A 52,936-nucleotide genomic window follows, 5' to 3' on the forward strand; every position below is an offset into this window, starting at 1 on the left:
GCAAAGGTCTCAGCCTGTTTGCGTTTCGGACATCAGCCGGCTCAAGCCTTGCGGGCAGCCCTGACGGATGTTTCGGCGTCAAAGTAGTCATCCGACATCGGTGCCGCCGCAGTTTTCGGGTACAATGCGCCCCTGTTTGCAATCGGGCGGCGAAACCGCCCATAGGAAAGGCTACCTGAAATCAGATGATGGCTTCTTTGGAAACTTGGATCGGCCTGCGTTATCTGCGGGCCAAAAAACGCAGCGGTTTTGTGTCGCTGATCAGCATTATTTCGATACTCGGCATCGCCGTGGGCGTGATGGCGCTGATTGTGGTGCTGTCGGTGATGAACGGCTTTCAGAAAGAAGTACGCGGCCAATTGCTGCAAGTGACGCCGCATATGCAGATGATGTATCTGCTGCCGGAGGAAAGCGACAACTGGCACGGCCTGGCCGAAGTGGCGCAGCAAAGCCGCCATGTGGCCGGCGTGGCGCCTTATGTGAGCGGGCAGGCACTGTTGGCCAATGCCGGCGAAGTGCAGGGTGTGCAGGTGAAGGGCATCGACCCGGCCGAAGAAAACAAGGTGTCGGAATACGGCAGCAAATTTCCCAGCGAATACTACGCACGCCTGCGTGCGGGCGAGTTTGACATGATTCTGGGCCGCGGCCTGGCCGAGCATTTGGGCGTGAACGAAGGCGAGAAAGTCACCCTGATTTCGCCCGACGGCAATGTGACGCCGGTGGGCATGGTGCCGCGCATGAAGCAGTTTACCGTGGTGGCGGTGGTGGACACCGGCATTTTCGCGGTGGACAACAGCCTGTCGGTGATCCACATCGACGACGCCAAAGTGCTCTACCGCGCGGGCGACGCCGATGTCGGCCTGCAGGTGCGGCTGAAACAGCCGGAAAACGCGCCCGAAATCAGCGGCACCGTGGTGCCGGCGGCGCAGCAGGACAAAATCATGGTGCGCGACTGGACTTTCCAAAACCGCGATTATTTCCAGGCGGTGGCGGTGGAGAAACGCATGATGTTCATCATTATGTTTTTCATCAGCTTGGTGGCTTCCATCAACCTGATTTCTACCCTCATCATGACGGTAACCGAAAAGCAGTCGGCCATCGCCATTTTGCGCACCCTGGGCGTGCCGCCGCGCGGCATCATGAAAATCTTTTTCGTGCAGGGCTCGCTGCTGGGCGTAATCGGCACGTTCTGGGGCGTGGTGTTCGGCCTTTTGATTGCCTTCAATGTGAGCCACATCGTGGCCGGCATCGAAACCCTGGCCGGCCGCAAGCTGGTGACTTCCGCCATTTACTTTATCGACTACATGCCCTCGCAGGTGAAATGGTCGGATGTGGCCGTGATTGTGGCCATCTCGCTCGGCCTGTCTTTCCTGGTGACGCTCTATCCAAGCTGGCGTGCGTCGAAAACCCAACCTGCCGAGGCTTTGCGTTATGAATAAAGAAACCGTGATCGAATGCCGCGGCGTGAGCAAAACCTATGCCGACGGTTTGTTGAAGGTGGACGTGCTCTCGTCGGTGGATTTTCAGGTAGCCGCAGGCGAAGGCGTGGGCATTATCGGCGCGTCCGGCAGCGGCAAATCCACGCTGCTGCATATTTTGGGCGGGCTGGACACACCCAGCGGCGGCGAGGTGCTGATCCGCGGCCAACAGCTCAGCCGCCTCAATCAGGCCGAACTCGGCGCGCTGCGCAACCGCCATTTGGGTTTTGTTTATCAGTTCCACCACCTGCTGCCCGAGTTTTCCGCTTTGGAAAACGTGATGATGCCGCTGCTGGTGGCCCGCCGCCCCAAAGCCGAAGCGGAGGCGCAGGCAGCCGAGATGCTGGAAAAAGTCGGCCTCAAAGCGCGCATGCTGCACCGGCCGGGCGAGCTTTCCGGCGGCGAACGCCAACGCGCCGCCATCGCCCGTGCCTTGGTTACGCGCCCGGCCTGCCTGTTGGCCGACGAGCCCACCGGAAACCTCGACCGCCACAATGCGGCGCATGTGTTCGAGCTGATGTTGGAACTCAAGCGCGAACTGGGCACCGCCCTGATTGTGGTGACCCACGACGACACCTTGGCCCGCCGCTTCGACCGGGTGTTGATCATGCGCGACGGCAGGCTGGAAGCCTAGCCGGCAGAACAACGTCACACGCTTCCTGACAGCATTGCTTAATGCGCAAGCCAATTAAAACCGCACTTCATGCCGGATGAAGTGCGGTTTTTTATGGTTGATTCGGCTTTCAGGTAGCCTGAAAGGCCGAGATGCAACAATCAATAGAGCGCCTGAGGCGGCACGGCGCGCCATTCGCCCAAAGGCAGGGCCAAATCGAACAGGTTCAGGCGGCCGACGGCCACGCGCACCAAGCGCAGGCAGGGGTAGCCCGCTTTGGCGGTCATGCGGCGGACTTGGCGGTTTTTGCCTTCGCTGATGCGGATTTCCAGCCAGAAATCGGGCACGGTTTTGCGCTCGCGCACCGGCGGCTGGCGCGGCCACAAACGGGCGCTTTCCGCTGCCGCCAATACGCGCACTTGGGCGGGGCGGGTAACGAAATCGCCTAAATCCACGCCTTGGCGCAGCAGATTGAGGCGGGCTTGGTCGGGGCTGCCTTCCACTTGTGCCCAATAGGTTTTGACGGTTTTGTGTTTGGGATCGGCAATCTTGGCCTGCAGGCGGCCGTCGGCGGTGAGCAGGAGCAGCCCTTCGCTGTCGGTGTCGAGCCGGCCGGCGGGATAAACGCCGGGCAGGGGGATGAAGGATTTCAGCGTGCGGTGCTTTTCGTGCGGGCTGAATTGGCAGATGACGCCGTAGGGTTTGTTGAAAACAATCAGATCGGACATGGCGGAAAGAAGGGAGGCGGATCAGGCTACCTGAAAGCGGAAAATCGGTGTTCGTTCAGGTAGCCTGTGGCGGTGTCAGCTCAGCAACAGGGCATCGTCGCTGACTTTTTCGCCGCGGGTTTTTTCGAACATATCCAGAAGGTCGCGCACGGTCATGCCTTTGCGCTCTTCGCCGGAAACGTCGAGCACCACTTGGCCTTGGTGCAACATCACGGTGCGGTGGCCGTGGTCGAGGGCCTGCTGCATGGAGTGGGTCACCATCATGGCGGTGAGTTTGTTTTCGCGGATGATTTGGTCGGTCAGCTCCAGCACGAAGGCGGCGGTTTTGGGGTCGAGAGCGGCGGTGTGCTCGTCGAGCAGCAGGATTTTGCTCGGCCGCAGGCTGGCCATCAGCAGGCTGACGGCTTGGCGCTGGCCGCCGGAAAGCAGGCCCATGCGGTCGGTGAGGCGGTTTTCCAGCCCCAGTTTGAGGATGCTGAGTTTTTCGCGGAACAGCTCGCGGTTGTGTTTGTTTAAGGCCAGCCCCAGGCGGCGCGGCTGGCCGCGTTTGTAGGCCAATGCGAGGTTTTCTTCGATGCTCAAGCCTTCACAGGTGCCGGCCATCGGGTCTTGAAACACGCGGGCCACCAAGCCGGCGCGCTCGTGGGCGCTGAGGCGGGTCACGTCGCGGCCGTCGATCTGGATGCTGCCGGAATCAATGCCGATGTCGCCGCTGATGGCGTTGAGGAAAGTGGATTTGCCGGCGCCGTTGCTGCCGATGACGGTCACGAATTCGCCGTCGCGTATGTGCAGGCTCATGCCGCGCAGGGCGGGGTTTTCGATGGCGGTGCCGGGATTGAAGGTAAGACGGAGATTGTCGGCGCGCATCATGATGCCAGTTTCCTTTGTTGTTTCATTTTCGCTTTGGCTTTCGGCACCAACAGCACCAGCACCAGCATGACGGAGGTGATGAGATTGAGGTCTTGCGTTTTCAGGCCGAGCTGGATCAGGGTTTCGCTGCCCATGGCCACCATCACAAACAGGCGGTAGATCACGGAGCCGATGATGGCGGAGAGGGTGATCAGCAGAATGTTTTTGCTCGGCAGCAGGGCTTCGCCGAGAATCACGGCGGCCAAGCCGAAGACGATGGTGCCGAGGCCGGCGGCCACGTCGGCACCGCCGGCCAGTTGGGCAAACAGGGCGCCGGCCAGGGCGATCAGGCCGTTGGACAGCGCCATGCCGGCCAAGACCATGCGGCCGGTGGCGATGCCTTGGGCGCGGGCCATGCGGGGGTTGGCGCCGGTGGCGCGCATGGCCAGCCCGGTTTCGGTGGCGAAAAACCAGTCTAAAACCAGTTTGATGGCGATGACGGCGGCCAAGAGCACGGCGGTGTTCTGCCACACGCCGCGGCCGAGCAGCGGGGTGAAGATGTCGAACACGGTGTCGGTGCCCAATAAGGGCACATTGGGCGCGCCGCCGATGCGCAGATTGATGGAATACAGCGCGGTCATCACGATGATGCCGGCCAGCAGGTGGAGGATGCCGAGTTTGATGTTGAGCCAGGCGGTGAGGATGCCGGCGAGACAGCCGGCGGCAAAACCGACGGCAACGGCGATAAAGGGATGGATGCCGGCCACCATGCAGACGGCGCAGGCAAAGGCGCCTAAGGGGAAACTGCCGTCGGCGGTGAGGTCGGGGAAATCGAGGATGCGGAAGGAAATCAGCACACCTAAAGCCACCAGGGCATAAACGAGGCCGGTTTCAAAGGCGCCGAAGAGGGCAATCAAAGACATGAAGGTTCTCTGTGATTGGTGGTACGGACACGGTGGGTAACCGTGCGCTTGGGGTGCGGGGCAGTCTGTGCGGTGGCTCGGACGGCCCGAAGCGGAAAGGGGGGTATCCGGCGGCTTTCGCCGGAGGATAATTTTCAGGTAGCCTGAATCAGGCTACCTGAAAGGGTGCGGCATAAACCGGCCGGCTTATTCTACGATTTTGGTGGCCTGCTGTTTCAGCTCTTCAGACAGGGTAATGCCTTGTTCGGCGGCGTGTTTGGGGCTGAGGTAGAGGTCGAACTGCTCCATGCGTTGCGAGGGGATGTCGCCGGCTTTTTCGCCGCGCAGAATGCGGGCGGTCACTTTGCCGGTTTCCAAGCCGATGTTGTGGTAGTTCACACCCAAAGCGGCCACGGCACCGCGGGAAACGGAGTCGGTATCGGAAGCCAAGAGCGGCACTTTGATTTCGTTGGCGGCTTTGTACATGGCTTCGTAGGAAGACACCACGTTGTTATCCAGTGAGGTGTAGATCAGATCGGCTTTGCCCTGCAGGCTGCGGGCGGCGGTCAGCACGTCGGTGGTGCGCTGGGCCGGCGCTTCGGCCAGGGTGATGCCGGTTTTGCCCAACTCTTCTTTCAGCTGGTCGCGCACCACGGTGGAGTTCACTTCGCCGGGGCTGTAAACATAGCCGACGGATTTCAGGCTGGGCACCAATTGGTGCATCAGCTTGATTTGCGGCTCCAAAGGCAGCTGGTCGGATACGCCGGTGACATTGGTTTTGGAGGCCTCCCAAGAAGGCACCAGTTTGGCGGCTACGGGGTCGGTTACCGCAGAATAAACGAGGGGGATGTCTTGGGTGGCGGAGGCCACGGCTTGGGCGCTGGGGGTGGCGATGGCCACGATCACATCAGGCTTGTCGCCGGCAAATTTCTTGGCGATTTGGGCGGCGGTGGCCGGGTTGCCTTGTGCGCTTTGGAAGTCGATCACCAGGTTTTTGCCTTCTTCAAAGCCTTCGGCTTTCAGCTGCTCGATCAGGCCTTGGCGCACGGCGTCCAGCGCAGGGTGTTCGACGATGGAAGTGATGGCCACGCGCTTGGTTTCGCTGGCGGCAGCGGGCGCGGAGGCATCGGAAGCGCTGCCGGCGGGATCCGGGGCTTGTTTCTCTGCCGGGGAACAGGCGGCCAGGAAGGCGGCAGCCAGCAGGCTGAGGGGAAGATTGCGGCGCAAATTCAGGTTCATGGGGTCGTCCTTTGTAGCGTTTTAAGGAAAGGCCGCATCATAAATTTTTTTGACTGAAAAAGCATCTGTTTCGCAGCGTGAATATTGAGGTTTCTTTGCAATATTATTTCATTGAATCTATTTTCAAAAGAATTAAGTGGTTTTAAATATGAATAATCAGCAAAAAACTGCTTAAAAATTTACTTAGCGGCAATTTTTACTTAATTTTAACTTCGCCGGTGGGATATTTGGCCGGATACGCTTGTTTGGCCATCCAGATAAAAAAGTAGAGGCCGATCCGCCGGAACGGGCCGGCCTCTTGCCTTTCAGGTAGCCTGAACGGGCTTATTCCGCTTCGGCCACTTCAAAACTGTGGCTGATGTTGGCCGATTTGCCCAGCATAATCGAGGCCGAACAGTATTTTTCGGCGGAGAGCTGCACGGCTTTGCCGATGGCCTCGGGGTTCAGGCCGCGGCCGACAACCTTGAAATGGATGTGGATGTCGGTAAACACTTTGGGCACGCTGTCGGCCCGTTTGCCTTCCACGGTGGCAATGCAGTCGAGCACGTCTTGGCGCTGTTTTTTGGCGATGTCCACCACGTCGATGCTGGAACAGCCGGCGATGCCCATCAGCAGCATTTCCATCGGGCTGACGCCGCGTTTGTTGCCTTCGGCGGCCGGGGCGCCGTCCATGATCACGCTTTGGCCGGAAGCATTGGTGGCGACGAAGCAGCGTCCGTCTACCCATTGGCTGGTAATTTTCATCGGATGTCTCCTGAGGTAAAAAGTGAATCAAACAGAATCAGGCGGCCTCAATCGGCTCGGGCGACACCAAAATGCCGTCTTCGTCGCTGTAAAGATAGTGGCCGGGGGTGAAAGTGAGGTTGCCGAAGGAAACGGACACATCGCTTTCGCCCACGCCGCTTTTGCCGCTTTTTTTCGGGTTGGTGCCCAAGGCTTTGATGCCGAAGTCCATTTGGTCGATGGCCACGCTGTCGCGGATGACGCCGAAAATCACGGCGCCGGCCCAGCCGTTTTGGCGGGCGGCGTCGGCAATCATGTCGCCCATCAGCGCGCTGTAACGGGAACCGCCGCCGTCCACCACCAACACCTGCCCGTTGCCGGGGGTGTTCATCAGGGCTTTGATCAGGCCGTTGTCTTGATGGCAGCGGATGGTGCGGATGCGGCCGCAAAAGCGGCGACGACGGCCGTAGCTTTTGAAGTCGGTTTCGCAGGAAGGGGTGTCCGGTGCCAGATCGATGAGGTCGGCGGTGGCGAAGTCTGCGGTCATATCGAATCCTTTCAGGTAGCCTTTAAGAGGGTGGGGCCGGCGGCTTTGCTCGGGTAGCCAGGGTTTACTGCGGCAAAGACCAGAATTGTCACGGCGGGGGGTAGTTTTTGCGGTTTAGGGTGCGAAGAGCGGTTTTGTCTGGCGCTTGAAGCAGGGTGCGGCTGCCGTCTTCTTTACTAAACCTGATCATCAACGGCAGGTCTTTCAGCTAGCCTGAGGCTACCTGAAAACAGGCATCAGAACGCTTCGCCCACTTTTACCCCGCCAACCAAATCTTGCGGTGAAGCCAAAGCAGCAGTGAGCGCTTGGGCGGCTTGGAAGGCGGGATCGTCAAACAGGGCGGCGAAGGCGGCCGGTTCGCCGCTGCCGGCCATATACTGCCAGCGCCCGGCCAGTTGCGGGTTGGCTTCGGCCCAGCCGGCTAGGCCGCTGTCGGGCTGTTTGAAGGCGGCCAAGAGTTCGTCCACCAAATCGGGGCGGTTGCAGACCAACACGATGTCGCAACCGGCGGCAAACGACAGGCGGCTGCGTTCGGCAATGCCGCCGGCACCGCAGGCGCCTTCCATGGTGAGGTCGTCGGAGAAAATCACGCCCTGAAAGCCGATGTCGTGGCGAAGCGCGGTTTGCAGCCAGTAGGGCGAGAAGCCGGCGGGTTGGCTGTCGATCTGCGGATACACTACGTGGGCGGGCATCACGGCGGCCATGCCTTCGGCGGCCAGCGCACGGAAGGGGGCGATGTCGTCGGCTTCCAGCTCGGCCAGGCTGCGCCCGTCTTCGGGCAGCACATAATGGCTGTCGCCGGCAACAAAACCGTGGCCGGGGAAGTGTTTGCCGCAGCTTTTCATGCCGCCGCGGTTGAGGCCGCGCTGCAGGGCGAGCGCGAGGGCGGCAACGATGTCGGCACGGCGGTGGAAGCTGCGGTTGCCGATGACTTCGCATCGGCTCCAATCCAAATCCAGCACCGGCGTGAACGACAAATCCACGCCGCAGGCGCGCAATTCGGCGGCCAGCACCCAGCCGATTTGTTCGGCGGCCTTTTCGGCGGCCGGCTGCCCCTGCCGCTCCCAAATCTCACCCAAAACACGCATGGCGGGCAGGCGGGTGAAGCCGTCGATAAAGCGCTGGACGCGGCCGCCTTCGTGGTCGACGGCGATCACCAGTTCGGGCGTGCGCAGGGCTTTGATTTCGCGGCACAGGGCGGCGAGTTGTTCGCGGTTTTGATAGTTGCGGCGAAACAGGATGACGCCGCCGACGGCGGGGTCGAGCAGGCGCTGTTTTTCTTCGCTGCTGAGGGTGTAGGCGGCCACATCGGCCATCACGGGGCCGCGGGGCAGGGAAAGGGGCGTGTTCATATGATGAAGAAACTTTCTGGGAAACGGGCAAAAGGGGGGTTATCAGGTTTCAGGTAGCCTGGGCGGCAAGGCTCACAGGCTGCGGCGGAAAGCCACGGCGCGTAACACATGGTGCTCGTTTACGGTGTCGTCACCGGCCAAATCGGCCAAGGTGCGTGCCACGCGCAAGATGCGGTGGAAGCTGCGTGCGGAGAGGGAGAGTTTTTCCAGCAGATTGCCCAAGGTGCTTTTGGCTTCGGGGCTGACGGCGGCGATGCCGTCCAAATCGGTGGGCGACAAATGGGCGTTCAGTTTGCCTTGGCGGGCGTATTGTTTCTCACGGGCGAAGATCACACGCTGGCGGACGGTTGCGCTGCTTTCGCCGGCTTCGGCCTGCACCAAATCGGCGGCAGGCAGCGCGGGCACTTCGATGACCAGGTCGATACGGTCGAGCAGCGGGCCGGAAATTTTATTGCGGTAACGCTGAATGCTTTCGGGCGTGCAGCGGCACGGCTTCACCGGATGACCCAAATAGCCGCAAGGACAGGGATTCATGGCGGCCACCAATTGGAACTTCGCCGGAAACACGGCCTGACGGGCGGCGCGGGAGATGTGGATTTCGCCGCTTTCCAAAGGTTCTCTCAATGCTTCCAATACCTTACGGTCGAATTCGGGCATCTCGTCTAAAAACAAAATTCCGGCGTTGGCCAGCGAGATTTCTCCGGGACGAAGGTCATGGTGTCTGTGATATTCAGAATAACCTGACACAAAATCCCGCCAGAACCCTAATCTCTTCGTGAAATATTCAGAATAATGTGACACAAAATTCAGAAATAGATGAACCACGGTCTTGTTATACCAGAAATAAGTAAAACACGGTAAAGCACATCAGAAATAAATGAAACACTCTTATAATCTGATTTCGAGTAGTTAGTTTATAAGGGTGTTTTTGTGTTTCATCCTGTGCGAGAGATCAAGCCTACCCGACGCAGTGTATCCGGGGTGTATCCGTTCCGCAGACAGTATTCGCTTGCTTACGAATCGTCTTTGGAACGGGATTTTATCATATTGCAAGAATTTGACTGTTCTGTTGTTAAGGTCGTTGCCCAGCCCATCAAGATTCCTTTTCTGTTGAAAGGAAGAAATTATCAATATACGCCGGATTTCCTTGTGTTGTTTGAGCAAGGTTGTCCAAAGCAGGGGATGTTGGTCGAAGTCAAACCTGAATCCGAATGGCGCAGTCATTGGCGTTCTTGGTTGCCGAAATGGAAGGCTGCTTACCGTTGGGCTGTTGAGCGGGATTTCTTGTTCCGTATTTATGATGAGTCACGCATAAGGGGACAGCGGTTGGCGAATATTAAAACACTTTCACGTTTTCTCGATAAGCAGCCTGACGACGCACTGACCGGCCTGATTGCTGATTTTGTAGGTGACGGCATGGTTTCGATGGGAAATATTTTGTCGCATTTTTCCACTTTTCCTGCCTGCGGCTCGGAGGTCTATCGAATGCTGGCAAACAGAGGGTTGTTTTGTGACTTAGACGATCCTCTCTCTGCCGATACTTTGATATGGAGAAAGAAATGACTGATTCAGACAAACAAAAAAAGGCAGCTTCCCGAGGCAAATTAAGTCTTTCTGTTAATGAGTATGTGCGTCACATTCCTACCGATCGGCAATACCGGATCAGTAAGCTGATTGACCACACTTATATTTTGGCTGCCGATGAAAACGGCCAAGAAAAAGTATTAAAAATTGAAGAATTGGGGTTGCCGAAAACCAATATTGCTCCTTATGCGGGAGATTTGGATCAACTTGAGGATGAGATTTGGGAAGAAGCAAAATATCGCTATGAGTTGATCCAGCCCTTATTGAAAGATGAAATAACCGGCAGAACAGCCATTGAAGCGTATGCAAAGGAAAAAGGGGTGGGTTATTCCTCTCTTTACCGCTGGCTGCGTGCTTATAAAGCCAACAATAGTATTTCTTCGCTGATTTCCCGGCAACGAGGCTGGTTGGAAGGTGCATCCAGACTGGATAAAGAAACAGAAAAAATCATTCAGGAGGCGATTCAGAAATACTACTTATCAGAACAACGTCTTTCCCCGATCAAAGTCATCCAGCAGATACGGGTTTTATGCCATCAACGCGGAATCAAGCCTCCTGCAGATAATTCGATCAGGAAGCGGATGAATGAACTGTCGGAGAAGGAAGTTTTGCGTAGGCGGGGTTACAAAGAAAAGGCCAAAAACAAATTCCAGCCGAAGCCCGGCCACTTTCCCGATGTATCTTATCCTTTGGATGTGATCCAAATTGACCATACGCCGATGGACATCATCTTGGTGGACGATAAAACCCGCCAAGCTATCGGACGGCCTTGGTTGACGGTTGCGATTGACGTTTACAGCCGCATGATCTGTGGTTATTACCTGTCTTTGGATGCCCCGTCCGAAATTTCGGTTGCTATGTGTATTGCCCATTGTGTACTGCCGAAAGAGGAATGGCTGTCAGCCAAAGGTGTCAATGGAGAGTGGAAGGTTTGGGGTTTGCCGAAAAAAATCCATGTGGACAATGGCATGGATTTCCGTACCGAAACCCTGAAAAGGGCTTGTCTTGAGTATGGTATTACCTTGGAATACCGGCCTGTTAGGGTACCGAATTACGGTGGTCATATTGAACGCCTGATTGGTACTTTGATGCGGGAAAGTCATCAATTGGCCGGCACTACGTTTTCGAATGTAAAAGAAAAAGATAATTATAAATCAGTCGATAAGGCATCGTTCACGTTTGATGAACTGGAAGAATGGCTGTTGAATTTGATTGTGAATGTTTATCACAAACGTATTCACCGTGGTATTGAAATGCGGCCTGAAGATAAATGGGATCTCGGTATTTTCGGTAACGGTCGTGAATACATCGGTTGCGGCTTACCCAATATTCCCGTGGATAAGGAAAGGCTGATGTTGGATTTTATGCCTTTTACTCACCGTACCATTCAGGCTAATGGCGTGACTTGGGACGGAGTGCGTTATTTTGACTTCTGTCTGGCACCGTTCATCGGAAAGAGTGAGAACGGCAAATCGTGTGAATACCTGTTTCGACGGGATCCGCGCAATGTGGCAGTCATTTACTTTTTTAATCCGAATTCAGAAAGCTATGTCGGTATCCCTGCAGCGGATCAAAAGTTTCCTCGAACAAGCGTATGGCAATTGCGGGAAACAAAAAAGCGTTTGCGTGAATTGGGAAGGAAAAATTACAACGAGCATCAACTGATTGAGGCAATACAGCAGATGAGTCGTTTGGAAGAGAGCGCAAAAAAAGAGACATTGAAAGCACGACGCAAAAGACAGCGCAATGTTCTTCACGATAGGCAGATTACCCCTATTCAGCCCGATGTATCTCGAAATCCGCCACCTGTGGCCGAGATTACCGTACCGGATTTGGCCGTACAAGCTGAGATCAAACCGTTTGAGGACATTGAGTGATGGAACGCTATTCACATATCCATCCCAAGTTCCGACACTGTTTGTCATTGTCGGATGAGGAGCGGATCACTTTTATTCGGGAGTCGCGTTGGATTGGGTACAGTCAAGCACGGGAAATTCTGCAGCTGTTGGAAGAAATGCTGAATTATCCGAAGAAACCGCGTATGCCGAATATTTTGTTGATTGGTGAATCAAATAACGGCAAAACAACTTTGATTCATCATTTCTACAAAAAGTATGGTGAGGCATACGAAGACGAAGATTTGAATCTGATCAAGCCGATTCTGATGATCGAGTCCCCTGCTACTGCCAGTGAAAAAGCACTGTATATGGCTATTTTGAACGAGTTGATGGCGGTATATCGGGATACGGCGACAGTCGAGACGTTTTATACGCAAACTTTGCATTTAATGCGTACTTTCGGAGTAAAAATGCTGATCATTGATGAATTTCATTCAATGTTCAGCGGAACGGCCCGCAAACAGCGGGACATGATGAATACTTTAAAAAGGCTGTGTAACGAATTACAGATCCCGATCATCGGCGTAGGTACCGAGAATGCGGTCAATATTCTACATACGGACAAACAATTCGCCAGCCGTTTTGAAGTTTGGGAATTACCGGCATGGGAATTAAACGAGAATTTTCTGCGCTTGATGATGTCTTTTGAATCCGTCTTGCCTTTAAAAGAAGCTTCCAATCTTGCAAGTCCTGATATGGCAAGAGCAATCTTTTACAAAAGCAAAGGCAATTTGGGTAATGTAAGCAGACTTTTGGAACGCTGTGCGGTTGAGGCCATCCGCACGAAAGCGGAGAAAATAGATTTGAAAGCCATTGAGAGGCAGAAGAACTTTATGTCTACTGTAAGGGGGTTGGTATGAAAATGCGTACTCCGCAAATTATTCCGGAAGAATCTTTAAGTTCTTGGATGGTACGTATATCTTTGCTGAACGCTTGCGATATGTGGACCTTATCTTGGAAAGTCTGGGGGCAAGGCCGCCTTCTTACGAGTGACTTTGAGCGAAATCTCCCCGCAGAACGTATCCATCAACTGTCGGAGGCTTCCGGCAGGCCGTATGCCGAGGTTGATGCTCTGCTGTTGATTCACCCTGTACGACAGCACACGGCGGCGTTAAATACCGCCGGTAAGATTTGGCCTTGGATGGTGCCTATCGGTATCCGGCATAGAAGACGGTCGGTCGGACAGCCGTTTTGCCCGCAGTGCTTTCAAGAAGGCATTCCCCATCTTCGCCGTGAATGGCGGATGGCATGGGCAACGGCTTGTAACAAGCATCGTATTCTGTTGCAAGACTGTTGCCCGGAGTGCGGATTTTTGTACTCTCCCACCAAGTTGAGCGGCTTCGAGGGGACGATGGCATTCTGTCATCACTGCGGTCACGATATGCGGAAAAATCCGGTTGAGCTTGCCTTTTCTGCCATACAGCGTGCAGTGGAGGAGAACAAGTTGTGCTGTTTCGGTCAGAAATTCGATATGCCCACATGGCTGCTCACTTTGGATAATGTTGTTTGTTTAACTCGGAGAGCAACTTTGGCGCCTGCCGGGTATGTCAGTGCCATGTTACAAGATTTGGAACTACTCCAACTACCGGAACCTTCTGAAACCGGCGGAACATTCGAGTTGCTGCCGATTCGAGAACGTCATGCTTTATTGGAAGCTGCTGCCTGTGTGATAAAACAACCCATGTCGAATTTGATTCAAGCAGCTCAGAAAAATCGTGTCACAAAAAGCACGTTGCGAAACGTATTGCACAGAGATCGTTCTCCGGTTTTTATCGAATTATATGATCAGCTTCCGGTTAGTGAGCGGTCTTCAATATCAAATATCGAATACAACTCCCCTCGATCGGAAAAAGCCGTGATGAAGAAATGGGCGCGGTTGGAACGTAAAATTCAGAGGGTCATTGCATCATGAAAGACTGTTCCCAATGTGGCAAATCCGTGCGGATATACAGGCGCTTCTTCAACGGAGAGGGATATTGTGATGCTTGCTACTATCGTGAGTTCAAGCACAAACCCTGTGTCAAGTGCGGTCAGATTTACCGCTTACCTTACCGGCAAAAAGATGTGGTTTGTGACAGATGCAAGAAAAACCGCCCGTGTCTGCGTTGCGGGAAAGAACAGTATTCCATCGGAAAACTGACGCAGTACGGTCCGGTGTGCAATGCTTGTTCGGTTTATTTCAGGGAAAAGAAAATCTGTTCTGTTTGCGGAAAAAAAGCTTTCAGAGCCACCCGTTTGGGGAAAAGCGGTACGGGCGCTTGGCTTTGCCCAAGTTGCTATGGCAAGGCGAGAGGCCATGCCAGCTGCCCCCAATGCGGTAGACACCGGATGTTACAGGAAACAGAGCATGGAGCCATGTGCAAAAAAATGTGCTACCGAGGGGTATACAAACTGCACAATCTGCCATGCCCAAATACCCGCAGGGAAAGGAAAAAAATGTGATGATTGCGCTTGGGCGGAAAGATTGACGCATCGAGTGAACTTACTCAAAGTCTCCGTTCGGAAAGGGGCGGTGCGTGACGCATTTCCTGCCTTTGCTCTGTGGTTGGCCCAAGACGTCGGCAATGATAAAGCCGCCATGACCATCGAGCGTTACGCCCCTTTTTTCCGCGTTGCCGCGCAGCAATGGCCGAGTTTGCCGGACTTCCCCACCATCTTGAGCCACTTCAAACCCAAAGGAATGCGCCGCTATCTCAAAGTCAAACAATGGTTAGAACAATTACCCAATCAGAAAACCGACAAGCAGTTGGCCCTAGACTTGGCCGAGCAGGACAGGATTGAAGTTTTACGGGGGAAGTTGGCCGGGAATGCTGTGGCGGAAAGTTTGTTTGAAAGCTATTACGATAAGCTGCTCGCCAAACATCACGCCGGTAAGACATCCGTTCGTTCCGTCCGTTTGGCGGTGCAGCCTGTGGTCGGCTTGATGCAAGGTTTGAGCCGTTTTCCGGTTCAGGCAGACATTGATGCCTATTTGCGAAAGAAAGCCGGTCAGAGGGCGGCGCTGACGGGCTTCATCAGTCATCTCCGCCGTGAGTATGCTTTGGATTTGCAAGTCGGCAAAGCCACGGAAAAAGGCCGGGAACGAATGAAAGTGGCCAAAAGGAATGCTTTGGAGAAAAGGGTGATCGCCTATGTTGTGCGTTGTTACAAACACCCGGATGCTTTCCGGTTGTACGATTGGCTTAGGCTGGCCCTGCCGTATTTCCACTGGCGGGAAATATGCCGGGAATATACTGTTACCGAACGTCCCGACGGCTATATGGTATCTCAAGCAGGAGAGGAGATGTTCGTTCCCGCACTGAAGGGAGAGTTTAGTTTTATGAAAAAAGATTGAAGCCAATGGGATACCATTGGCTTTTTGATTATTCAGGCTTGGCCTGTAAAAGACTCAGTAAATTCTTTTGCGTTTCAATTTGTTCTTCCAGACGGGCGATGATCCTATCCTTCTGATCAAGCAGTTCCGATTTATGCTGCAAGCTCAACTTCAATTTTTCCACTTCAACAATCAAATCTTGCGAACCGCTGTAATAGTTGTGTCCTTGATTGTTGTCTCCTTCCGAAATATGGCAAACCAAGTTGCTTTCGCTAGATCGAAGCAGTTCGAGTAAGCCGATGCCTAAAATATCGGCGATTTTCTCCAACTGCGGCAAGTTCATCTTGGTGCCGCCCCGTTCAATCTTGGCATAGCCGCTGGGCGACATTCCCATTTTTTCAGCCATATCTTCCTGCGTCCAGTTCTGGGCTTCCCGCAGGAGCTTGATTTTCTCGTGTGTTTTCATTGGTTAGCACTTTTTGGGAAGGTGGGCGTACTTTTTGTGACTGGAGCGACAAATCGAATGTCAATAAAGTTGCGTAAATTACAGTACATTTTAAGTTAAGTAGGTATCTCTGTCTATTTCTAGAGATTCTTTTATCACCTATGTCTATAACTATGTTAGGAGAAAATATGAGATTTTTTAAAGTGTTGCTTACTACCGGATGTGCAATTCTGCTGTTGGCAGGTTGCATGGATTTGGAGTCCCGCCGTATGCGTATCGAACGGGGCATTGAGTTTGGCTGGGATGGAAAATCTCGTTTGGAGCGTATGAGGGCAATTGCAGATGAAGGTGATCCGACTGCTCAGTTTCGGGTAGCAGAAGCCTATTTTGACGGTCATTTTTATGGTGAACCGGTTGAAAAAAATTTGAATATGGCAAAAAGGTATTACACCTTGGCGATGAACAATCACCATGAAAGCCGTTGGCAGATGGACGGATACCGAAGTAGAGCCAAAAGCCGGCTGGACGAGATTGCCAAGCTACAAGATCCCGTATACCAGAGAAGGCAGGCACAGAGAGAGTCTCGGCAAGCCGCATACAGAAATCGACAACACGCCGAACAGCAGCGGAGAAATGCTGCCCTTATGAGGGAGGTTGGTACAAAAATTTGCAGCGGCGTCATGAACCACAGTTATTACAGAGTAGGTTATATCGAAGGTTTTGCCGGTCGCAAAATCAAAATCCGTTTGGATGAGGGAAACCAAGTGATTTATGAGCTTCCCGATAAATGGTATGTCTGTGAATAAAGGGTATTCACTTTACCTGCAATCAATCAAGGAGAAAACATGACACTCAGATCGTATCTGTTATTTATCCCGCTGGCACTCGGCCTCTCTGCTCAGGCATGGGCCGATACCAATGCTGAAAAAATCCGCTTTGTGAGAGGGTTGTATACAGAGCAAGCCCGGCATTATGACAGGAATACCGGTCATGAAGTTGGTCAGTACAAAGATGCGGTAGAGAAATACGCAGATACCCAGTTGGCGGCTGCCTATAAACAAGCCCGAGATTATGATCGCCGTTTGGAACGGGTTCAACCCCATTCTTGGGAGATTCATTGTTTAGGTGGTGGATCATATATGTTCGGCGGTGCAGAAGAACCGGAGTTAAATATTAGAAGGGACTACTCCGTAATGACGGATGGCCGGGTCAAAGTTAAATTTAATCTCACCCACTTTCTTGAATCTAAAACTGTTACTGTCTATTACACCTTGCGCCGACATGGCCGAAGTTTTCGGGTAGTTGATATGGAAATCAAATTTCCTACTCAAGATAGAGTGTGGCACACCCCCTCTTACCGCGACGAATTGAACCGATGTGTCAGAAATTTAAGAAGGGAATTCAGACTGGGATAAAACATGAAAGGCAAAGTCAAATGGTTCTCGGCGGACAAAGGCTACGGCTACCTGATCGCCGAAGACGGAACCGAGCATTATTTCAATGTCCGCCATATCCAAGGCAGCGATTTGCCGAGAAACGGCGACGAGGTGGCATTCGAATCGGCACCGGGTAAACGCGGGCCGATTGCCAAGCAGGTTCAAATTACCGGCAGACCGCAGAAAAAGCAGGACTCCAATGATGAACGGGTGGTGTGCAAAGGGTGCGGTAAAAAGATGGTTCCGAGATTTGTTTATCGGAGGGGGAGAGCCAGTTGGACGGCCCACCGTTCCTATATCAGTCGCTCGGTATGCCCTTATTGCGCCACGACCTACCAAGATTTAGATAAAGGCTGCTTTATCGCAACGGCGGTATACGGCGATGCTTATGCCGAAGAGGTGATTGCTCTGCGTCGTTTTCGTGATGAGACACTGCTGCGCCACCGGGCAGGTTCTTGGTTGGTGGCCTTGTACTACCGTCTGTCGCCTCCTCTTGCCGAACGGTTGAAACGGATGCCGGGAACGGCGGCGTGGATCAGGCGGCTGCTGGATCGTTTGGCTGCCCGTTATCAATAAACATATCTGAAGGAGAATAAATGAAAACCAATCGAAAACTACTGTGGGTGGGCGCACTGCTGTTGGCAGTACAAACCGCTTATGCCGATCCCGTCATGCTGCATGACAATACCCGTGCCAGAAAAGCAGGCGTTCGACAGGCTTTGGATGCCTACAAGGAAGTCGGGATACAGGGGTTGGCGAAAAGGGTAGCCGACTGTTATCGCCGAATACCGAATCGGGAATTGTTGAAGTGCGTTTATTTGGATATGACCGGAACCATCTTAGACCTTCAAGTTGCAAGCTTGATGGCCTCACAGATGAACCAGAATGAAGAAGATCTGCAAAATGAATACTTTCGTCTTGCAGGATACCGAATTGAATCGGCATTCAAAGATTTGGGTTATCGCAACAATTCACAAATCCGGCAGAAATCTGCTCAAATGATACGAGATATATCCAATGATATGAATGAGTATATCAAGTGAGCATTATCGGCTCTATTCGACCAACGGTAATGGAAAAATTAGGAAGAAGATAATCATGAATTTACTGAAAATAATGATCGGATTTTGGTTGGCGATTTTCCTATCGGCTTGCGGTAGCAAGCACGATAAATATGTCGGTTATTGGCAGGATAGTAGTAGCGAAAAAGCCGTTTTTGTCATCAACAAACTGGATGCCAATACCTACACCATTGCTCACTTACTGGGAGAAGATCAGGTATTAACCAAGTTAAATGAAGGAGAATTTGAAGTACCGTCAAACTCGGTCAGGCTGGTGCTTTCCGAAGACGGCAGCACTATCCGGGCCGGAACTCAGGTGCTGAAGAAGATCACACAAGAGCAAGCGGATGAAATCAAAAAAATCTTAGAAGTAGAAGCTGAACAAGCCAGAAAAGTAAGGCAAAACAGAGCAGCTTGCGAACAATTACAACAGGAGTTGGATCGAAAGGTGAGAGAACGGACGGCTCATTTGAATCACTTTGATCCGGAGAAAAATAAAATAAAAGACGCTCTGCTTCAGCAATATCAGCAACAAGCTGCCAATATTCCTTCTTGTAAGCTCAGTCGCCCCATATTTTAAATTTACATTTCAATTGTTTAGACAAAGGAAAACATGATGAGACATCTCGCCATCCGTATGACAGCCATTATTTTGAGTGTCGGCCTAAGTGCAGCAGCACAAGCCGATCTTACACTGCACCAAAAAGTACAAAGTGGTCTTGCCTATCGGCAAGGTGGCTTTACTGAATTATTCCGAATAATGCTTCCTTTGGCCGAACAGGGGGATCGTGAAGCGCAAAGTAATATCGGCGCCATGTATGCACAAGGAATGGGGGTGGCGCAAGATTCTCAACAAGCCCTTTACTGGCTCCACAAGGCTGCAGAACAAGGTGAGGCTTCGGCACAATATCATCTTGGAGGTATGTATTTAGTAGGGAAAGGTGGTATACCGCAAGATCTTCGTCTGGGTGCTACATGGATTCGTAAATCGGCACAACAAGGTTTATCTGATGCACAATATAATCTTGGTAGGATGTATCGACAGGGAGTCGGTGTAAACCGTGATCTTCGTCAAGCAGAAATATGGTTGCGTAAAGCAGCAGAACAAGGGCACAAAGATGCTACCCAAGCTTTACAGGAGTTGCAGTAATAAGTCCCTGACCATTGATTTCATATAAAGAAAAGCCGCTTTCCAGAAGCGGCTTTTTGATGCTTTACTCTTTTTCCAGCGACATCGGGGCTTGTTGCAGTTGCCGGGAAACCGTATCCAATGCGGTGAGAATATCCGCATAATACACACTGATGAACTCTTTTACGGCAGAGTTGTCCAACAATCTTTTCAAATAACCGCCGGCCACAATCAGAGACAGATTGGTATCGCTGATTTCTTTCTCCGTTCGGGTATAGTCTTCCTTCAACCTGTCCATTTCTTGTTCCAGCAGTGACAGTTTTTCCAGACTATCCGAATGCTTTTTCTTTTTCTGAGCCTGATCAACCAAGTCTTCCGGGGCAGATGCCACCAAGATCATCTCCGCATAGGATTTGGTGAACTTGTTGGCTGCAATCATCATATCTGCAGCCTCCATTTGTCGGATGGGTTTCATTTTTCGAAGAATCCGAAACGTATCCTGCGCCAGATGCTTGTCTGCGAGTTTTGCGGCCACTTCGGGCGCAATATCATTCAGCAGGTTCAACTTGCTTTCGATTCCGGATAAGTTGATATTCAGAGTTTTGGCAATTTTCTCCCTCGGTATACCTTTGCCGATTGCACGGCTGATCATCCGGTATTCCTGAATCGGACTTAAACGGTTGATTTGTCGATTATAGGTGAATCCTTCATCGTCTGTGGACAACAGGCATACTGCCGTGTCGATTCCCAATTCTTGTAAGGCCAGCAGGCGGAGATGGCCGTCCAGTAAGAGGTATTTACCGTTTTCCTCATAAACGGCCAACGGCTCAATAACACCAATTTCCTCTACTGAGGCCAAAATGCTTTTGAACTTCACGCTTTCCCGTATCCCTTCCGGGAAAGGGTGCATGGTTTGAATATCTTTGAGCGCGATGGTCTTCAGTGATGCTTGGAAAGCATAAGCGATGTGTTTAGGCTGATTCATTGAGATATGTTTTCCTATAATGGTTCAAGCATTTACTGAGGTTTTCAGGCATATCTACGATGTTTTCCGCCCGAAGCAGTGTTTTGAAATGATTATCCTCGAACAAACGATTTAAACCGGAAAGAATAATCAGCAATTGTTGTTGGCAAAATTCCGCCTGTGTCGCCATCAACTGTCTTCGCTTAATTTCATTTTCATACATTTGAAGCAGCTTATCCTTGTTGACAGGCGTGTTGCGCCTCGGAGTGAAGTGGTAAGCTTTGCCGTCACGCTTCCTCTGTTGGATCAGTCTCCTGATTTTGGCAATATCTCCGCGCTTCAGTTTCTGTTGTTGGTAGAGATCGGATAAAGCCGTTTGGACTTCTTTTTCTTTTGCACGGGAAATATCGACGGCAACGTCGATCGGCAGATAGCCCTTTTCTACGCCCGCAATCAGGCGTACCTCACCTTCTCGCAGCAAGTGTAAAATACCCCGTATGTATGCTTGATGAAGGCCGATTTTTCGTGAAATATCTTTTTCGGAATATCCGCGTTCATACAATACCCGAATGGCAGACAGTATTTCCAAATTGGTGTGTTTGCGTCTGGCGATATTCTCAGCCAAACTGATCAAAAAGCCTTCGTCACCACTAACCTCCACAATGTGACACGGGATATACTCTTCACCTAGCTCTTGGCAGGCGGTCAATCTTCCTTCGCCGCATAATAGATCATAGCGTTGTTCTCCATTCACTATTTCCGATTTGGTGACGGTAATCGGACGCTTTAAGCCGACTGCCGCGATGCTGGCGACCAGTTGGTTGAACACTTTGGGGTTCCTACTGCGCGGATTCAGAACCTTGATTCGACTGATCGGCAGTGTTTGAATCACCATCTTCACAAAATTGCCTCCTTAATCAATACCCGTTTACTCATAGCAAAAAAGCGACTTAAGTCTTTATAGCGATAACAATCCCAGTCAATTGGGTTTTGTTCCGTCAATCTCACTTTGGCGCAATGGGTTCTTTCGCAAGGCAGAAGATAGTAATCGACGATTTTCTCCGCTGTTTCGTCCAGACGTACAGCTATGGTCAAATCGGGGGCAAGGCTGCTGTCAAAACGTATAAACCAGCGTTTGGTACCGGCATCGGTTATCCGGCAGCGTGCCAGCACCAGAGAAACAAAAAATTCCTGATTGATATGGAGTAAATCGTTTTTCGGAATACGGGACACCGATCCTCCCAGCCGTTCAATTTCTGCAATCGTCTGCTCCACCAGATCTGCATGAGTCCGTCTCAAGGCACGATTGACTTCCAGATAGTGATAGTCCCGGCTGGGCGTGTAACCCACTTCCTGATAGCTCTTGATCAGACTGCCGAAGCGGCTGCGGAACATACTGCTGGAAGGGCAATCTGCGGCTTCGTCAATGATCAAACCGGACAGCTTGCCGTTAATTTTGAGTAGCTCTTTCAATTTATCCAACATTTCTTCATTGCTCCAATGCCGGCTTCTCTGGCGGATAATGCTTTGAGCGGCATTGAAGAGCGCGGTGGAAACAATGGGTTGAAAGACTGAATCGGCCCGTACCCATTGTTCGGAGGCATTCCTGCCTTTATGCGACTTGAAGGGCGAGCAGCTGCTTTTGTTCCAAACATTATTACCGATATATTTCTCGTTAATGAGGATTTGATGTACGACTCCGCGAGTCCAAGAGGTGCCTCGGTCGGTCAAGATATGCTGACTGTTTAAATCGTCGGCTATCGCCTGTTCACTCATTTTTCGGTAAATGAAGTCCTCGTAAATTTTCCGGACAACGGCCTGCTCGTGTTCGGGGCCGGGAACCAGAATTACCCTGTCGGTTTGGATGCTCTTATGCTCCCCCGCCTTAAGCTCAAATTTTGGCTGCCTGTTCTCGTCTACCAACAAGCGGCGCAATCCGTACCCCGCAGAACCGCCTTGTCGGAAACCAAGCCGGATCAAGTTTTCCTGCCCGAGAAAAACCTTCTTTGACAGCCCTTTGCTAAAGAGGCCGGCAGAAGTTTGCTGGAACACATCTATGATGCCTGTGACTACCGGATCCAACTCTTCTGTTGCCACGGGAATCGGTTCCGCACATTTGTGCAGCGTGATGTTTTGTTGCTGACAGAGATATTGGTAGTAACTGGATTCTTGCGGGTCGATAAAACGTCCCCAGCGGCTCGCGTCATAAACCAAAATATGACCGAAATCGGCTTTGCCGCTGATGACCAAATCAATCAAGTTCAAGAACTGATGACGTTTTTGCGTCACGACTCCGCTGATGCCTTCGTCAATAAATTCACCAACGACGGCCAGCCCATTCTTATTGGCATATTCCAGCAAAAAAGCCTTCTGATTATCCGGCGAATATTTCTGATGATCCGTAGACATACGGATATACAGAACCGCTTTTTGCTGTTTTGATAACTGTTCCCGTAAATCCATAACAAATGGTAGGTAATTTGTTGATTAACAAAATATAAAGGAGCAGTGAGGAAAAATGTTGCACCCAAATGGAAAAAAACTTCCCTTGAAGAATATCAATGAAGATATGTGGAAAGAGTTGCTCTCAAGCGCTTTATACAAAGAACTTCAGAAAAACCATGTCAATGTCAAAAACCTTGCACATTGGACAGGCGTATCAGAAAGGACAGTCAAAAACTGGTTGGAGAAAAGATTTATGCCGGACAGCTTGGCTATGATCAGACTGATGCAGCATTCAAGCTTTGTCCGTCAAATCGTACTCACGCAAATCTGTTTAAGCGAAAATTTGAAGGCTGCCATGTTCGTATGTGAGTTCAAAAAGTTTCTTGCTTCCTCAGAAACATACCTGCAAGATTGATACCAGAAAAACAGGCATACCCTGAAGGATATGCCTGTTTTGCTTCACTTGATGAAGATCACTCAGAGAGATCCAGTGTAGTGAAATTCATCTCCGGGAACTTTTCTCGTGCAAGCCGGCGTAGATTGGCTTGATGCTCGGCACCGAATACGACGACACGGATTCCGCGTTCCTGCATCATTTCAAGCAGCTTGTTCTCTCTCCGGGTATAAATTTCGTCCAGAACATCTTTGATTTCCGCTTCAAGTTCAGGATTCGGATGGTCTTTGAAAAATTCAGATACAAAGCGCTGTTTTGCTTCGGTATCCGAAGATTCAAAGATAATGCCTCGCAGCCTGTCCAAAGTAACCTGCTCTTTCGGGCTGGTGCTAGGAAAACTGTGCTGGATAAAATCGTCGATTTTCCCCTGCAAATTCATAGATCGGGATAAAATCCCGCTACGCTTGGTGTCTACACCGACAAAGCGAACGGCACCCTCGTTGGCCAACTTCCCCGATGCACCGATCAACCACATGACTTCTTCCTTATTGGTGAAGCGGTTGAGAAAGTAGCTGAAGACTACAATCTCATCCCAACGAGGATGATTTTTATCGTACACTTTGCCGTCAAGTTCGATACTGTGGATGCCGGATAGAAAAATGGTTTGCAGATTTTGAACGTCTTGGGGATTGGGAATGTCAATATTGTTTTGCTTATCAAAGGCTATCTTCCCTTGATCGGCTAAAAAATTGGCAATTTTGTCCAGACAGTAATTTTCATGGGCATCCGAGCCGCCTTCGAATCCCTCAAGACCGACAAGCCCGCCATGATGGAAATACTTCAGATAAACATAAATCGTCTTCTGTGAACGGATAATTTGCTGCCAATTATCAGAGTCTGCATAAGGCGAATAATGCGCCTGCCCGATGAAGATCATGCCATCGGTAGTAGGCTTTTGAGCAAGTAACTTGCTGAAAATATCTGTGAATTCTTTTTCTTCGGTCAGCCGAGCATGAATTTGCTGTCTTTCCGAAGAGGAAAGATGGGGCTTTTCTCTGTCAAATGCTTGGATGACTTTATTCAGCTGCTGTTCGTAGTCTGAAAACCGACTTTTGTCTGTTATCAGATTGTTTTTTCGACACTCTAAAGATTGAAGTTGGCTGTTTAGATTGTGCTGGCTATTTTGATCGCAAACAGAAGGTTGAAATGAAGAAAGATTCTGAGAAAAAGCAAATGAACTGAATATAGAAATAATACTAGAAATAAGTAATAAATTTTTCATTTTGATTGGGTATAAGTAAAATAACTGATTTTATAAAGCTGGATCAATATTCCTTTTTTAGAGAAAGTTTTAGAAGAAAAGGAAGTTTAGAATAACAATAAGGAGCTTAGAAAGAAAAATTACCAAATATAGTGAGCTTCTATTTTGTTGACACCTAAAAAAAGAAACTGAGTTCCAATTCAATCACTAGCATGATGATTTCTACAAAGTGCTGTTGGGAATGTTGCAGAAAGATCCTTTAAAAGGAATTTTGCTTCTTAAACCCCAAGTTTTTTATTTATTACATTTGAAATATGATAAAACAGTTAGGACAACTTCTATATAGGTATTTCTATCGTATTTCTATCAGATAAGAGTTATTCATCAATTGGAGATTTGAACTCTCCATATATGTACTAATTCGGCACCCTTAGATCTACTTGTTTTTTTCTTTACGAAATCATACATTAATAGTATTCTTGGATGATTTATCGCAAACAAAGCAAAAGCTATTGTTGAAGGCTTAGTTCCCAGAGGAACTAAGCATAAATTCCTTCTCTCATATTCAGCAGAGCTATATATTGATTCTATTAAATCATATAGTTTGATAGGGTCATTTGCTCCCGAATAATAAAATGTAATCCTTTCTTTTATTTTTGATAATTGTGCATAGTTTGTTGATATAACTTCATTTTCCCAGCCAAATTTAAATGCAGGAATACCCATAAAACAGTAAAATTTGCTTTCTTCATCTATTTGAAATACATCTGAGTTTATTAGAGATCCTATTCTGTGACCTTCAAAACCTAAATTTACCAATATATAAGCATTTGAAATAGGGCCTACAAAAGGCGGTACTTGCTGCATACCTAATCCATCATCTGATAAGTCATATAATTTATCAATTTTATAACTGGATACTGATTGATCTATTTCTTTATATTCTGAAGGTTGGACATAAATTATGTCAAATTGCTTATTTTTTATTTTACATATTTGAAATAAGTGTATTAACTCTACTAGGGATAAGGATGTTGAATCTATTAAAATTTTTCCACTTGGAATTTCGTATTTACAAAGATCAACGATTTTAAAATTTTCAGAATCGATTTCAATTTGAATATCGTTAGGATTATATTTTACTTCAATTATTTTTTTAGCTATTTTATTAAAGTAAGATCTACTCCAACTATCTCTGTGATCGTAGAGATCTGAGCATATATATACAACATCATAAATATTTTTTGTTAAATGTGAAGAAATATCTTTGGTATGTTGTATATTCCAATCTTCTATCTGAAGCTTCATAATAAAATCTCCTGAATATATTCATCATTATTATCAGTTCTCCATTTTTTCTGGTAGGATTTTTTAATAACTTCAAAGACTTCAGAGGAACTTTCTATAATAGATTTAAATTCCTCAAGTGTAAACGCAATACCCCTTTTTTTTCTGTATGAGATCCCAAATCGAGGAGAGTAAATAGGATTTAATTGATATTCCTTACTAGTAATTTGTAAGTCATTTTTAATTCTTTTTGAATCATCTACAATTATTACTCTCCAACTCATAGCTGAGTGTATAAAATCCTCAAGTTCTATATCAGATCCTGCATAGTCATAAGGAAAAGTAAATATCACTCGTTCTGGTTCTGATTGATAACTAGCTTTCTGTGATATTCTAAATAACTCACCAATTCTATTTACTAGATATGATAACTTTTTGCCATATGGGGGATAGTTTATAACTTCTTTTACTAAATCTGTGCTAGTTGATATAGCTCCGCGATGCATTCCTAATTTAGAAATAGGAGTTATATCTTCAATATATTCATATATTGCATTAGATTCAATATCATCTGAATACTTTAAGGCACTCAAACATAACTCTTTAAAGTGCCTTATATTAGGAGTTGTCATTGTAATAAATCTATCAAATCCTGCATATACAGGCACTTCTAGAGAAGTATTCTGTAAATTTAAAGATAGCAATGTGTTATATGCATATGTATGAATCTTATTACTAATATTTTCATTATTTGTTTTTTTCCAGATTCAATTTTAAGATGATCAAGGTACTTTTTAATTGACTGGATGCAAAAATTTTTTTGCTTATAAGTTCCCATAATCGTAATAGCTAAAGAAGGAGTTTCCAGTATTAAGCTAATTTCTTCTCCTATAAATCCTATTTCTGATAAGATATTTTTAACTTTATTGTCAAGTTTCTTTATGGCCTCAGATGATAATTCTTCAATACTAGGAGTTGGTAATATCCTATTGACATAAGATAAAAGTTGACTCTTATATTCTTTACTTTGACGTTTAATTATATTATTTTTTTCTCCTAAAAAAATTGGACTAAATTCATTTAAGTTGCATTTAAGTCCTGTAGTCTGTAATGTTAATAAAAAAACTTCTGCCGCGAATATTTGATAGTCTTTAGAAAAAAAATCATCTAAGCTTTCCTCTGTAAAGTCATCTGGAGCTTGTAACCATTGATTTGAAGTAGTTTCTTTTGTGGGCTGAGCATTTAGTTTATATGCCACATTCCATATTAAAGATTTATTAGATTCTTTTCTATAATTATTAATTAATTTTTGTTGCTCATTATTTAGTAGTTCGAACTCATCTATGAATATCTTAAATGTTGTATTTGAAAAAAAATCTCCACAGTCTTTTTTTAAAGACTCAATTAAAAAAATAATCATAGATTTTGGTTCTATACTGATTAACCCATCCAGCATTATGGGGTTTAATCTAGTAGAAACATCATATTTTTGAAAGCTTATCCATTCCTCTATCTTATCAAAACAAGATATATCCGTAGATGTTATGCGGGAGAGTGCCCTCCAAAAATTTCCATTTGATTTAAGTAATTTTTGAATTTCTGGGAAGTGATAAATTGCATTTTTTAGAAATTTAATAAGTTCATCAATTAAAGATAATGCTGCATGTATTAAAAAGAATCTTAATGAATTTTCTCCTAACCAGTTAGAATTTAAACCTTGGCAATAAGCTATATCAGGTTTCCAATAAAGTAAAATACAATCAAATTCATCTTGATTGACATTATGTTGATTTTTATCAAACCGAGTGGAGTGTGAAAAATACTGTATATATGTACTTTTTCCTGACCCTCTAGATCCTACTAATGCAATAGAGTGTGATATTTTCCTTAAGTCTAGTTTTTCAATAAAAAAAGGTACTACAAATTTATTTAATACACTACCATCCGTTGCTTGATATTCCATTCGAGCAGCAGATAATTTGCTTATAATGTCATTTAGATGCATTTCAAGCTCTCCTAAAAAATAACTGCTTCCAATTTGAGTGGCTAGGTGAATTCTTCATCCATAGAATATGAGGAGCTTGATTAGGGCAACCCCATTCAAAAACTATTGGCAAACAAGCATTTTCATATCCAAACCAATAATCACTTTTTTCTGAGCCATAATTTTGTTGCATGGATTGAAAGAAATTTTTAGCAACTTGAAGAGTATTGATTTGATCATTTCTAAATTTGGCCTGAGGATCTCCAAAAAATAAATTACTTTTCTCTGAAACTATTTCAATAGGTAAAATATGTAAATTTGGATATTGCTTATTTACAGCTTCAATACCTTTACTATATGCAACAATAGGAGAATAAATAACTAATTTATCATTTAACTTTTCTTTTAAGAAGAAATTTGGGGCAAACTCATTTAAAAATTGTTTCCCACTTCCTAGAATATCATCTATAAGTATAATTATCTCAACATCTTCATTCTTTAAAGAATATTCGTTAGTAGCAATAATTGGTGATAAAGAACGATATACTGTTGAACCGGATTCACCTTGTGAATTATTTGTAGTGATAGGGGAAAAGCGAAGTATACTGTTAAATCCACCATTTTTGAGTTGGTATTTCCATTCACTCAGTGAACTATTCTTTTGAAAAATTCTTTTTCCACTCATTTCAGATAAAATTAAGCTTCTTATCTGCCCATGTAAAAGTTTAGAATACCCAGCTAATGCCATATCTTTTGATCTAAAGATCAAACTATCAAGTATCTGTAATGCCATGTACTCCGACTTTTCGTCTTCTTTGAAGTTACTGAGCCATGCGCTAAATATTTCATACCGTGTAGGCCAAATATTCGTAAAACAACAGAATTCAATTTTATTTAAAACATTTTTTTAAATAAAACCCAGTTATTAGGTAGTTCCATTTTATTTAAATTTTAGGTAGTTAAAAAGTTAAATAATGATTGATGTGTAATATATTTCGCACCTACACCTAAACATGCATTTTTAAAAAATTCCTCCCCTTCTTTGGAAAGAAATTTTGACCAAATAAAATTTCGAATACTATCTGTTTTAGTTCTCACTACTATTATACAATCGCTCACAGGGACTGAGCCACTTTCAACTAGAGCAAATTTTCCAATACAGCGACTGCCAACTCGTGCTAACAGAATATCTCCAGATTGAGCATTATTTAGAAAGGCACAACTATCAAACTTTAAATTAAGCTTCTTTTTTTATTATTAAAATGGGTAGTATGAAAATAATTTATTTTATTTTTTTTAAGGTAATTATGACTCACATTTCCCCTAAATATAAGAAAATCATCGGGATTTATTGTAATATATTTCTGAGAAGATATATTTCTTTTATATTGATGAAACTGGTAATCAGCTCTTTCAACTGCCTCATTAATATTAAGGTCTATACTTTTATTTGTAAGAATATCTGATACCCTAATTTTGTTGTTATTTTTACCAACAGAAGCACATTTTGAAAGGATGACTATAAATGTTTGAGCATCTGTCTTTTTGAAACTTTTTGCAGGTAATTGGATAATATTTTTAATAGAATATTCTTGAAAAATATGTCTTCTAAAATCCTTCCATTTTTCCCCTGTTATTAATCCTGATGGTAAGATTATGCCCATTTCACTATTATTATTTAATAATCTTAGATTTTGAGCAAAAAAAATTAATTCGGCAGGAATTTTTCTCCTGTGTTTAGAAAGACATTTTAATAATCCAGCTTCTTTTAAAATATTTTTGTTTTCTTCAGTCAAGTCTGTTTGAAAGTAAGGGGGATTTGAAATAAGCAGATCAATTTCTTCATATTTTTCTTTTAATAGGCCAAATAAATTAAAAGAGAAGCCATCGAAATGAATTGCTTCAATGACTTTCTCTTTATTTGCCTTGTCAATATTTTCTTTATCAATATCTATGCCAATTAGGCGAGCTTTAGGCCACTTTTCTCTTGCTGCATATAATAGGCTGCCATGACCAAACCCTAAATCTAAGATGGTTTTTGGAGAGAAAGAGTCTAAGCTATTAATTAGACTTTGGCTAAATAACGCTTCTGTATAAAATTGATTTAAACTCATTTAATTAAATAATTTTATGTTGGTTGAGTAATAATTATTTTTTAGGTTGGAGATATGCTCAAACAAAAATTTAATTTTAAATATTATATGATAACTCTTTTAATAAAAATAGTCATCTTTCATGATTTTTTACTTTCAATACAACCCTCTCCACCGTATTACGCCCTTCCTCTCCATGCTTGTATACCTTGTAATTGGTATACAAGCTTTTCTTTATGAACTTATTGAACACTCCTGCGTGTTTGACTGCCTCCCGCAGTATCCAATTGATCCAGCGGTGTAAGGTGCTGGCTGATTCATCCACTTCGGCCATTAAGCCGGTAAAGTCCTCTTTGCCATTTCGCCCTATGAGTTCAACACAAACCAGTTGCTTACCATCCGGTAAGGTCAGGCGCATCACAAAAGCGCCCACTACGGGCGGTGTGCTTCCTTTGTTTCCGGAAATCTTGATAATACCGATGTTTGGCTTGGTTTCAAATACCTTGTCATTCAGCCATTCCACTTGTGTGATCTTGCCTTGCCGCTTCAATTCTTGGGCTTCCAGCCACATCTGCTCATATCGCGGCGGCTTGCTTTCCACTACCTGACCGACTATACCACCTACGCCGGTGCCGGTTCCTTTCGCCGGTAAGGTGGAGCCGGATCCGGGTGTATTGCCTACGGGAACAATCTTTCTGCCGCCGGCATTCTGATCTTCCGCCGTCATGATGTTACGCTTGTCTCCGATCAACTGATTATGTAGAGGCAGGGCAAGATCGGCAGCGTCCCAACTTGCTGTAAACGTGGTGCTAACAGGCACTTCAGGCAGATTAACCGTCCTACGGATAATGGCCGGCACGCTGCCTGAGCCGCTTCCAGAAGCCATACTTTTTTTCCACCACATGATGTCCGGGCCGGGCGGATCCGAAATGCCGAGAATGTTCAGCCCGAGGAAACTTCGGTCATCGAACGGAATACCACGCACCCGAATAGTCACATCAGGGTGGGCGTGCCACGGCTCAGGAGTTAGGAAAGCAAATGGAATAGAATTTTCTTTGCTTTGATTGAAAAAAGATTTGAAGCAATTATTTGCAAATTTATGAACCACTTGCTGCGTGTACGCATCTCGCTTCAAGTGAGCCAAAAATACCGCATCTTGTTTCACAAGCTTGTGGGAAGACTGCAGAATGTCTACATTTCCTGAAGGCGTTAGATGCGAAGGAAAGGTCGGCAACAACAGACTCAGAACACTGTCTCCGTTACCCGGAGATTTGATTTGATAAGGGTAACTTGTCAAAATGCGCTTAAGTTCGGGTGAGTGGCCGTAAGCCGCCCGGAAGAAGTCCATACCGTTCAATACCAGCTTGCCGCCATTATCCAAATCGAATTCAAGCAACTGGCTGAAATCATTTACCCCATACAATAAAGGGTAAAGATCAAGAGGAAAAGGATCGTCTTGCTTATCCAGCCTAGACTGGGCATTGAAGGTTTTATAACGCCAGCATCCCGCTGCAAACGATACCTTAAATTCAACGACAGGATAATTAACTTCCTCAACAGACTTCCCATTTACCCAGACAGAGCCGATACGGTACTGTCCTAAAAGCGGGAGCGGGAGAAGTTCCTTTTCAGCTTTACCCAATTCCAAGCCGGCATCAGTCCGACTCAAAATTTCCCTAAAAAGCACTTGCAGATTCTGTTGCCCCGGTTCCGAGCCTTTCACTAAAGCAGCGTACCACCAAAGCAGATAAGGCCGGTTCGGCAAAAGTCTTGCCGGCGAGAAGGTATATGTGACGGGATTTTTGATTGTATTGGGATAGGTGAGCATCATTTTGTGTCACCTATTTCTGATTTGTGTCAGATTATTCTGAATATCACAGTGTCCTCCGCCGATCAGCGCCACAGAACTGGCAGAGTGGTGCGGAGCCCTAAACGGGCGGTGACTGCTTAAGTTGTTCATATATTGGGGTAATAATGAGCGCAATGCCCACACTTCCATACGCTCTTCGTCGGTGAGCGGCGGCAGAATCGAGGGCAGGCGCTGGGCGAGCATGGATTTGCCGGTGCCGGGCGGGCCCATCATCAGCAGGCTGTGTCCGCCAGCGGCGGCCAGTTCCAGCACCAGGCGGGCGGTGTGCTGCCCTTTCACGTCTTTCAAATCCGGCAAAGCGGCGTCTGCGTGTTCCGTCTTGTCCGCAGTCTGATGCGGGGTGCGCGGCAGGGCGGTGACGCCGTTTAAGTGGGCGGCCACGGCACCGAGGCTGTCGGCGCCGTACACTTCGGCCTCCGCGATGGCGGCGGCTTGGGTGGCATTGGCCGTAGGGAGAATAAAGCCGCGTTGCGCGCGGCCGGCCTGCCAAGCCATGGCAAGCGCGCCGCGTATCGGGCGCAGCAGGCCGGACAGCGCCAGTTCGCCGGCAAATTCGTAATCGGTCAGTTTGGCGGCATCCACTTGGCCGGAGGCGGCCAAAATGCCGAGGGCGATGGGCAGGTCGAAACGGCCCGACTCTTTGGGCAGGTCGGCCGGGGCGAGGTTGACTGTGATTTTCTTAGCGGGAAAGTCGAAACCGCTCTGCACGATGGCGGCGCGCACGCGGTCGCGGCTTTCTTTCACTTCGGTATCGGGCAGGCCGACGATGTTGAACGCAGGCAGGCCGTTGGCCAAGTGGGTTTCCACTTCGACCGGGGGCGCGTCCATGCCGGATAAGGCGCGGCTGTGTACCAGAGAGAACGTCATGCAAACCGCCTGCTGCAATCACTGTGGGGGAGACGGAAGGATTCTAACCGCGTTTGCGGCGGCTGCAAAGATAAGGGGCGGGGCTTTCAGGTAGCCTGAACGGGGAGCTTAACGCTTTTTCTGTTTACCTGCGGCCAAGCGGCTTTCCAGCCAGGCCAAGGCTTGGGCGGCGCAGTCTTGCTCGGCGGCGCGGCGGCTGTGGGCTTGGGCATAGGTGATGTGGCCCAGTTCGCCCAAATCGCAGGAAACGTCGAAACGGGCGTCGCTGCCTTCGCCGGTTTGCTTGTCGATGCGGTATTTGGGCAGCGGGAAGCGCTGTGCCTGCAAGGCTTCCTGCAAGCGGGTTTTCGGATCTTTGGCCTGATTGTTCAGGCTGGCGCCCTGTACGCGCTCGGCAAACAGGCGGCGCACCACGGCCTCGGCGGTGTTGAAACCGGCATCGAAGCTGATGGCGGCAAACATGGCCTCCATGGCGTCGGCCAAAATGGAAGGGCGGTCGAAGCCGCCGCTTTTCAGTTCGCCCGGCCCCAGAAACAAGGCGTCGCCCACGGCCAGACGGCGGGCGATGTCGGCCAACACGTCTTGGTTGACCAAGTTGGCGCGCAGGCGGGAAAGCTCGCCTTCGCTGCATTTGGGAAAGGCGTCGAACAGCATGCGCGCGACGGTGTAATTGAGGATGCCGTCGCCGACAAACTCGAAACGCTCGTTGTTGCGGGCGGCATAGCTGCGGTGGGTGAGTGCCTGTTTGAGCAGCTCGGGCCGGGCGAAAGTGTGGCCGAGACCGGCTTGAAGGTGTTCAAGGGCGCGTTGGCGGCGGGGGTCTGTCATGATGGGTTGCGGTGCGGGAAATCTGGCTGGGGCGCGATTATAGCGGAAAGCGGGCGGATGCAGGATAATGCCGGCTGCAAGCGGTGTAACGGCCCTGAGGCTACCTGAAAAGCTGGGGCGGCAAACCGTATGGATAAAACGGAGTGATGATGCAGATTTATTTGGTGGGCGGCGCGGTGCGCGATGCCCTGCTCGGGCGGGAAGTGAAAGACCGCGACTGGGTGGTGGTGGGGGCGGATGCCGATGAGATGGTGGCGGCCGGCTATCTGCCGGTGGGCAAGGATTTTCCGGTGTTTCTCCATCCGCAAAGCCACGAGGAATACGCGCTGGCGCGCACCGAGCGCAAAACCGCCAAAGGTTACACCGGCTTTGTCTGCCATGCCGCACGCGAGGTGACGCTGGAGCAGGATTTGCTGCGGCGCGACCTCACCATCAACGCCATGGCGCGCGATGCCGACGGCGTGCTGATCGACCCCTACGGCGGGCGGCAGGATTTGGCCGACGGCATTTTGCGCCATGTCAGCCCGGCTTTTGCCGAAGACCCGGTACGCATTTTGCGCACCGCCCGTTTTGCCGCCCGCTACGGCTTTCAGGTGGCCCCGGCAACCATGGCGCTGATGCGGCAGATGGTGGCGGCGGGCGAGGCGGATGCCTTGGTGGCCGAGCGGGTGTGGCAGGAGTTTGCCAAGGGTTTGATGGAGCCGCGGCCGGTGCGGATGCTGGAAGTGTTGCGCGAGTGCGGCGCGCTGGCGGTGTTGCTGCCCGAAGTGGCGGCCTTGTTCGGCGTGCCGCAGCGGGCGGAATACCACCCTGAAATCGACAGCGGCGTACACACCCTGATGGTGCTGCAGCGCGCCGCCGATTTGGGCTTGGGGCTGCCCGAACGCTACGCCGCGCTGCTGCACGATTTGGGCAAGGCGCTCACGCCGAAAAACAAGCTGCCGCGCCATCACGGCCACGACGCCGCCGGCGTGCCTGCGGTGCAGGCGGTCAACCGCCGTTGGCGGGTACCGAAAGCCTGCGCCGAGCTGGCGGAATTGGTGTGCCGCTGGCACATTGTGCTGCACAGCGTGGCCGAGTTGCGCCCCGTCACCGTGCTCGACACCCTGCGCCAAACCGACGCTCTGCGCCGGCCCGAACGTTTCCGTGCCGCGCTGGATGTGTGCCAGGCAGACGTGCAGGGGCGGCTGGGTTTGGAACACACGCCTTATCCGCAGCGGGCGCATTGGCTGGCCTTGTTGGACGCCGCCCGCGGCAGCGACACCGCGGCAATTGCCGCCGAATACGCCGACCGGCCGCAACAGATTGCCGAAGCCGTGGCCAAAGACCGCCTGCGGCGTTTACGTCCGCTTCAGGAAGCCTACCGTGCGGCGGCCAAGGCTACCTGAAAACCGTTTAGCAGGCTTTCAGGTAGCCTGAAGCCCGACTCCTGCTCTTTGAAACACATCCGTGCCGATTCAAGCCCGGCCGCCCAACCCCCGTCTTTCCGCTATAATCGCGCCCCATGAGCTCAGCCAACCGCATCGACCACCAACCCGCTTTTCTGCTGTCCGCTACGCCGTGGCGGGAAACCAGCCTGTTGGTGGAGCTGTTCAGCCGCGATTACGGGCGGGTGGCATTGGTGGCGCGCAGCGCACGCAAACGGCAGAGCGAATTGCGCGGGGTGTTGGTGCCGTTTGTGCCGGTTTGCGTGTCGTGGTACGGCAAGGAAGAATTGAAAACCCTGCACCGTGCCGAATGGCTGGGCGGTTGGCCGCAACCGCAAAACCGCGCCCTGTTCAGCGGCCTGTATGCCAACGAATTGGTGGCCAAGCTGACCGCCCGCGAAGACCCGCATCCGGCCATTTATGCCGAACTGGCCGAAGTGATGCGCCGCATCGCCACCGAAGACAACCATGCCGCGGCTTTGCGGCATTTCGAGTGGGCGCTCTTGCAGCACAACGGCTTGGCGCCCGATTTGCAGCAGGACGGCCACGGCCGTCCGTTTGTGGCGGAGCAGCGCTATTATGTACAGCCCGAACACCCCGTGTGGCCGCAGCAGACGGACGGGATGGAAGGCATGGCGGTCAGCGGTGCCGCTTTGCAGGCTTTGGCCGAGCGCCGTTTAAGCGATCCCGCGCATTTGCAGGAAATCCTGCGCCTCAACCGCCTGCTGCTCGATTTCCGCCTGCCGGAAGGCATCAAAAGCCGGCAAGTGTTGCAACAGTTGCAGCAGTTCAGGTAGCCCGGTTCCGCCGCACACCCCATAGAAAGGAAGCCCATGTTACTCGGTGTCAACATCGACCACGTCGCCACTTTGCGCAATGCGCGCGGCACGGTGTACCCCAGCCCGCTGGAAGCCGCCCTGTTGGCGGAAACCCACGGTGCGGACCTGATTACCCTGCATCTGCGCGAAGACCGCCGCCACATCAAAGACGCCGATGTGGCCGCCATTAAAAATGCTTTGCGTACGCGCATGAATCTGGAAATGGCCCTGACGCCCGAAATGCTCGAACATGCGCTGGCCGTGCAGCCGCACGATGTCTGCCTGGTGCCGGAGCGGCGCGAAGAAGTGACTACTGAAGGCGGCTTGGACGTGCTCGGCCAGCAGCAGAAAGTGGCCGACTACACCGCGCGCCTGCAGGCGGCCGGCATCCGCGTTTCCCTGTTTATCGATGCCGACGAAGCGCAGATTCAGGCCGCCCGCGATGTCGGCGCGCCGGTCATCGAGCTGCACACCGGCGCCTATGCCGATGCGGCCGGCCACAGCGCCCAATTGAACGAATGCCGCCGTTTGGAAGACGCTGCTTATTTCGCTTCCGAGCTGGGCTTGGTGGTGAACGCGGGCCACGGCCTGAACATCCACAATGTGGCTCCGATTGCACGCATCCTGCCGATCCGCGAACTCAACATCGGCCATGCCCTGATTGCACAGGCGGTGTTTCTCGGCCTGCCCGAAGCCATCCGCCAAATGAAAGAAGCGATGTACCGCGCCCGCAGCCAGCCGGATTAACCCGGCGCTGTCTTTATCCGGAATCAGGCTACCTGAAAGCAAAGTTTCGGCTTTCAGGTAGCCTAAAAGCTTTTGATATCCCCTAATTGACACAGACTGAGGCCTTTGCAAACCTCCCTGCGCAGCAACACAGCGAACGTGAATGCCAGAGATTCAGGTGGAATGGATCGATCAGAAAGATAAGCAAACGAGCGAGTAGCCCCCTAAGGCATCCATGCACCGCGCAGAAATGCAATACAGATAGGAGTGTTGCAAGGTCTCAGACTGGTAATTCGGCTTTTGGGAGTTTGGCTTGGGCAGCAAATATACCTGCTGCAAATATAAAGAGCGCGGCAAAATTCGACACCTTACGAACATTTATCAGGCAAAAATAAGAATTTATTCTTGATCTGCAGATACTGCCTCCTGCTTGCTAACGACGCCCCCGAATTCAACTCGTTCTTTTGCCGCTCTAATTCTAATCTTTCCACTCAGAGCGATGCTTCTGGTCACCTTTATGGCTTTGCAGGGACATGGAATAGCGACTTGCAGTAAGCAACCATCTAATATCCAAGCAAAAATATCAATAGAGAGTAGATGTAGAAACAGCCGAAAGCCCTAAGCGCGGACTTCGGCTGGTGGCTGAAATAGGCTGAGACCTTTACAAAACCCCCAGATGTGGATGCAGTTCAAGGCGTAGCAGCGCAGCGAGCGTGAACGCCAGGAATCCCCGTGGGACAGACATATCAGATAGATAGGCAAGCGAGCGAGCAGTACCCATAGGGCATAAACGCACAACGCAGAAATGCGCCACAGATGGAGGTTTTGCAAAGGTCTCAGGCTTTTTGACAAAACTTTAACCGTGTTTCATCACAATAAGGAAGGCACCTCTCTGTTTGATTTACAGCAGCTCTGTCGGCACGGCCAGCAGGGCTTCGCCGCCGCTGGCGATTTGGGAGGCGTAGGTGTGGATCTGCGGCAGCACATAGGCGAAGTAGGCCTGCGCAGTGTGGCGGCGGGCATCGGCAAAGGCTTCGCCGAAGCCGCTGTCGCCGGCGGCCAGGTATTCTTTGGCCAAGGCGGCGGCGCCGAGGGTGCAGCCCATTTGGTGCAGATAGGCGTGGGCGTTGGCGGCGGCCAGCTCGGGGTTGGCGGTGTATTGGGCGAGGATGGTGCTCACGCTGCTGCGGGCGGCGGCGAGGGCTTGGCGCAGGGTGTCGGCCAGGCCGGCGTCGGCAGCGGCCAGCCGCTCGGCCGTGCCTTGGGCTTCGTCCAGCAGGGCGTAGGCGGTGCGGCCTTGGTCGGCGGCGGTTTTGCGGCCCATCAGGTCAAGCGCCTGGATGCCGTTGGTGCCTTCGTAGATGGCGGTGATGCGTACGTCGCGCACCAGCTGGGCAGCGCCGGTTTCTTCGATGTAGCCCATGCCGCCGAATACCTGCATGGCCTGATTGGTGAGCGTGGTGCCGTTGTCGGTGCTCCAGGCTTTGACGATGGGAATCAGGTAGCCTAAACGCGCTTGGGCGGCTTGGCGGGCGGTTTCATCGGGGTGGTGGTGGGCGAAGTCAATGGCGGCGGCGGCCTGCAGATAGAGGGCGCGTTGGGCGGCAAGGGTGGCTTTCTGCACCAGCAGCATACGGCGTACGTCGGGGTGGTGGATGATGGTCACCGCGCCGCTGCCGCCGGCGATGCTGCGGCTTTGCACGCGCTCTTTGGCGTAGGCCAGGGCATGCTGATAGGCGCGTTCGGCCACGGCGTGGCCTTCGATGCCCACGCCAAGGCGGGCGTGGTTCATCATGGTGAACATATAGGCCAAGCCTTGGCCGGCTTCGCCCACGAGGTAGCCTTCGGCGTCTTCAAACTGCATCACGCAGGTGGGGCTGGCGTGGATGCCGAGTTTGTGTTCGAGCATCACGGCGTGGGCGTTGTTGCGCGCGCCGAGGCTGCCGTCTCCGTTCACCAAATATTTGGGCACGATAAAGAGGGAAATGCCTTTCACGCCGGCGGGGGCGTCGGGCAGGCGGGCGAGCACCAGATGGACGATGTTTTCAGTCAGCTCGTGGTCGCCCCAGGTGATGAAGATTTTTTGGCCGCTGATGCGGTAGGCACCGTTGCCGTTGGGCACGGCTTTGGCGGCCACTTGGGCCAGATCGGTGCCGGCTTGGGGCTCGGTCAGATTCATGGTGCCGCTCCAGCGGCACTCGCACATCGGCGGCAGGAAGCGCTGTTTTTGCTCTTCGGAGGCGTGGGTGGCGATGGCTTCGACTGCGCCTAAGGTGAGCATGGGCAGCAGGGAGAAGGCCAGATTGGCCGAACACCACATTTCTTCGCAGGCGGCGGCCACGGCGGCGGGCAGTCCTTGTCCGCCGTATTCGGCCGGGGCGCGCACGCCGGCCCAACCGGCTTCGCGGTAGGCTTGGAAGGCGGCGGCCAGATCGGGATGCACGGTTACTTGGCCGTCTTTCAAAACAGCGCCGTTCAAATCGCCGGTGCGGTTGGTGGGCGCCAGCACCTCTTCGGCAAATTTGGCGGCTTCTTCCAGCACGGCGGCGGCGGTGTCTTCATCGAGGCCGCTGTTGCCATGGGTCAGCACATCGACCAGCTGGCCGTGGGTGCGCAGGGCAAACAGCAGCTCGTTAACGGGGGCGCGGTAGTTCATGCTTTCTCCTTTGCGGTGTGTGATTGTTTGTGGGTTTGAGACTGGGCAGCATAGCAAAGGGCGCGGTGCTTGCAAAGGCAAAAAGCCGATGATCTACTCCAGTTTCCCGGTGCGACAAGGCTACCTGAAACTACGGTTTGCGGGGGCGGCGGCAAAGTGGGAATCGGCTTATAATCCGCCCTTTGTTTTTGCGTGTGGAATGATATGGACGACCGCCAGCTGCTGCGTTACAGCCGCCACATTTTGTTGGACCCAATCGGCATTGAAGGCCAGCAGAAACTTTTGGACGCCACGGTGCTGGTGCTCGGTTGCGGCGGCTTGGGTGCGGCCGCGCTGCCGTATTTGGCCGCCGCCGGCGTGGGCCGTCTGCTGATTGCTGACCACGATACGGTGGACGACACCAATCTGCAGCGCCAGATTACCTACACCGAAGCCGACATCGGCCAAGCCAAAGCCGCCACCATGGCAGGCTACCTGAAACGGCTGAATGCCGACTGCCGGGTGGAAGCCTACGGCCGCCTGGACGAAGACGGCCTGCGCCGTCTGCTGCCGCAATGCGATGTGGCCTTGGACTGCAGCGACAATTTCGCCGCCCGCCACGCCTTGAATGCCGCCGCTTGGGCCACCCGCACGCCGCTGGTGTCCGGCGCGGCGGTGCGTTTTGAAGGGCAGGTGGCGGTGTATCGGCCCGACCGGGACGGCCAGCCCTGCTATGCCTGCCTGTTTGACGGCGAGCAGGCGGACGACGGCGCCTGCGCTACCTTCGGCGTGTTCTCGCCCTTGGTCGGCATTATCGGCACCACGCAGGCGGCAGAAGCCTTAAAAATACTGATGGGCCTGCCGGTCGAAAGCGGCGTGCTGCGTTGCTACCAAGCTTTGAGCGGAGCATGGCAGCATTTCCGCTTGCAGCAAAATCCCGAGTGCCGGGTGTGCGGCGGGCGGTGAAAGCAATGCAAACAGACTGAGACCTTTGCAAAACCCCCAGATGTGGATGCAGTTCAAGGCGTAGCAGCGCAGTAAGTGCAAACATATCATCTAGATGGGCGTGCACAACTCAGAAATGCGCCGCAGATGGGGGGTTGCAAAGCTCTCAGGCTAAAAACTGTCCAAAAGCATCAGGCTACCTGAAACTTTTTCAGGTAGCCTGATGCTTATTCAGCCGCTCCATCACACAATCCAATGGTTGTAAGCCGAGACGATTTGCCCTGCTCCGGGGTTCCGTTTACATCCCGCCTTGCTGCAAACGGGCAATCCGATCATCCAGCGAAGGATGGGTGCTGAGCAGCGATTTGAATTTGTCGCCGGCGATGCCCATCGCGGTCATCTCTTGCGGCAAACGGCTTTCGCTGCCTTTCAGGCGTTGCAGCGCGGCAATCATTTTCGGCGCGCCCACCAGCTTGGCGGCGCCCGCATCGGCACGGTATTCGCGCTGACGGCTGAACCACATCACAATCAGGCTGGCCAGAAAACCGAACACCAATTGCAACACCGAATTCACCAAAATATAAACGCCATAATTGCCCTGCTGGTGCCCGCGTCCATCCCGAGTGCGGCCGGCAGCCACCACATTGGCAACCAAGCGGGACAGGAAAATCACAAAAGTATTCACCACGCCTTGAATCAGGGTGAGCGTGACCATGTCGCCGTTGCCGACGTGCGCCATTTCATGCGCCAACACGGCTTCCACTTCGTCGCGGCTCATGCGCTCCAGCAGGCCGGTGCTCACCGCCACCAAAGATTTGTTGCGGCTGGCGCCGGTGGCAAAGGCGTTCGGCTCGGGCGAAGCATACACGGCCACTTCGGGCATTTGCAGATTCCATTGTTTGGCCTGCGCCTCCACCACCGCCAGCAGCCAAGTCTCGGTTTCGCTGCGCGGCTGGGTAATCACATAAGCGCCTACCGCACGCTTGGCACTGCTTTTTGAGGTAAACAGGGAAATCAGCGAACCGGAAAAACCGATCACGGCCGACATCAACAGCATGCCGTACATTTCTTGCGGATTAATGCCCAATAAGCCCAAGATCAGGCTGAGAACGAACAGAACGGCCAGATTGGTGGCCATAAAAAGAAAAATGCGTTTCACGGTATCGACTTCGGTAGTGGCCGGTGAACTTGGCGCGGATGGCTTGTTGCGGCCGGGTTGTGTGTGGTCGGTGTTTCCTTCGGGCTACCTGAAACGGTTTCAGGTAGCCCGACGGACATGTTGTTGTCACATCTATAGTTGGGCGGCGTCACCGCTTGCCCAACCAGGTCTCAATCCACTTGGGCGATGGTCTGCCCGACATGGCGCAGCGGCGACAAAGTGGCTTCCAAATGCGCCTGGGTTTGGCGGAATTTGGCCAGCTCTTGCGCATTCAGCTTTTTCGCCGGCAAGGCAACCGCCACCGGGTTCACCGGCTGGCCGTTGAGGCGCACCTCGTAATGCAGGTGCGGACCGGTGGAACGGCCGGTACTGCCCACGTAGCCGATGATTTCTCCCGCCGCTACGCGCATTCCCGGCGCAGCAGTGGTGGAAAACGCGCTCATGTGGGCATACAGGGTTTCCATGCTGCTGTTGTGGCGCAAAACCACGGTGTTGCCGTAACCGCCTTTCCACCCGCGGAACTCCACCACGCCTGCGGAAGGCGCACGAATCGGCGTACCGGTGGGGGCGGCATAGTCGATACCGGTGTGCATACGCAAGCCACCCAAAACGGGATGGATGCGCAAGCCGTAAGGCGAACTGATGCGGCTGCCCGCCACCGGCTGGGTTTCAAAACCTTTTTTCAAAGGCTGGCCCTTGGCATCGTAATACTGGCCGCCACCGTCTTCACCGAAATAATAGGCGCGGTACAACTCGCCTTTATGGGTGATTTCCGCGCTCAAAATATCGCCGGTGGCCAGCTCCTGGCCGCGGAAATACATGCTGTCATACAGCACGCGCACGGTATCGCCGCGCTCCAATTTGCTCAGATCCAAACTGTCGCTGAAAATCTCTTTCAGCGATTCACGCACTTCCACCGGAATGCCGGCCTGCGCCAACGAGCCGGTGAGCGAAGATTTGATGACCACCGCTTTCAGGCTGGGCATGGTTTCGGTTTGCACCTCGCCCACTTGGGCGCGCCAATGGCCGTCGGCCAGCTCCAGCGCAATCAAATTGCGCTCGCCGTTGTCGTCATCATTAAAAAACTGAACGTGGGTGGGATTGCCGCGCGTGTCAATCTGCATGCTGATCACCTGATCGGGGCGCAACTGCAGCAGTTTGGTGTCGATGGGGCTCTCGCGCAGAATGTTTTGGATATGGCGCTCGTCAATGCCGAAGCGGCCCAATACCAGGCTGAGGTTGTCGCCCGCTTGCACCACCTCGTCGCGCCAGTAGCTGGCGGCGGGCGGGGTGCCGCGGACATAAACGGAAGGCAGGGTTTCCAATACCCGCTTGCTTTCATGAGCCGGTACCGCAGCGGGCGGTTCGGTGAGGGCATAAGCGGCAACGATGCCGCTAAAAGGCAGAACGGCTGCCAACAGAGCCAAACGGACTCTACGGCGGCGCCAGATAGATGGTGAATCGGTCATGCGTATTCCTGTGGCCGGGACTCGTCCCGCTCAAACATCATCAAAACGGACGGGCAAACTGCTGGCCGGACCTATCTTGTTGTTGCTTACAGCGGGAATCCGGCACCAGTAGCAATAATGGTGCCATTTTAAGCCAAAAACCAGAGCCAACCTTGCTGATTTTGCGGCATTTTACGTATCAAACAGGCAGGTAAATGCGCATGAAATTCGTGTTAACAAAGACTTCAGGTAGCCTGCACCGCGGAACCAGGCTACCTGAAAAAATATGTAAATGCGAAACAAGCGGCTTATTTTTTGTCGCCTTCGGCCACAAAAACAGGCAGGTCAACATCGGGAGCTGACTCTGCGCGGCAGATAAATTCCGCCAGCGTCATGTCGGTGGCGGCCAAGGCCGGCTCCATCACCTGCTGCACGGCGCGGCCGACATCGTCCTTTTCGTTGTCGCTGCTGCGGTAAACAAACAGGCTGAACAATTCGCCCACGCGGATGTGCTCCGGCGCGGTTTTCAAGAGCCAGTTGCCGTGCCGGCTTTGGGTGATATAGCCTTTGAGCGCCAGTTTTTCCAACAAATCGCCTAATTCGTCGTAACCCATATTGATGTGGCTGCGGAACTCCTGGATTTTGATGCTCTGGCCTTTGTCTTGCGCCTGACTGAGCAGCAGCAATACTTTCAACACATCGTCGAAACGGCCGCCGTTGCCGAACTCGCGGCGGAAGGCATCGCCTTCCCAATAAGACAACGAAGCCGTCAACACCGCACCGGTGAGGATCACCATCCACATCAGGTTCAACCACAGCAGGAAAATCGGAATCGCGGCGAAGGTGCCGTACACCAGCTGGTAGCTGTTGAAGTTGCCCACATAAAAGGCGAAACCGCTGCGCAGCAATTCCAAACCCACGGCTGCGAATACGGCGCCGATCAGGGCATGGCGGGCGGGAACAAAACGCGCCGGCACCAGTTTATACAGCAGCCACAAAGCGGCGGCCGAACCCACCAGCGACACCAGCAACTGCACGGTATTGGCCAACAGCGGATAATTGAGATAAAAGCTGGTACGCGCCCACACCACGCCCCAGGCCGACATGCCGATGCCCAACACCAAGGGGCCGAGACTGAGCAAAGCCCAATACACCAAAAAACGGGTGAGCACATTGCGCGTGCTGTTGACCCGCCAAATCTGATTGAAGGTGCGTTCGATGGTTTGGATCAGCATCAGCGAGGTCACCATCATCATGATGATACCGATGGCGGTCAGCTTGCTGGCTTGGTCGCGGAACTGAAACAGGTATTCGCTTACCGCATCGGCTCCGGCCGGCATCAGCGTTTGCGTGATCAGCTGGTTAAACTGCGCGGAAACGTCGGCAAACATGGGAAACGCCGACACCACCACCAGCATCACCGTAATCAGCGGCACCAAGGCCAGCAAGGTGGTAAAGGTGAGGCTGGAGGACACCTGCGGTACATTGACTTCGTTGAAGCGGTCGTAAAGAAAACGGGCAAAAGCCCAAGAACGGCTGCGGCCGAAGCGCTGAAACGATTTTTTCAATGGCATGCGGTCTTTCTGTGTTGTGTGCGGATAAAAATAATAGGACAGCCCCAATGCTTGCCCATTATGGAGATCAAGCCCGTAAAATCAGGCTACCTGAAGGTTTTTCAAGCAGCCTGAACAAGTTTGGCCGTCGCTTGCCGCCTACGGCCTTGATGGTTGCGCCCCACAGGCTGCCTGAAAGGCTTTCGGGCAGCCTGTGCAAACACCCGCCTAAACCAGCGGAGCCAACAGCCGTTCGAAAGCGGCCGCAAACTGTTGCAGGCCGTCGTCCTGCAAACGGGCGGCCAACACTTCCACGTCCACCCCCAAAGCGGCCACTTCGGCCAACACCGCCTCGGCCTCGGCCACAGACTGCACCAAACCCGCCTCTGCCCGTCCGTGCGCCAAGAAAGCCTTGAGGGTGGCCTCCGGCACGGTATTTACTGTCTGCATGCCGATTAAGCTGTCTACATACAGCGTGTCCGGATAAGCCGGATTTTTCACGCCGGTACTGGCCCACAGCAGGCGGGGCACCTGAGCGCCCTGCTGCTGCAGAGCCAACCAGTCGGGTGCGGAAAAAACCTGCTGCCAGTCGCGGTAGGCCGCTTTGGCCAGCGCAATCGCGGTTTTCCCCTGCAAATGTGCCGGCAGGGTGGCATCCAGCGCCGCATCGATGCGCGAAATAAAGAAACTGGCCACCACCTGAATCCCGGCCAAGCTGCCGCCCGCACGCAGCCGCGCCTGCAAACCCTCCGCATAAGCCGCGTAGGCCGCACGCACCCGGCGGCGCGAAAACAGCAGGGTCAGGTTCACATTGATGCCTTCGGCCACCAAAAAGGTTAAGGCGGTCAGGCCGGCATCGGTGGCCGGCACCTTGATCATGGCATTCGGGCGCTTGATCCAAGCCCACAGCCTTTTCGCCTCCGCCACCGTACCTCCCGCATCGTGGGCCAGCTCCGGCGCCACCTCCAAGCTGACCAAGCCGCCGCTGCCGCCGGAAGCCTCGTATTCGGCCAGACACACATCGCAGGCGGCCTGCACGTCGGCCACAGCCAGCGTTTCGTAACGCGCTTTCGGGCTCAAGTCGCGCTGTTTGAGCTGCGCCACCGCTTCCGCATAGCAGGCATCAGAGGCAAACGCTTTCTCGAAAATAGCCGGATTGGAGGTCACGCCGCCCACACCTTGGCGCAGCAAATCGGCCAAGCCGCCGCTGCGGATCAGCGAACGCGAAAGATTGTCCAACCAGATTTGTTGGCCGTGTTGTTTGACTTCCTGCAAAATGCCCATAAAATCCCGACCTCCGTAAAGCGTTTTCAAAGCGCAAAGAACTTACCCGATTCCGGCTGCCGCCGCAAGCCGGATGCCGAAAGCCCGTCATGACCACCGATCCGCAATCTTTTCTCGCCTGGGCGCGCGAAGTGCTCGCCATTGAAGCCGACGCCCTCCGCGCCCTTGCCGATGACCTCGACCACAACTTTCCCCTCGCCTGCCGCGCCATTTTAGACTGCCCCGGGCGCGTGGTGGTGAGCGGCATGGGCAAAAGCGGCCACATCGGCCGCAAAATCGCCGCCACCCTGGCTTCCACCGGCACACCCGCCTTTTTCGTCCACCCGGCTGAAGCCGCGCACGGCGACTTGGGCATGATTGTGGACGGCGACGTGGTGCTGGCGATTTCCAACTCCGGCGAAAGCGACGAACTGCTCGCCATCATGCCGGCGTTGAAACGCAAAAACGCCACCCTGATTGCCCTTACCGCCCGCCCAGAGTCCACGCTGGCGCGGCATGCCGACATCCACTTAACCGTGGCCGTGCCGCAGGAAGCCTGCCCGCACGGCCTCGCCCCCACCAGCAGCACCACTGCGGTGCTCGCTTTGGGCGATGCGCTGGCGGTGGCTCTGCTGCGCGCCCGCGCCTTCACCCCCGACGACTTCGCCCTCAGCCACCCCGCCGGCAGCTTGGGCAAACGCCTGCTGCTGCATGTGTCGGACGTGATGCACCGCGGCGAAGAACTGCCCGTGGTGCAGCCCGATACCCCGTTTGCCGACCTCATCGTGCGCATGAGCGAAAAAGGCTTGGGCATGGTGGCGGTGGCCGACCAAGCAGGCTACCTGAAAGGCATTTTCACCGACGGCGACCTGCGCCGCCAATTCCAACTCGGCCGCGAACTGCACGGCCTGAGCGCGGCCGATGTGATGGGCACCCGTCCCAAAACCATCACCGCCGACAAGCTGGCCACCGAAGCGGTGAAAACCATGCAGCAAAACCGCGTCAACGGGCTGCTGGTGACCGATGCCGAAGGCAAACTCATCGGCGCGCTGAATATGCACGACCTGCTGAAGGCGCGCATCGTGTAAACCTTTGCCCACTGTTTCCGGCCAAAGAAAAAGGCGGGTGCCGTTGCCCGCCTTTTGCCTGTCCGTTAGTTTGACGACAAAAAATCCAAACCGATGTCCAACGCCCGGCTGCTGTGGGTCAGGTAGCCCAGCGCGATAAAATCCACGCCGGCAGCCGCCACTTCGCGCAGGCGGTTGAAGGTGATGCCGCCCGAGGCTTCGCAGCGGGCTTGGCCGCGGCACATGGCCACGGCCTGTTTCAGCGTTTCCGTGTCCATATTGTCCAGCAACACCAAATCGGCTCCGCCCGCCAAGGCCTGCTCCAGCTGCGCCAGCGTATCCACTTCCACCTCGACGGGAATCAGATGGCCGGCCAGGTTTTTGGCTCGCCGCACCGTTTCCTGCAGGCTACCTGAATACACCAAATGGTTGTCTTTAATCAGCATCGCATCGTCCAAACCCAAGCGGTGGTTGCAGCCGCCGCCGGCACGCACGGCGTATTTCTGCAAAGTGCGCAAGCCGGGAACGGTTTTACGGCTGCAGGTGATGCGGGTCGGATAATCTTGGATTTTGGCCACCGCGGCGGCCGTCATGCTGGCGATGCCGCTCAGATGGGTCAGATAATTGAGCGCGGTGCGCTCTGCCGTCAGCAAGGCGTGCGCCGAACCGCCCACTTTCGCTAACACCTGCCCTGCCCGCACCGGCGTACCGTCCGCCGCCAGCGCCTCAAATTTTATTGAAGCATCGGTTTGCGCAAACGCCAAGCGGGCCAAATCCATGCCCGCCAACACGCCGTTTTCCCGGCTCACCACCGCCAATTCGGCCTGCGTGCTGGCAGGAATCACCGCCGCCGAAGTGATGTCGCCGCGGCGCCCCAAATCCTCCAGCAAAGCCTGCTGCACAAACGGCTTCAACACCACATCGGGCAAGGGAAACAGCAAAGGCGGTGTGGTAAAAGAAGGCATAGGGCTCTCCATAAAGTTCGGTTATTTGCGCAAAGGCAGTTTGATGTCGGAAATCAGGCTTTCCAGCAACACATTGTCTTTAAACTGATAAAGCTGAGCCGGGCGGCCGATGCCGCCGGCCGTATTGCCGGGCAGCGGCTCGAGCAAATCCTGATGCTTGATTTGGCGGCGGAAATTCTGCTTGTGCAGCTGCCGCCCGATGAGGGCTTCAATGCTTTGCTGCAGCTGCAGCAGGGTAAATTGCGGCGGCAGCAGCTCGTAAATAATCGGACGGTATTTGATTTTGGCCCGCAAGCGCGATATGGCGGTCGCCAACACGCGCCGGTGGTCGTGCGCCATCGGCCGCCCGGTGAGGGCCGGATCAAACCCCGCCGCCGGCTCGGGCGATTCGCGAATCAGGCCGGCTTCATAGAGCAGTTCGTAACGCAGCAGCACATATTCTTCCGACCAGCCGTAAGGCACCAGCCCCCAGCACAAATGCGTGCGGTTCAGGCGCTCGCGCCGTCTGGCCTCGGTGTCGGCCGTGTTGGCCCAGCGGCGCAGGTGCTGCACGATATGCGCCACGGTTTGCCCGTGATTCGGATGGCAGGTGTTTTCCCACGGGAAATAGCCGTACCAGTCGCACCACTTGGCGGCATCGTTGAGAATGTTTTCGTCCGCCTCGCGCACCAGCCCCAAATAGCTCACATAAAGCACCGGCAGGCCCTGCCCGTTTTTGCGGCCGGCGTCGATAAAGGTGTAGAGCTGCTCCACATAGCCCATCGGCTGGCCGGTTTTCTTCGCCACCCACACCCGCACCCCGGCCTGCAGCGAACGGTGTACCGGCAGCAGCGGGCCGTTGAGCAGCAGGCTGCCCTGCTCCACCGTCAGCACGCGCGGGCGGCCGTCGGTAACGGCTACCAACACCGCCACCAGCTCAACCAAGCCTTCGGCGCTGCCGCTCTCATCGGGGAAAGGATCCATCTTCTCTGTATCCGTTTATCGGCTGAAAAACGTATTCTAGCGCACCTGGCTGCATAAACGGCTGCGGCCTGAGGCTACCTGAAAGCCTTTCAGGTAGCCTAACCTAAAGAGCCGCTTCGGCGGCGGTGCAGTCGGTGTTGAAATGGGCGCCGACATTACGGTTTCGTGATACGGCGGCATCGGCCGCGGCTTTGGCGCACAGCAGCAGATTGCGGTCTTCGTATTCCCATGCGGTTTGCGGTTCGGGTAAGGTGTTCAGCCAAGCGTTTAAGACGGCCTGTGCTTCAGCCAAGCCGTTATGATTGCGCAAAATGCCCAAGCAGGATGCAGTCAGGCGGTGCAAATTTTCGCGGTTGAACACGGGCAGGTTTGAGGGCGGATTCGCCGGTGTATGAACGCTTGGCTCGGTGCGTTTCAACAAAATCTGTTTCCCCCCCTTCTCTATCCGTTCCGCCGCCTTACGCGCCATGACTACGCATTCCAGCAGCGAATTGCTGGCCAAGCGGTTGGCTCCGTGCAGGCCGGTGCAGGCGGCTTCGCCCAAGCAGAACAGGTTGGCGATTTGGGTTCTGCCGCAAGTGTCGGTGGTCACGCCGCCGCAGGTGTAATGTTGCACGGGGCAAACGGGCATGGCTTCGCGGGTGATGTCGATGCCGTTGGCCAAGCAGTGGGCGTAAATGCTGGGGAAATGGCTGCGGACAAATTCTGCTGGGCGGTGGCTGATGTCGAGCCGCACAAACGGTTCGTTTTGCTTGGCGATTTCTCGGGCAATGGCGCGGGCGACGATGTCGCGCGGTGCCAGTTCTGCCAAAGGATGTTGACCCAGCATAAAACGTTCGCCTTGTTGGTTGCGCAACACGCCGCCTTCGCCGCGGACGGCTTCGGAAATCAGAAAAGTCCGCCCGTCTGTTTTATGCGGTAAGGCCAAGCCGGTGGGGTGGAATTGGATAAACTCGGCGTTTTCGATGGTGCAGCCCGCCCGCAAAGCCATCGCGATGCTGTCGCCCGTGCATTCCGGCGGGGTGGTGGTGTGCGGATAAATCTGCCCCAAGCCGCCGCCGGCCAGCACGGTATAGCGCGCATGCCATTCGGCTGTATGGCCGTTTTCTTGAGATAACACGCGCAAGCCGCAAGCCGAGCCTTCGGGATTTTTCAACACCTCCAGCGCCATATGGCGTTCAAACACATGGATATTGGCTCGGTTGCGCAAGGCGTGATGCAGGTTTTCCATCACCGCTTTGCCGGTGTGGTCGGCAATATGGGCGATGCGGCGCATGCTGTGGCCGCCTTCGCGGGTTAAATGCAGCAGGCCGTCTGAATTTCGGTCGAACGGCACGCCAAATTGCAGCAGCCATTCAATCGCTTGCCCGCCTTGCGCCAAAATGTCGCGCACCGCCGTTTCATCGCACAATCCCGCTCCGGCGGTTAAGGTGTCGGCCACATGCTTTTCCAGCGTGTCAGGATCATACAAAACCGCGGCAATACCGCCCTGTGCATGGCTGCTGGCGCTGTGTTGCAGGCGGTTTTTGCACAAAACGGCGATGCGATAGCTTTCAGGTAGCGAGAGTGCCAGCGTTAAGGCGGCCAAGCCGTTGCCGGCGATGATAAGATCCCATTCGGTGTTCATTATGCCGGCCCGATTCCGTTGAAAGCGTCTTGTTTGGGTTGTTTTAAGGCGGCGGCAAAGTTCAGCATGCGGTCGAGCGGCAGTTTGGCGGCTTTGCCTAGCTGCTCGTCCAGCAGGATTTCGCCTGTTTTGTTTTTCAGCGCGTTGCGGATACCTTGCAGCGAGTTCATCGCCATCCACGGGCAAAACGCGCAGCTTTTACAGGTGGCGCTGTTGCCTGCGGTGGGCGCGGCGATAAAGGTTTTGTGCGGTGCATGCTTGCGCATTTCGTGCAGAATGCCCAAATCGGTGGCCACGATAAAGGTGTGTTCCGGCCGCTCGATGGCCGCTTTCAACAGCTTGCTGGTCGAACCGACCACATCGCCCAATTCGGTTACGCCCGCCGGAGATTCGGGGTGCACCAACACCACGGCTTCGGGATGCTTGGCTTTGAGGACGGCCAGTTCGGATGCTTTAAATTCGTTGTGCACAATGCACGAACCTTGCCACAGCAGCATGTCCGCGCCGGTTTCTTTGCGGATGTATTCGCCCAAATGGCGGTCGGGGCCCCAAATCAGCTTTTTGCCTTGCTGATGCAGATGCGTGGCGATTTCCAAGGCAATCGAAGAAGTAACCACCCAATCGGCGCGTGCTTTAACGGCGGCGGAAGTATTGGCATACACCACCACCGTGCGGTCGGGATGCTGATCGCAAAATGCGGCAAATTCATCGGCCGGGCAGCCCAAATCCAAAGAACATTCCGCTTCCAAATCCGGCATCAACACAGTTTTTTCGGGGCTGAGGATTTTGGCGCTCTCGCCCATAAAGCGTACGCCGGCCACCACCAGCGTTTGCGCGGGATATTCCGCACCGAAACGCGCCATTTCCAACGAATCGCCCACGCAGCCGCCTGTTTCCAAAGCCAAATCCTGAATCAGCGGATCGACATAATAATGCGCCACCAACACGGCATTGTGCCGTTCCAATAAATCGCGGATTTCGTCTTTCAGACGGCCTGTGGCTTCATGGGACAAAGGCTCGGGCACACGCGCCCATGCCTGGCGGATTTGGCAGGCGGAAGTGGGCTGGTTCGACAACGGCGCATCATAGTCGAAAGCGCGGTATTGGGTGGTTTGCATCAAACATTCCTCGTCGGATTGGGCTTTGCGCAATTATGCTCATCTTGAGTATAATAAGCAAGCGCCAACCCCAATCGGGTCGAAACAGTTGCGTTCCCCCTATTGCACGCCACAAAAAACATATCAGGCTGAGACCTTTGCAAAACCCCCATCTGCGGCGCATTTCTGCGTTGTGCGTTTATGCCCTATGGGTACTGCTCGCTCGCTTGCCTATCTCCATGATATGTCTGCACTCACTGCGCTGCTACGCCTTGAACTGCATCCACATCTGGGGGTTTTGCAAAGGTCTCAGGCTACCTGAAAAGCTGTTCAGGTAGCCTCAACTGCTTCCCCACATCCATCTGGGTGCAGCATTCAATCCCGTATCATTAGGTTGATTGTTCTATTATAATCCGCCATCATTCGCCCCTTTTTTCGCAAGCGAGGTCTCCAATGAATGATTCCGTGCCCGACTCCGGCGTCCGCCGCCAACTGAAGACCCGCCATCTGTCGATGATTGCCATCGGCGGCAGCATCGGCACCGGCCTGTTTATGGCCAGCGGCAGCGCCATTCACGAAGCCGGCCCCGGCGGCGCGCTGCTGGCCTACGCCGCCATCGGCCTGATGGTGTATTTCCTGATGACTTCATTGGGCGAAATGGCCACCTATCTGCCCACCTCCGGCTCGTTTGCCACCTATGCCGCCCGCTTTGTCGATCCCTCACTCGGCTTTGCTTTGGGCTGGAATTACTGGTTCAACTGGGTAATCACGGTGGCGGCCGATATTTCGATTGCCGCGCTGGTGATCACCTATTGGGAACCGATGCGCTTTCTGCCGCCCTGGGGCTGGAGCCTGCTGTTTTTCGGTCTGATTTTCCTGCTCAACACCCTATCTGTAAAAGCTTACGGCGAATCCGAATACTGGTTTGCCTTAATCAAAGTGATCACCGTGGTGGTGTTTCTGGCCGTGGGCGTGCTCACCATTCTCGGCATTTTGGGCGGCCAATATGTGGGCCTGAGCAACTTTACCGCCGGCGATGCGCCGTTTTTGGGCGAGGGTTTTTCCGGCGGCTTCTTTACCGCACTGGGCGTGTTTCTGATTGCCGGCTTCTCCTTCCAAGGCACCGAGCTGATCGGCATCACCGCCGGCGAATCGGAAAACCCGCAGCACAGCATTCCCAAAGCCGTCAAACAGGTTTTCTGGCGCATCCTGATTTTCTATGTACTGGCCATTTTGGTGATCGGCCTGCTGATTCCCTATACCAGCCCCGATCTTTTGGGCGCCGATGTGGACGAAATCGCCAAATCGCCCTTCACCTTGGTTTTCGAACGGGCCGGCCTGGCTTTTGCCGCCGCGGTGATGAATGCGGTAATTTTGTCGTCGATTTTATCGGCCGGCAATTCGGGCATGTACGCCTCCACCCGCATGCTGTATGCCATGGGCAACAGTGGCATGGCCTATTCCGCCTTCGGCCGGGTCAACGGATACGGCGTACCGATGAGCGCCCTATTCGCCACCGGCGCCGTGGCCCTGCTGATTTTTCTGGTGCAGATGGTCAGCGATGGCGCTTACGAATACATTGTGGCCGCCTCCGGCCTCACCGGCTTTATCGCCTGGCTGGGCATTGCCCTCAGCCACTACCGCTTCCGTCGCGCCTATTTGGCCCAAGGCGGCAAACTGGAAGAGTTGGCATACCGCGCCAAATGGTTTCCCTTCGGCCCGCTGCTGGCCTTGGCACTGTGCGTGCTGGTCATCCTCGGCCAAGACACCCAATGGCTGCTGCGCGGCGAATTCGATGCCGGCCGCCTGCTGATCACCTATATGGGCCTGCCCGTATTCTTCGGCTTCTATCTCTACCACAAGCTGCGTTACCGCACCCGCAAAGTGCCTTTAAACGAAGTCAACTTAAGCCGCCATGCCGATTAGGCAAAAGCTTCAGGCTGAGACCTTTGC

The 52,936-nt window shown here is 52.5% G+C and carries 48 protein-coding genes and 5 pseudogenes; 21 read left to right on the forward strand and 32 right to left on the reverse strand.

What is annotated here, in order from left to right:
- Positions 1 to 188 precede the first annotated feature (188 nt).
- Positions 189 to 1,439: a lipoprotein-releasing ABC transporter permease subunit gene (locus tag HMPREF9371_RS02165; protein WP_040660657.1), complete on the forward strand. Its 1,251-nt coding sequence runs from the start codon at positions 189 to 191 to the stop codon at positions 1,437 to 1,439.
- Positions 1,432 to 2,112, forward strand: a complete 681-nt coding sequence (lolD, locus tag HMPREF9371_RS02170) for a lipoprotein-releasing ABC transporter ATP-binding protein LolD (RefSeq protein ID WP_009118209.1) — start codon at positions 1,432 to 1,434, stop codon at positions 2,110 to 2,112. Before HMPREF9371_RS02165 ends, lolD begins: the two co-directional genes overlap by 8 nt.
- A 140-nt stretch (positions 2,113 to 2,252) precedes the next feature.
- On the opposite strand, the gene HMPREF9371_RS02175 is transcribed toward lolD, so the two are convergent.
- From HMPREF9371_RS02175 to HMPREF9371_RS02210, 8 genes and pseudogenes are all read right to left on the reverse strand, one after another.
- Positions 2,253 to 2,819: a pseudouridine synthase gene (locus HMPREF9371_RS02175; protein WP_009118210.1), complete on the reverse strand. Its 567-nt coding sequence runs from the start codon at positions 2,817 to 2,819 to the stop codon at positions 2,253 to 2,255.
- A 75-nt stretch (positions 2,820 to 2,894) separates the two neighbouring features.
- On the reverse strand, positions 2,895 to 3,689 hold the full coding sequence (locus tag HMPREF9371_RS02180) for an ABC transporter ATP-binding protein (protein ID WP_009118211.1): 795 nt from the start codon (positions 3,687 to 3,689) through the stop codon (positions 2,895 to 2,897).
- On the reverse strand, positions 3,686 to 4,591 hold the full coding sequence (locus tag HMPREF9371_RS02185) for an ABC transporter permease (RefSeq protein ID WP_009118212.1): 906 nt from the start codon (positions 4,589 to 4,591) through the stop codon (positions 3,686 to 3,688). The genes HMPREF9371_RS02180 and HMPREF9371_RS02185 overlap by 4 nt, the downstream gene beginning before the upstream one ends.
- Positions 4,592 to 4,777: 186 nt before the next feature.
- Entirely contained in the window at positions 4,778 to 5,809 is a 1,032-nt protein-coding gene (locus HMPREF9371_RS02190) for an ABC transporter substrate-binding protein (RefSeq protein WP_009118213.1), read from the reverse strand.
- Between the two features lie 324 nt (positions 5,810 to 6,133).
- A complete protein-coding gene (locus HMPREF9371_RS02195; RefSeq protein WP_009118214.1) occupies positions 6,134 to 6,553 on the reverse strand; it encodes an OsmC family protein in 420 nt (139 codons plus the stop codon).
- Between the two features lie 37 nt (positions 6,554 to 6,590).
- Positions 6,591 to 7,079, reverse strand: coding sequence for a ribonuclease E activity regulator RraA (gene rraA / locus HMPREF9371_RS02200; RefSeq protein WP_009118215.1), 489 nt, complete (start codon positions 7,077 to 7,079; stop codon positions 6,591 to 6,593).
- Between the two features lie 236 nt (positions 7,080 to 7,315).
- The gene (gene nagZ / locus HMPREF9371_RS02205; RefSeq protein ID WP_009118216.1) at positions 7,316 to 8,431 is read right to left on the reverse strand and encodes a beta-N-acetylhexosaminidase; all 1,116 of its coding nucleotides are present in this window, start codon (positions 8,429 to 8,431) and stop codon (positions 7,316 to 7,318) included.
- A 72-nt stretch (positions 8,432 to 8,503) separates the two neighbouring features.
- Positions 8,504 to 9,145, reverse strand: a pseudogene (locus tag HMPREF9371_RS02210) (ATP-binding protein); the annotation flags it as partial.
- 312 nt (positions 9,146 to 9,457) lie between these two features.
- On the opposite strand from HMPREF9371_RS02210, the gene HMPREF9371_RS11350 reads away from it, so the two are divergent.
- The 5 genes from HMPREF9371_RS11350 to HMPREF9371_RS02230 all read left to right on the forward strand — a co-directional run bounded on the left by HMPREF9371_RS11350 (position 9,458) and on the right by HMPREF9371_RS02230 (position 15,247).
- Positions 9,458 to 9,994 (forward strand): TnsA endonuclease N-terminal domain-containing protein, encoded by a 537-nt coding sequence (locus tag HMPREF9371_RS11350; protein ID WP_198003607.1) that lies wholly within the window; start codon positions 9,458 to 9,460, stop codon positions 9,992 to 9,994.
- On the forward strand, positions 9,991 to 11,892 hold the full coding sequence (locus HMPREF9371_RS02220; RefSeq protein ID WP_040660661.1) for a Mu transposase C-terminal domain-containing protein: 1,902 nt from the start codon (positions 9,991 to 9,993) through the stop codon (positions 11,890 to 11,892). Before HMPREF9371_RS11350 ends, HMPREF9371_RS02220 begins: the two co-directional genes overlap by 4 nt.
- On the forward strand, positions 11,892 to 12,773 hold the full coding sequence (locus HMPREF9371_RS02225; RefSeq protein WP_009118220.1) for a TniB family NTP-binding protein: 882 nt from the start codon (positions 11,892 to 11,894) through the stop codon (positions 12,771 to 12,773). The genes HMPREF9371_RS02220 and HMPREF9371_RS02225 overlap by 1 nt, the downstream gene beginning before the upstream one ends.
- Positions 12,770 to 13,825, forward strand: a complete 1,056-nt coding sequence (locus tag HMPREF9371_RS11355; protein WP_009118221.1) for a TniQ family protein — start codon at positions 12,770 to 12,772, stop codon at positions 13,823 to 13,825. The genes HMPREF9371_RS02225 and HMPREF9371_RS11355 overlap by 4 nt, the downstream gene beginning before the upstream one ends.
- 249 nt (positions 13,826 to 14,074) lie before the next feature.
- Positions 14,075 to 15,247 (forward strand): hypothetical protein, encoded by a 1,173-nt coding sequence (locus HMPREF9371_RS02230; protein ID WP_156786972.1) that lies wholly within the window; start codon positions 14,075 to 14,077, stop codon positions 15,245 to 15,247.
- A 28-nt stretch (positions 15,248 to 15,275) separates the two neighbouring features.
- On the opposite strand, the gene HMPREF9371_RS02235 is transcribed toward HMPREF9371_RS02230, so the two are convergent.
- A complete protein-coding gene (locus HMPREF9371_RS02235; RefSeq protein WP_009118224.1) occupies positions 15,276 to 15,692 on the reverse strand; it encodes a helix-turn-helix domain-containing protein in 417 nt (138 codons plus the stop codon).
- 167 nt (positions 15,693 to 15,859) lie between these two features.
- Between HMPREF9371_RS02235 and HMPREF9371_RS02240 the strand changes: the two genes are divergently transcribed.
- From HMPREF9371_RS02240 to HMPREF9371_RS02265, 6 genes are read left to right on the forward strand one after another with little or no spacing between them, the layout of a single operon-like run.
- The gene (locus HMPREF9371_RS02240; RefSeq protein ID WP_040659998.1) at positions 15,860 to 16,477 is read left to right on the forward strand and encodes a hypothetical protein; all 618 of its coding nucleotides are present in this window, start codon (positions 15,860 to 15,862) and stop codon (positions 16,475 to 16,477) included.
- A gap of 39 nt (positions 16,478 to 16,516) precedes the next feature.
- The gene (locus HMPREF9371_RS12410) at positions 16,517 to 17,086 is read left to right on the forward strand and encodes a hypothetical protein (RefSeq protein WP_009118226.1); all 570 of its coding nucleotides are present in this window, start codon (positions 16,517 to 16,519) and stop codon (positions 17,084 to 17,086) included.
- A 3-nt stretch (positions 17,087 to 17,089) separates the two neighbouring features.
- Positions 17,090 to 17,683, forward strand: coding sequence for a cold-shock protein (locus HMPREF9371_RS02250; protein ID WP_009118227.1), 594 nt, complete (start codon positions 17,090 to 17,092; stop codon positions 17,681 to 17,683).
- A gap of 20 nt (positions 17,684 to 17,703) precedes the next feature.
- Positions 17,704 to 18,150 (forward strand): hypothetical protein, encoded by a 447-nt coding sequence (locus HMPREF9371_RS02255; RefSeq protein ID WP_009118228.1) that lies wholly within the window; start codon positions 17,704 to 17,706, stop codon positions 18,148 to 18,150.
- A 55-nt stretch (positions 18,151 to 18,205) separates the two neighbouring features.
- Positions 18,206 to 18,748: a hypothetical protein gene (locus HMPREF9371_RS02260; protein ID WP_040660007.1), complete on the forward strand. Its 543-nt coding sequence runs from the start codon at positions 18,206 to 18,208 to the stop codon at positions 18,746 to 18,748.
- A gap of 33 nt (positions 18,749 to 18,781) precedes the next feature.
- Positions 18,782 to 19,318: a tetratricopeptide repeat protein gene (locus HMPREF9371_RS02265; RefSeq protein ID WP_083813958.1), complete on the forward strand. Its 537-nt coding sequence runs from the start codon at positions 18,782 to 18,784 to the stop codon at positions 19,316 to 19,318.
- Positions 19,319 to 19,382: 64 nt separating this feature from the next.
- Here the strand turns inward: HMPREF9371_RS02265 and HMPREF9371_RS02270 are convergent, their stop codons facing one another.
- Genes HMPREF9371_RS02270 through HMPREF9371_RS02280 form a run of 3 tightly spaced genes read right to left on the reverse strand, consistent with a single transcriptional unit; the run spans position 19,383 to position 22,724 of the window.
- Positions 19,383 to 20,282, reverse strand: a complete 900-nt coding sequence (locus HMPREF9371_RS02270) for a plasmid partitioning protein RepB C-terminal domain-containing protein (protein WP_009118231.1) — start codon at positions 20,280 to 20,282, stop codon at positions 19,383 to 19,385.
- Positions 20,269 to 21,156 carry a plasmid partitioning protein RepB C-terminal domain-containing protein gene (locus tag HMPREF9371_RS02275; RefSeq protein ID WP_040660009.1) on the reverse strand — a complete coding sequence of 296 codons (888 nt, stop codon included), beginning with the start codon at positions 21,154 to 21,156 and terminating at the stop codon, positions 20,269 to 20,271. The genes HMPREF9371_RS02270 and HMPREF9371_RS02275 overlap by 14 nt, the downstream gene beginning before the upstream one ends.
- A 2-nt stretch (positions 21,157 to 21,158) precedes the next feature.
- A complete protein-coding gene (locus HMPREF9371_RS02280) occupies positions 21,159 to 22,724 on the reverse strand; it encodes a recombinase family protein (protein WP_009118233.1) in 1,566 nt (521 codons plus the stop codon).
- Between the two features lie 55 nt (positions 22,725 to 22,779).
- Between HMPREF9371_RS02280 and HMPREF9371_RS02285 the strand changes: the two genes are divergently transcribed.
- Positions 22,780 to 23,121 (forward strand): helix-turn-helix domain-containing protein, encoded by a 342-nt coding sequence (locus tag HMPREF9371_RS02285; protein WP_009118234.1) that lies wholly within the window; start codon positions 22,780 to 22,782, stop codon positions 23,119 to 23,121.
- A gap of 58 nt (positions 23,122 to 23,179) precedes the next feature.
- On the opposite strand, the gene HMPREF9371_RS02290 is transcribed toward HMPREF9371_RS02285, so the two are convergent.
- The 9 genes and pseudogenes from HMPREF9371_RS02290 to rnc all read right to left on the reverse strand — a co-directional run bounded on the left by HMPREF9371_RS02290 (position 23,180) and on the right by rnc (position 33,293).
- The gene (locus tag HMPREF9371_RS02290) at positions 23,180 to 24,382 is read right to left on the reverse strand and encodes a hypothetical protein (RefSeq protein WP_009118235.1); all 1,203 of its coding nucleotides are present in this window, start codon (positions 24,380 to 24,382) and stop codon (positions 23,180 to 23,182) included.
- A gap of 363 nt (positions 24,383 to 24,745) precedes the next feature.
- Positions 24,746 to 25,669, reverse strand: coding sequence for a hypothetical protein (locus tag HMPREF9371_RS12415; RefSeq protein WP_009118236.1), 924 nt, complete (start codon positions 25,667 to 25,669; stop codon positions 24,746 to 24,748).
- Positions 25,666 to 26,352 carry an ORC-CDC6 family AAA ATPase gene (locus HMPREF9371_RS12420; RefSeq protein WP_462937423.1) on the reverse strand — a complete coding sequence of 229 codons (687 nt, stop codon included), beginning with the start codon at positions 26,350 to 26,352 and terminating at the stop codon, positions 25,666 to 25,668. Before HMPREF9371_RS12420 ends, HMPREF9371_RS12415 begins: the two co-directional genes overlap by 4 nt.
- Entirely contained in the window at positions 26,340 to 27,653 is a 1,314-nt protein-coding gene (locus HMPREF9371_RS12425; protein ID WP_009118238.1) for an ORC-CDC6 family AAA ATPase, read from the reverse strand. Before HMPREF9371_RS12425 ends, HMPREF9371_RS12420 begins: the two co-directional genes overlap by 13 nt.
- Position 27,654: 1 nt before the next feature.
- Entirely contained in the window at positions 27,655 to 28,521 is an 867-nt protein-coding gene (locus HMPREF9371_RS12430; RefSeq protein WP_462937424.1) for a phosphoribosyltransferase-like protein, read from the reverse strand.
- A 343-nt stretch (positions 28,522 to 28,864) separates the two neighbouring features.
- Positions 28,865 to 29,746, reverse strand: coding sequence for an N-6 DNA methylase (locus HMPREF9371_RS11360; protein ID WP_009118242.1), 882 nt, complete (start codon positions 29,744 to 29,746; stop codon positions 28,865 to 28,867).
- A 112-nt stretch (positions 29,747 to 29,858) separates the two neighbouring features.
- The gene (locus HMPREF9371_RS02300) at positions 29,859 to 31,556 is read right to left on the reverse strand and encodes a hypothetical protein (protein WP_009118243.1); all 1,698 of its coding nucleotides are present in this window, start codon (positions 31,554 to 31,556) and stop codon (positions 29,859 to 29,861) included.
- A gap of 51 nt (positions 31,557 to 31,607) precedes the next feature.
- A pseudogene (locus HMPREF9371_RS02305) lies at positions 31,608 to 32,462 on the reverse strand (YifB family Mg chelatase-like AAA ATPase); the annotation flags it as partial.
- A gap of 108 nt (positions 32,463 to 32,570) precedes the next feature.
- Positions 32,571 to 33,293, reverse strand: a complete 723-nt coding sequence (rnc, locus tag HMPREF9371_RS02310; protein ID WP_415752582.1) for a ribonuclease III — start codon at positions 33,291 to 33,293, stop codon at positions 32,571 to 32,573.
- Between the two features lie 146 nt (positions 33,294 to 33,439).
- On the opposite strand from rnc, the gene HMPREF9371_RS02315 reads away from it, so the two are divergent.
- The 3 genes from HMPREF9371_RS02315 (at position 33,440) to pdxJ (ending at position 36,282) form a co-directional block, all read left to right on the forward strand.
- Complete coding sequence (locus HMPREF9371_RS02315; protein WP_040660015.1) at positions 33,440 to 34,678, forward strand: multifunctional CCA addition/repair protein; 1,239 nt, start codon at positions 33,440 to 33,442, stop codon at positions 34,676 to 34,678.
- Positions 34,679 to 34,794: 116 nt separating this feature from the next.
- The gene (recO, locus tag HMPREF9371_RS02320; protein WP_009118248.1) at positions 34,795 to 35,514 is read left to right on the forward strand and encodes a DNA repair protein RecO; all 720 of its coding nucleotides are present in this window, start codon (positions 34,795 to 34,797) and stop codon (positions 35,512 to 35,514) included.
- Positions 35,515 to 35,550: 36 nt separating this feature from the next.
- Positions 35,551 to 36,282: a pyridoxine 5'-phosphate synthase gene (pdxJ, locus tag HMPREF9371_RS02325; protein WP_009118249.1), complete on the forward strand. Its 732-nt coding sequence runs from the start codon at positions 35,551 to 35,553 to the stop codon at positions 36,280 to 36,282.
- A gap of 640 nt (positions 36,283 to 36,922) precedes the next feature.
- On the opposite strand, the pseudogene HMPREF9371_RS13035 reads toward pdxJ, so the two are convergent.
- Both HMPREF9371_RS13035 and HMPREF9371_RS02330 read right to left on the reverse strand, forming a co-directional pair.
- Positions 36,923 to 37,092, reverse strand: a pseudogene (locus HMPREF9371_RS13035) (ATP-dependent exonuclease).
- 70 nt (positions 37,093 to 37,162) lie between these two features.
- Positions 37,163 to 38,917, reverse strand: coding sequence for an acyl-CoA dehydrogenase (locus HMPREF9371_RS02330; RefSeq protein WP_009118250.1), 1,755 nt, complete (start codon positions 38,915 to 38,917; stop codon positions 37,163 to 37,165).
- A 204-nt stretch (positions 38,918 to 39,121) separates the two neighbouring features.
- Between HMPREF9371_RS02330 and HMPREF9371_RS02335 the strand changes: the two genes are divergently transcribed.
- Positions 39,122 to 39,862: a HesA/MoeB/ThiF family protein gene (locus HMPREF9371_RS02335; RefSeq protein ID WP_009118251.1), complete on the forward strand. Its 741-nt coding sequence runs from the start codon at positions 39,122 to 39,124 to the stop codon at positions 39,860 to 39,862.
- 16 nt (positions 39,863 to 39,878) lie between these two features.
- Here HMPREF9371_RS02335 and HMPREF9371_RS13040 read toward each other — a convergent pair.
- The 5 genes and pseudogenes from HMPREF9371_RS13040 to tal form a co-directional block, all read right to left on the reverse strand.
- Positions 39,879 to 39,988, reverse strand: a pseudogene (locus HMPREF9371_RS13040) (lipoprotein signal peptidase); the annotation flags it as partial.
- A 151-nt stretch (positions 39,989 to 40,139) separates the two neighbouring features.
- On the reverse strand, positions 40,140 to 41,000 hold the full coding sequence (gene htpX, locus HMPREF9371_RS02340) for a protease HtpX (RefSeq protein WP_009118252.1): 861 nt from the start codon (positions 40,998 to 41,000) through the stop codon (positions 40,140 to 40,142).
- A gap of 170 nt (positions 41,001 to 41,170) precedes the next feature.
- Positions 41,171 to 42,469, reverse strand: a complete 1,299-nt coding sequence (locus HMPREF9371_RS02345) for a M23 family metallopeptidase (RefSeq protein ID WP_009118253.1) — start codon at positions 42,467 to 42,469, stop codon at positions 41,171 to 41,173.
- Positions 42,470 to 42,756: 287 nt separating this feature from the next.
- Positions 42,757 to 44,022 carry a YihY family inner membrane protein gene (locus HMPREF9371_RS02350; RefSeq protein WP_050797903.1) on the reverse strand — a complete coding sequence of 422 codons (1,266 nt, stop codon included), beginning with the start codon at positions 44,020 to 44,022 and terminating at the stop codon, positions 42,757 to 42,759.
- Between the two features lie 207 nt (positions 44,023 to 44,229).
- The gene (gene tal / locus HMPREF9371_RS02355) at positions 44,230 to 45,285 is read right to left on the reverse strand and encodes a transaldolase (protein ID WP_009118256.1); all 1,056 of its coding nucleotides are present in this window, start codon (positions 45,283 to 45,285) and stop codon (positions 44,230 to 44,232) included.
- Positions 45,286 to 45,374: 89 nt separating this feature from the next.
- On the opposite strand from tal, the gene HMPREF9371_RS02360 reads away from it, so the two are divergent.
- The gene (locus tag HMPREF9371_RS02360) at positions 45,375 to 46,352 is read left to right on the forward strand and encodes a KpsF/GutQ family sugar-phosphate isomerase (RefSeq protein ID WP_009118257.1); all 978 of its coding nucleotides are present in this window, start codon (positions 45,375 to 45,377) and stop codon (positions 46,350 to 46,352) included.
- A gap of 65 nt (positions 46,353 to 46,417) precedes the next feature.
- On the opposite strand, the gene nadC is transcribed toward HMPREF9371_RS02360, so the two are convergent.
- From nadC to nadA, 4 genes are all read right to left on the reverse strand, one after another.
- Positions 46,418 to 47,296: a carboxylating nicotinate-nucleotide diphosphorylase gene (nadC, locus tag HMPREF9371_RS02365; RefSeq protein WP_040660018.1), complete on the reverse strand. Its 879-nt coding sequence runs from the start codon at positions 47,294 to 47,296 to the stop codon at positions 46,418 to 46,420.
- 21 nt (positions 47,297 to 47,317) lie between these two features.
- On the reverse strand, positions 47,318 to 48,259 hold the full coding sequence (locus tag HMPREF9371_RS02370; protein ID WP_009118259.1) for an NUDIX hydrolase: 942 nt from the start codon (positions 48,257 to 48,259) through the stop codon (positions 47,318 to 47,320).
- A gap of 103 nt (positions 48,260 to 48,362) precedes the next feature.
- Positions 48,363 to 49,886 carry an L-aspartate oxidase gene (gene nadB, locus HMPREF9371_RS02375; protein WP_009118260.1) on the reverse strand — a complete coding sequence of 508 codons (1,524 nt, stop codon included), beginning with the start codon at positions 49,884 to 49,886 and terminating at the stop codon, positions 48,363 to 48,365.
- On the reverse strand, positions 49,886 to 51,004 hold the full coding sequence (gene nadA, locus HMPREF9371_RS02380) for a quinolinate synthase NadA (protein ID WP_009118261.1): 1,119 nt from the start codon (positions 51,002 to 51,004) through the stop codon (positions 49,886 to 49,888). Before nadA ends, nadB begins: the two co-directional genes overlap by 1 nt.
- A 137-nt stretch (positions 51,005 to 51,141) precedes the next feature.
- Between nadA and HMPREF9371_RS13045 the strand changes: the two are divergent.
- Positions 51,142 to 51,305, forward strand: a pseudogene (locus tag HMPREF9371_RS13045) (lipoprotein signal peptidase).
- Between the two features lie 191 nt (positions 51,306 to 51,496).
- Positions 51,497 to 52,909 (forward strand): amino acid permease, encoded by a 1,413-nt coding sequence (locus HMPREF9371_RS02385; RefSeq protein WP_415752583.1) that lies wholly within the window; start codon positions 51,497 to 51,499, stop codon positions 52,907 to 52,909.
- The last annotated feature ends 27 nt before the right edge of the window (positions 52,910 to 52,936 follow it).

The organism is Neisseria shayeganii 871 (assembly GCF_000226875.1).
Lineage (GTDB): Bacteria > Pseudomonadota > Gammaproteobacteria > Burkholderiales > Neisseriaceae > Eikenella > Eikenella shayeganii.

Bases quoted from the DNA above. Each gene is read 5' to 3' on its own strand.
- HMPREF9371_RS02165 (WP_040660657.1), top strand. From the start codon at position 189: ATGGCTTCTTTGGAAACTTGGATCGGCCTGCGTTATCTGCGGGCCAAA.
- lolD (WP_009118209.1), top strand. From the start codon at position 1,432: ATGAATAAAGAAACCGTGATCGAATGCCGCGGCGTGAGCAAAACCTAT.
- HMPREF9371_RS02175 (WP_009118210.1), bottom strand. From the start codon at position 2,819: ATGTCCGATCTGATTGTTTTCAACAAACCCTACGGCGTCATCTGCCAA.
- HMPREF9371_RS02180 (WP_009118211.1), bottom strand. From the start codon at position 3,689: ATGATGCGCGCCGACAATCTCCGTCTTACCTTCAATCCCGGCACCGCC.
- HMPREF9371_RS02185 (WP_009118212.1), bottom strand. From the start codon at position 4,591: ATGTCTTTGATTGCCCTCTTCGGCGCCTTTGAAACCGGCCTCGTTTAT.
- HMPREF9371_RS02190 (WP_009118213.1), bottom strand. From the start codon at position 5,809: ATGAACCTGAATTTGCGCCGCAATCTTCCCCTCAGCCTGCTGGCTGCC.
- HMPREF9371_RS02195 (WP_009118214.1), bottom strand. From the start codon at position 6,553: ATGAAAATTACCAGCCAATGGGTAGACGGACGCTGCTTCGTCGCCACC.
- rraA (WP_009118215.1), bottom strand. From the start codon at position 7,079: ATGACCGCAGACTTCGCCACCGCCGACCTCATCGATCTGGCACCGGAC.
- nagZ (WP_009118216.1), bottom strand. From the start codon at position 8,431: ATGAACACGCCCCTTTCCCTGCCCCGCGGCCCCGTGATGGCCGATGTG.
- HMPREF9371_RS02220 (WP_040660661.1), top strand. From the start codon at position 9,991: ATGACTGATTCAGACAAACAAAAAAAGGCAGCTTCCCGAGGCAAATTA.
- HMPREF9371_RS02225 (WP_009118220.1), top strand. From the start codon at position 11,892: ATGGAACGCTATTCACATATCCATCCCAAGTTCCGACACTGTTTGTCA.
- HMPREF9371_RS11355 (WP_009118221.1), top strand. From the start codon at position 12,770: ATGAAAATGCGTACTCCGCAAATTATTCCGGAAGAATCTTTAAGTTCT.
- HMPREF9371_RS02230 (WP_156786972.1), top strand. From the start codon at position 14,075: ATGCTTGTTCGGTTTATTTCAGGGAAAAGAAAATCTGTTCTGTTTGCG.
- HMPREF9371_RS02235 (WP_009118224.1), bottom strand. From the start codon at position 15,692: ATGAAAACACACGAGAAAATCAAGCTCCTGCGGGAAGCCCAGAACTGG.
- HMPREF9371_RS02240 (WP_040659998.1), top strand. From the start codon at position 15,860: ATGAGATTTTTTAAAGTGTTGCTTACTACCGGATGTGCAATTCTGCTG.
- HMPREF9371_RS12410 (WP_009118226.1), top strand. From the start codon at position 16,517: ATGACACTCAGATCGTATCTGTTATTTATCCCGCTGGCACTCGGCCTC.
- HMPREF9371_RS02250 (WP_009118227.1), top strand. From the start codon at position 17,090: ATGAAAGGCAAAGTCAAATGGTTCTCGGCGGACAAAGGCTACGGCTAC.
- HMPREF9371_RS02255 (WP_009118228.1), top strand. From the start codon at position 17,704: ATGAAAACCAATCGAAAACTACTGTGGGTGGGCGCACTGCTGTTGGCA.
- HMPREF9371_RS02260 (WP_040660007.1), top strand. From the start codon at position 18,206: ATGAATTTACTGAAAATAATGATCGGATTTTGGTTGGCGATTTTCCTA.
- HMPREF9371_RS02265 (WP_083813958.1), top strand. From the start codon at position 18,782: ATGATGAGACATCTCGCCATCCGTATGACAGCCATTATTTTGAGTGTC.
- HMPREF9371_RS02270 (WP_009118231.1), bottom strand. From the start codon at position 20,282: ATGAATCAGCCTAAACACATCGCTTATGCTTTCCAAGCATCACTGAAG.
- HMPREF9371_RS02275 (WP_040660009.1), bottom strand. From the start codon at position 21,156: ATGGTGATTCAAACACTGCCGATCAGTCGAATCAAGGTTCTGAATCCG.
- HMPREF9371_RS02280 (WP_009118233.1), bottom strand. From the start codon at position 22,724: ATGGATTTACGGGAACAGTTATCAAAACAGCAAAAAGCGGTTCTGTAT.
- HMPREF9371_RS02285 (WP_009118234.1), top strand. From the start codon at position 22,780: ATGTTGCACCCAAATGGAAAAAAACTTCCCTTGAAGAATATCAATGAA.
- HMPREF9371_RS02290 (WP_009118235.1), bottom strand. From the start codon at position 24,382: ATGAAAAATTTATTACTTATTTCTAGTATTATTTCTATATTCAGTTCA.
- HMPREF9371_RS12415 (WP_009118236.1), bottom strand. From the start codon at position 25,669: ATGAAGCTTCAGATAGAAGATTGGAATATACAACATACCAAAGATATT.
- HMPREF9371_RS12425 (WP_009118238.1), bottom strand. From the start codon at position 27,653: ATGCATCTAAATGACATTATAAGCAAATTATCTGCTGCTCGAATGGAA.
- HMPREF9371_RS11360 (WP_009118242.1), bottom strand. From the start codon at position 29,746: ATGAGTTTAAATCAATTTTATACAGAAGCGTTATTTAGCCAAAGTCTA.
- HMPREF9371_RS02300 (WP_009118243.1), bottom strand. From the start codon at position 31,556: ATGATGCTCACCTATCCCAATACAATCAAAAATCCCGTCACATATACC.
- HMPREF9371_RS02315 (WP_040660015.1), top strand. From the start codon at position 33,440: ATGCAGATTTATTTGGTGGGCGGCGCGGTGCGCGATGCCCTGCTCGGG.
- recO (WP_009118248.1), top strand. From the start codon at position 34,795: ATGAGCTCAGCCAACCGCATCGACCACCAACCCGCTTTTCTGCTGTCC.
- pdxJ (WP_009118249.1), top strand. From the start codon at position 35,551: ATGTTACTCGGTGTCAACATCGACCACGTCGCCACTTTGCGCAATGCG.
- HMPREF9371_RS02330 (WP_009118250.1), bottom strand. From the start codon at position 38,917: ATGAACTACCGCGCCCCCGTTAACGAGCTGCTGTTTGCCCTGCGCACC.
- HMPREF9371_RS02335 (WP_009118251.1), top strand. From the start codon at position 39,122: ATGGACGACCGCCAGCTGCTGCGTTACAGCCGCCACATTTTGTTGGAC.
- HMPREF9371_RS02345 (WP_009118253.1), bottom strand. From the start codon at position 42,469: ATGACCGATTCACCATCTATCTGGCGCCGCCGTAGAGTCCGTTTGGCT.
- HMPREF9371_RS02350 (WP_050797903.1), bottom strand. From the start codon at position 44,022: ATGCCATTGAAAAAATCGTTTCAGCGCTTCGGCCGCAGCCGTTCTTGG.
- tal (WP_009118256.1), bottom strand. From the start codon at position 45,285: ATGGGCATTTTGCAGGAAGTCAAACAACACGGCCAACAAATCTGGTTG.
- HMPREF9371_RS02360 (WP_009118257.1), top strand. From the start codon at position 45,375: ATGACCACCGATCCGCAATCTTTTCTCGCCTGGGCGCGCGAAGTGCTC.
- nadC (WP_040660018.1), bottom strand. From the start codon at position 47,296: ATGCCTTCTTTTACCACACCGCCTTTGCTGTTTCCCTTGCCCGATGTG.
- HMPREF9371_RS02370 (WP_009118259.1), bottom strand. From the start codon at position 48,259: ATGGATCCTTTCCCCGATGAGAGCGGCAGCGCCGAAGGCTTGGTTGAG.
- nadB (WP_009118260.1), bottom strand. From the start codon at position 49,886: ATGAACACCGAATGGGATCTTATCATCGCCGGCAACGGCTTGGCCGCC.
- nadA (WP_009118261.1), bottom strand. From the start codon at position 51,004: ATGCAAACCACCCAATACCGCGCTTTCGACTATGATGCGCCGTTGTCG.
- HMPREF9371_RS02385 (WP_415752583.1), top strand. From the start codon at position 51,497: ATGATTGCCATCGGCGGCAGCATCGGCACCGGCCTGTTTATGGCCAGC.